This window comes from Alkalihalophilus marmarensis DSM 21297, from assembly GCF_000474275.2.
Lineage (GTDB): Bacteria > Bacillota > Bacilli > Bacillales > Bacillaceae_D > Alkalihalophilus > Alkalihalophilus marmarensis.
In genome coordinates, this window is record NZ_ATAE01000050.1 from 1 (window position 1) to 57,671 (window position 57,671).

General features: G+C 38.3%; 62 protein-coding genes, 1 tRNA gene and 1 riboswitch (1 of these 64 running past the window's edge). Of the genes, 13 read left to right on the plus strand and 50 right to left on the minus strand.

Features of this window, described 5'->3' with window-relative positions; all coding sequences use genetic code 11:
• Window positions 1-99: 99 nt before the first annotated feature.
• The 3 genes from A33I_RS16975 to A33I_RS16985 form a co-directional block, all read right to left on the minus strand.
• Window positions 100-2,268: a DNA topoisomerase III gene (locus A33I_RS16975; RefSeq protein WP_022629531.1), complete on the minus strand. Its 2,169-nt coding sequence runs from the start codon at window positions 2,266-2,268 to the stop codon at window positions 100-102.
• A 135-nt stretch (window positions 2,269-2,403) separates the two neighbouring features.
• Window positions 2,404-2,718, minus strand: a complete 315-nt coding sequence (locus A33I_RS16980) for a DMT family transporter (protein ID WP_022629532.1) — start codon at window positions 2,716-2,718, stop codon at window positions 2,404-2,406.
• Between the two features lie 2 nt (window positions 2,719-2,720).
• Window positions 2,721-3,092, minus strand: coding sequence for a DMT family transporter (locus A33I_RS16985; protein WP_022629533.1), 372 nt, complete (start codon window positions 3,090-3,092; stop codon window positions 2,721-2,723).
• 64 nt (window positions 3,093-3,156) lie between these two features.
• Window positions 3,157-3,258, minus strand: a riboswitch (guanidine-I (ykkC/yxkD leader).
• A gap of 451 nt (window positions 3,259-3,709) precedes the next feature.
• Between A33I_RS16985 and A33I_RS16990 the strand changes: the two genes are divergently transcribed.
• A complete protein-coding gene (locus A33I_RS16990; RefSeq protein ID WP_022629534.1) occupies window positions 3,710-4,333 on the plus strand; it encodes a cell wall hydrolase in 624 nt (207 codons plus the stop codon).
• Window positions 4,334-4,388: 55 nt separating this feature from the next.
• On the opposite strand, the gene A33I_RS16995 is transcribed toward A33I_RS16990, so the two are convergent.
• Window positions 4,389-5,582 (minus strand): class I SAM-dependent rRNA methyltransferase, encoded by a 1,194-nt coding sequence (locus tag A33I_RS16995; protein WP_022629535.1) that lies wholly within the window; start codon window positions 5,580-5,582, stop codon window positions 4,389-4,391.
• A gap of 165 nt (window positions 5,583-5,747) precedes the next feature.
• On the opposite strand from A33I_RS16995, the gene A33I_RS17000 reads away from it, so the two are divergent.
• Entirely contained in the window at window positions 5,748-6,506 is a 759-nt protein-coding gene (locus tag A33I_RS17000) for a class I SAM-dependent methyltransferase (protein WP_022629536.1), read from the plus strand.
• Between the two features lie 45 nt (window positions 6,507-6,551).
• Here the strand turns inward: A33I_RS17000 and aldA are convergent, their stop codons facing one another.
• A complete protein-coding gene (aldA, locus tag A33I_RS17005) occupies window positions 6,552-7,994 on the minus strand; it encodes an aldehyde dehydrogenase (RefSeq protein WP_022629537.1) in 1,443 nt (480 codons plus the stop codon).
• Between the two features lie 251 nt (window positions 7,995-8,245).
• Here aldA and A33I_RS17010 point away from each other — a divergent pair, with 251 nt between their 5' ends.
• Window positions 8,246-8,587: a YflT domain-containing protein gene (locus tag A33I_RS17010; protein ID WP_012960839.1), complete on the plus strand. Its 342-nt coding sequence runs from the start codon at window positions 8,246-8,248 to the stop codon at window positions 8,585-8,587.
• 45 nt (window positions 8,588-8,632) lie between these two features.
• On the opposite strand, the gene A33I_RS17015 is transcribed toward A33I_RS17010, so the two are convergent.
• Entirely contained in the window at window positions 8,633-10,306 is a 1,674-nt protein-coding gene (locus tag A33I_RS17015; RefSeq protein WP_022629538.1) for a putative bifunctional diguanylate cyclase/phosphodiesterase, read from the minus strand.
• Window positions 10,307-10,803: 497 nt separating this feature from the next.
• On the opposite strand from A33I_RS17015, the gene A33I_RS17020 reads away from it, so the two are divergent.
• Both A33I_RS17020 and A33I_RS17025 read left to right on the plus strand, forming a co-directional pair.
• A tRNA-Cys gene (locus tag A33I_RS17020) sits at window positions 10,804-10,874 on the plus strand.
• A gap of 113 nt (window positions 10,875-10,987) precedes the next feature.
• The gene (locus tag A33I_RS17025; protein WP_022629539.1) at window positions 10,988-11,263 is read left to right on the plus strand and encodes a hypothetical protein; all 276 of its coding nucleotides are present in this window, start codon (window positions 10,988-10,990) and stop codon (window positions 11,261-11,263) included.
• An 11-nt stretch (window positions 11,264-11,274) separates the two neighbouring features.
• On the opposite strand, the gene csaA is transcribed toward A33I_RS17025, so the two are convergent.
• Entirely contained in the window at window positions 11,275-11,607 is a 333-nt protein-coding gene (gene csaA / locus A33I_RS17030; protein ID WP_012960843.1) for a chaperone CsaA, read from the minus strand.
• A gap of 269 nt (window positions 11,608-11,876) precedes the next feature.
• Here csaA and A33I_RS17035 point away from each other — a divergent pair, with 269 nt between their 5' ends.
• Window positions 11,877-12,890, plus strand: a complete 1,014-nt coding sequence (locus A33I_RS17035) for an LLM class flavin-dependent oxidoreductase (RefSeq protein WP_022629540.1) — start codon at window positions 11,877-11,879, stop codon at window positions 12,888-12,890.
• A 71-nt stretch (window positions 12,891-12,961) separates the two neighbouring features.
• Here the strand turns inward: A33I_RS17035 and A33I_RS17040 are convergent, their stop codons facing one another.
• Complete coding sequence (locus A33I_RS17040) at window positions 12,962-14,161, minus strand: iron-containing alcohol dehydrogenase (protein ID WP_022629541.1); 1,200 nt, start codon at window positions 14,159-14,161, stop codon at window positions 12,962-12,964.
• 155 nt (window positions 14,162-14,316) lie between these two features.
• Between A33I_RS17040 and A33I_RS17045 the strand changes: the two genes are divergently transcribed.
• On the plus strand, window positions 14,317-14,988 hold the full coding sequence (locus tag A33I_RS17045) for an Lrp/AsnC family transcriptional regulator (RefSeq protein WP_022629542.1): 672 nt from the start codon (window positions 14,317-14,319) through the stop codon (window positions 14,986-14,988).
• A 42-nt stretch (window positions 14,989-15,030) separates the two neighbouring features.
• Here A33I_RS17045 and A33I_RS17050 read toward each other — a convergent pair whose 3' ends face one another.
• The 5 genes from A33I_RS17050 to A33I_RS17070 all read right to left on the minus strand — a co-directional run bounded on the left by A33I_RS17050 (window position 15,031) and on the right by A33I_RS17070 (window position 22,243).
• Window positions 15,031-15,918: an NAD(P)/FAD-dependent oxidoreductase gene (locus A33I_RS17050; RefSeq protein WP_022629543.1), complete on the minus strand. Its 888-nt coding sequence runs from the start codon at window positions 15,916-15,918 to the stop codon at window positions 15,031-15,033.
• 92 nt (window positions 15,919-16,010) lie between these two features.
• A complete protein-coding gene (locus tag A33I_RS17055) occupies window positions 16,011-16,610 on the minus strand; it encodes a hypothetical protein (RefSeq protein ID WP_022629544.1) in 600 nt (199 codons plus the stop codon).
• 11 nt (window positions 16,611-16,621) lie between these two features.
• Complete coding sequence (locus tag A33I_RS17060) at window positions 16,622-17,818, minus strand: ParM/StbA family protein (protein WP_012960849.1); 1,197 nt, start codon at window positions 17,816-17,818, stop codon at window positions 16,622-16,624.
• Window positions 17,819-18,307: 489 nt separating this feature from the next.
• Window positions 18,308-19,906, minus strand: a complete 1,599-nt coding sequence (locus A33I_RS17065; RefSeq protein WP_022629545.1) for a glutathione ABC transporter substrate-binding protein — start codon at window positions 19,904-19,906, stop codon at window positions 18,308-18,310.
• 300 nt (window positions 19,907-20,206) lie between these two features.
• Window positions 20,207-22,243, minus strand: a complete 2,037-nt coding sequence (locus A33I_RS17070; protein WP_022629546.1) for a catalase — start codon at window positions 22,241-22,243, stop codon at window positions 20,207-20,209.
• Between the two features lie 239 nt (window positions 22,244-22,482).
• Here A33I_RS17070 and A33I_RS17075 point away from each other — a divergent pair, with 239 nt between their 5' ends.
• Window positions 22,483-23,259, plus strand: coding sequence for a hypothetical protein (locus A33I_RS17075; protein ID WP_022629547.1), 777 nt, complete (start codon window positions 22,483-22,485; stop codon window positions 23,257-23,259).
• A gap of 90 nt (window positions 23,260-23,349) precedes the next feature.
• On the opposite strand, the gene gvpU (A33I_RS17080) is transcribed toward A33I_RS17075, so the two are convergent.
• The 18 genes from gvpU (A33I_RS17080) to A33I_RS17165 form a co-directional block, all read right to left on the minus strand.
• The gene (gene gvpU, locus A33I_RS17080; protein ID WP_022629548.1) at window positions 23,350-23,742 is read right to left on the minus strand and encodes a gas vesicle accessory protein GvpU; all 393 of its coding nucleotides are present in this window, start codon (window positions 23,740-23,742) and stop codon (window positions 23,350-23,352) included.
• A 70-nt stretch (window positions 23,743-23,812) separates the two neighbouring features.
• A complete protein-coding gene (gene gvpU / locus A33I_RS21340) occupies window positions 23,813-24,595 on the minus strand; it encodes a gas vesicle accessory protein GvpU (RefSeq protein ID WP_022629549.1) in 783 nt (260 codons plus the stop codon).
• A 21-nt stretch (window positions 24,596-24,616) separates the two neighbouring features.
• Complete coding sequence (gene gvpT / locus A33I_RS20955) at window positions 24,617-25,510, minus strand: YtxH domain-containing protein (protein WP_022629550.1); 894 nt, start codon at window positions 25,508-25,510, stop codon at window positions 24,617-24,619.
• Window positions 25,511-25,525: 15 nt separating this feature from the next.
• On the minus strand, window positions 25,526-25,858 hold the full coding sequence (locus A33I_RS17095; RefSeq protein ID WP_022629551.1) for a gas vesicle protein: 333 nt from the start codon (window positions 25,856-25,858) through the stop codon (window positions 25,526-25,528).
• Between the two features lie 25 nt (window positions 25,859-25,883).
• On the minus strand, window positions 25,884-26,168 hold the full coding sequence (locus tag A33I_RS17100) for a gas vesicle protein K (protein WP_012960857.1): 285 nt from the start codon (window positions 26,166-26,168) through the stop codon (window positions 25,884-25,886).
• Entirely contained in the window at window positions 26,134-26,403 is a 270-nt protein-coding gene (locus tag A33I_RS17105; protein ID WP_022629552.1) for a gas vesicle protein, read from the minus strand. Before A33I_RS17105 ends, A33I_RS17100 begins: the two co-directional genes overlap by 35 nt.
• A gap of 13 nt (window positions 26,404-26,416) precedes the next feature.
• Window positions 26,417-27,223 (minus strand): GvpL/GvpF family gas vesicle protein, encoded by an 807-nt coding sequence (locus tag A33I_RS17110; RefSeq protein ID WP_022629553.1) that lies wholly within the window; start codon window positions 27,221-27,223, stop codon window positions 26,417-26,419.
• 5 nt (window positions 27,224-27,228) lie between these two features.
• Entirely contained in the window at window positions 27,229-27,492 is a 264-nt protein-coding gene (locus A33I_RS17115; RefSeq protein WP_022629554.1) for a gas vesicle protein GvpG, read from the minus strand.
• Window positions 27,492-28,259 (minus strand): GvpL/GvpF family gas vesicle protein, encoded by a 768-nt coding sequence (locus A33I_RS17120; RefSeq protein ID WP_022629555.1) that lies wholly within the window; start codon window positions 28,257-28,259, stop codon window positions 27,492-27,494. The genes A33I_RS17115 and A33I_RS17120 overlap by 1 nt, the downstream gene beginning before the upstream one ends.
• Window positions 28,260-28,301: 42 nt before the next feature.
• Window positions 28,302-29,219 (minus strand): gas vesicle protein GvpN, encoded by a 918-nt coding sequence (gene gvpN / locus A33I_RS17125; RefSeq protein WP_022629556.1) that lies wholly within the window; start codon window positions 29,217-29,219, stop codon window positions 28,302-28,304.
• Between the two features lie 30 nt (window positions 29,220-29,249).
• Complete coding sequence (gene gvpO, locus A33I_RS17130; protein ID WP_012960863.1) at window positions 29,250-29,510, minus strand: gas vesicle protein GvpO; 261 nt, start codon at window positions 29,508-29,510, stop codon at window positions 29,250-29,252.
• Between the two features lie 58 nt (window positions 29,511-29,568).
• A complete protein-coding gene (gene gvpJ / locus A33I_RS17135) occupies window positions 29,569-29,829 on the minus strand; it encodes a gas vesicle protein GvpJ (protein WP_012960864.1) in 261 nt (86 codons plus the stop codon).
• Window positions 29,830-29,849: 20 nt separating this feature from the next.
• Window positions 29,850-30,296 (minus strand): gas vesicle protein GvpQ, encoded by a 447-nt coding sequence (gene gvpQ, locus A33I_RS17140; protein WP_022629557.1) that lies wholly within the window; start codon window positions 30,294-30,296, stop codon window positions 29,850-29,852.
• A gap of 50 nt (window positions 30,297-30,346) precedes the next feature.
• Window positions 30,347-30,811, minus strand: coding sequence for a GvpT/GvpP family gas vesicle accessory protein (gene gvpT / locus A33I_RS17145; RefSeq protein ID WP_022629558.1), 465 nt, complete (start codon window positions 30,809-30,811; stop codon window positions 30,347-30,349).
• 53 nt (window positions 30,812-30,864) lie between these two features.
• The gene (gvpA, locus tag A33I_RS17150; protein ID WP_012960867.1) at window positions 30,865-31,125 is read right to left on the minus strand and encodes a gas vesicle structural protein GvpA; all 261 of its coding nucleotides are present in this window, start codon (window positions 31,123-31,125) and stop codon (window positions 30,865-30,867) included.
• 438 nt (window positions 31,126-31,563) lie between these two features.
• Window positions 31,564-32,646 carry a dual-specificity RNA methyltransferase RlmN gene (rlmN, locus tag A33I_RS17155; protein ID WP_022629559.1) on the minus strand — a complete coding sequence of 361 codons (1,083 nt, stop codon included), beginning with the start codon at window positions 32,644-32,646 and terminating at the stop codon, window positions 31,564-31,566.
• A gap of 205 nt (window positions 32,647-32,851) precedes the next feature.
• Window positions 32,852-34,384, minus strand: coding sequence for an ATP-binding protein (locus A33I_RS17160; RefSeq protein WP_022629560.1), 1,533 nt, complete (start codon window positions 34,382-34,384; stop codon window positions 32,852-32,854).
• A gap of 148 nt (window positions 34,385-34,532) precedes the next feature.
• A complete protein-coding gene (locus tag A33I_RS17165) occupies window positions 34,533-35,024 on the minus strand; it encodes a lactoylglutathione lyase family protein (RefSeq protein ID WP_022629561.1) in 492 nt (163 codons plus the stop codon).
• A gap of 113 nt (window positions 35,025-35,137) precedes the next feature.
• Between A33I_RS17165 and A33I_RS17170 the strand changes: the two genes are divergently transcribed.
• Window positions 35,138-35,440 (plus strand): winged helix-turn-helix transcriptional regulator, encoded by a 303-nt coding sequence (locus A33I_RS17170; protein ID WP_022629562.1) that lies wholly within the window; start codon window positions 35,138-35,140, stop codon window positions 35,438-35,440.
• A 56-nt stretch (window positions 35,441-35,496) separates the two neighbouring features.
• On the opposite strand, the gene A33I_RS17175 is transcribed toward A33I_RS17170, so the two are convergent.
• Both A33I_RS17175 and A33I_RS17180 read right to left on the minus strand, forming a co-directional pair.
• A complete protein-coding gene (locus tag A33I_RS17175) occupies window positions 35,497-36,018 on the minus strand; it encodes a type 1 glutamine amidotransferase domain-containing protein (protein ID WP_022629563.1) in 522 nt (173 codons plus the stop codon).
• A 118-nt stretch (window positions 36,019-36,136) separates the two neighbouring features.
• Complete coding sequence (locus A33I_RS17180) at window positions 36,137-37,108, minus strand: pirin family protein (protein WP_022629564.1); 972 nt, start codon at window positions 37,106-37,108, stop codon at window positions 36,137-36,139.
• Window positions 37,109-37,168: 60 nt separating this feature from the next.
• On the opposite strand from A33I_RS17180, the gene A33I_RS17185 reads away from it, so the two are divergent.
• Entirely contained in the window at window positions 37,169-37,864 is a 696-nt protein-coding gene (locus A33I_RS17185; RefSeq protein ID WP_022629565.1) for a YetF domain-containing protein, read from the plus strand.
• A 46-nt stretch (window positions 37,865-37,910) separates the two neighbouring features.
• Here A33I_RS17185 and A33I_RS17190 read toward each other — a convergent pair whose 3' ends face one another.
• Window positions 37,911-39,098, minus strand: coding sequence for an aminotransferase-like domain-containing protein (locus A33I_RS17190; protein WP_022629566.1), 1,188 nt, complete (start codon window positions 39,096-39,098; stop codon window positions 37,911-37,913).
• 96 nt (window positions 39,099-39,194) lie between these two features.
• Window positions 39,195-40,586, minus strand: coding sequence for a YjiH family protein (locus A33I_RS17195; protein WP_022629567.1), 1,392 nt, complete (start codon window positions 40,584-40,586; stop codon window positions 39,195-39,197).
• Window positions 40,587-40,776: 190 nt separating this feature from the next.
• On the opposite strand from A33I_RS17195, the gene A33I_RS17200 reads away from it, so the two are divergent.
• Complete coding sequence (locus A33I_RS17200; RefSeq protein ID WP_022629568.1) at window positions 40,777-41,790, plus strand: DUF3231 family protein; 1,014 nt, start codon at window positions 40,777-40,779, stop codon at window positions 41,788-41,790.
• 39 nt (window positions 41,791-41,829) lie between these two features.
• Here A33I_RS17200 and mqo read toward each other — a convergent pair whose 3' ends face one another.
• Both mqo and yiaA read right to left on the minus strand, forming a co-directional pair.
• The gene (mqo, locus tag A33I_RS17205; protein WP_022629569.1) at window positions 41,830-43,329 is read right to left on the minus strand and encodes a malate dehydrogenase (quinone); all 1,500 of its coding nucleotides are present in this window, start codon (window positions 43,327-43,329) and stop codon (window positions 41,830-41,832) included.
• A 369-nt stretch (window positions 43,330-43,698) separates the two neighbouring features.
• Window positions 43,699-44,172 (minus strand): inner membrane protein YiaA, encoded by a 474-nt coding sequence (gene yiaA, locus A33I_RS17210; protein ID WP_022629570.1) that lies wholly within the window; start codon window positions 44,170-44,172, stop codon window positions 43,699-43,701.
• A 451-nt stretch (window positions 44,173-44,623) separates the two neighbouring features.
• Between yiaA and ahpC the strand changes: the two genes are divergently transcribed.
• A complete protein-coding gene (ahpC, locus tag A33I_RS17215) occupies window positions 44,624-45,187 on the plus strand; it encodes an alkyl hydroperoxide reductase subunit C (protein ID WP_012960880.1) in 564 nt (187 codons plus the stop codon).
• Window positions 45,188-45,201: 14 nt separating this feature from the next.
• Window positions 45,202-46,731 carry an alkyl hydroperoxide reductase subunit F gene (gene ahpF / locus A33I_RS17220; protein WP_022629571.1) on the plus strand — a complete coding sequence of 510 codons (1,530 nt, stop codon included), beginning with the start codon at window positions 45,202-45,204 and terminating at the stop codon, window positions 46,729-46,731.
• 70 nt (window positions 46,732-46,801) lie between these two features.
• Here the strand turns inward: ahpF and A33I_RS20960 are convergent, their stop codons facing one another.
• From A33I_RS20960 to A33I_RS17270, 13 genes are all read right to left on the minus strand, one after another.
• The gene (locus A33I_RS20960; protein WP_022629572.1) at window positions 46,802-46,975 is read right to left on the minus strand and encodes a hypothetical protein; all 174 of its coding nucleotides are present in this window, start codon (window positions 46,973-46,975) and stop codon (window positions 46,802-46,804) included.
• A 265-nt stretch (window positions 46,976-47,240) separates the two neighbouring features.
• Window positions 47,241-48,098 carry an EamA family transporter gene (locus tag A33I_RS17225; RefSeq protein WP_022629573.1) on the minus strand — a complete coding sequence of 286 codons (858 nt, stop codon included), beginning with the start codon at window positions 48,096-48,098 and terminating at the stop codon, window positions 47,241-47,243.
• Between the two features lie 164 nt (window positions 48,099-48,262).
• Window positions 48,263-48,985: a sulfite exporter TauE/SafE family protein gene (locus tag A33I_RS17230; protein ID WP_022629574.1), complete on the minus strand. Its 723-nt coding sequence runs from the start codon at window positions 48,983-48,985 to the stop codon at window positions 48,263-48,265.
• Between the two features lie 122 nt (window positions 48,986-49,107).
• On the minus strand, window positions 49,108-50,712 hold the full coding sequence (locus A33I_RS17235; RefSeq protein WP_022629575.1) for a recombinase family protein: 1,605 nt from the start codon (window positions 50,710-50,712) through the stop codon (window positions 49,108-49,110).
• Window positions 50,713-50,786: 74 nt separating this feature from the next.
• Complete coding sequence (locus tag A33I_RS20965) at window positions 50,787-50,936, minus strand: hypothetical protein (protein WP_022629576.1); 150 nt, start codon at window positions 50,934-50,936, stop codon at window positions 50,787-50,789.
• A 201-nt stretch (window positions 50,937-51,137) separates the two neighbouring features.
• Entirely contained in the window at window positions 51,138-52,028 is an 891-nt protein-coding gene (locus A33I_RS17240; RefSeq protein ID WP_022629577.1) for a hypothetical protein, read from the minus strand.
• A gap of 145 nt (window positions 52,029-52,173) precedes the next feature.
• Entirely contained in the window at window positions 52,174-52,446 is a 273-nt protein-coding gene (locus A33I_RS21345) for a hypothetical protein (RefSeq protein WP_022629578.1), read from the minus strand.
• A gap of 15 nt (window positions 52,447-52,461) precedes the next feature.
• On the minus strand, window positions 52,462-52,782 hold the full coding sequence (locus A33I_RS21350) for a recombinase family protein (protein WP_022629579.1): 321 nt from the start codon (window positions 52,780-52,782) through the stop codon (window positions 52,462-52,464).
• Between the two features lie 222 nt (window positions 52,783-53,004).
• Window positions 53,005-53,694: a hypothetical protein gene (locus A33I_RS17250; protein ID WP_022629580.1), complete on the minus strand. Its 690-nt coding sequence runs from the start codon at window positions 53,692-53,694 to the stop codon at window positions 53,005-53,007.
• 138 nt (window positions 53,695-53,832) lie between these two features.
• The gene (locus A33I_RS17255; RefSeq protein WP_022629581.1) at window positions 53,833-54,543 is read right to left on the minus strand and encodes a hypothetical protein; all 711 of its coding nucleotides are present in this window, start codon (window positions 54,541-54,543) and stop codon (window positions 53,833-53,835) included.
• A gap of 19 nt (window positions 54,544-54,562) precedes the next feature.
• On the minus strand, window positions 54,563-54,973 hold the full coding sequence (locus A33I_RS17260) for a hypothetical protein (RefSeq protein ID WP_022629582.1): 411 nt from the start codon (window positions 54,971-54,973) through the stop codon (window positions 54,563-54,565).
• 1,338 nt (window positions 54,974-56,311) lie between these two features.
• Window positions 56,312-57,223: a DNA adenine methylase gene (locus tag A33I_RS17265; protein ID WP_022629583.1), complete on the minus strand. Its 912-nt coding sequence runs from the start codon at window positions 57,221-57,223 to the stop codon at window positions 56,312-56,314.
• Window positions 57,213-57,671 carry the 3' portion of a hypothetical protein gene (locus tag A33I_RS17270; protein ID WP_022629584.1) on the minus strand. It continues 384 nt past the right edge of the window, so 459 of the gene's 843 nt are visible here — the last part of the coding sequence; the start codon falls outside the window, past its right edge — the gene reads right to left on this strand; the stop codon is at window positions 57,213-57,215. Before A33I_RS17270 ends, A33I_RS17265 begins: the two co-directional genes overlap by 11 nt.

Here is a 57,671-nt window from a genome sequence, read left to right on the forward strand (position 1 = left end):
GACCCCTGTTCAGTACAGAGATCATCTTATTAAGGCTGCCTAGGCTTTTTAAAAATGTCCTTTACAAAGGGTACACTTTAGGCTAGGGTCTTAGTCTTTTTATTTATCTAATTTAAGCTTAGCTAATGCATCCGCAAGAGCGGTATTTCCAAAGTCTTCATCTTTGTTTTGTTTTTTCATATAGTTTGAAACCTCACGCTTTGAGACTTGCTTATGCTTATTTTTCTTTTTCCGTTCATTAAAGACCGACAGCTTCTCACGATGACCGCACACACAAGCAAATGTTTGACCTTCTCCTTCTCCTCTAAGCTCAAGTTTCTTTTTACATTTAGGGCAGCGAGCATTGGTGACCTTCGCTATATTCTTTTTATAGCCGCACTCACGATCCTGACACACTCTCATCTTCCCTCTTTTACCATTCACTTCAAGCATCAGTTTGCCGCATTCAGGGCATTTGCTTCCTGTTATATTATCGTGACGGAAGGTTTTATCACTTGCCTTAATTGACCCTACAATTGATTTGGCATACTGCTTCATGTCAGAGATAAAAGCCTGCTTTGTCAGCTTCCCATTCGCAATCGCTTCAAGCTTTTGTTCCCACTCAGCCGTAAGTGCAGGAGTACGTAAATCTTCTGGAACCAGATCAAGCAGCTGCTTGCCCTTAGACGTGATAAAGAGATCTTTTCCTCGCTTTTCAATTAAAAAGGATTGGAAAAGCTTTTCGATAATATCTGCTCTCGTAGCAACGGTTCCAATCCCACCTGTTTTTCCAAGGGTTTCTGCAATCTCTTCCGTTTTATTTTCCATAAAAGCTTGAGGACGCTCCATCGCAGAAAGCAATGTTCCTTCATTAAATCGAGCTGGCGGCTTTGTCTCACCTTTTGTGAGGGTGCAATTTTTAATCGTGAATTCTTCAGCTTCCTTTACCACAGGGAGCCCTTCGCTTTCTTCCTTTGTATCGTATACGACTTTCCATCCTAACGCGAGAACTTGGTCCCCCTTCGCTTCAAACTGCTCCCCACAAGCTTCAGCCTCTATTTTGGTCTGCTCATACTCATAAGCCGGGTATAATACAGCTAAAAAGCGTCTAACAATCAGATGGTAGAGCTTGTATTCCCTTTCTGATAAAGCAGATGGTGCCGGGGCCTGCTCTGTAGGAATAATCGCATGATGGTCCGTCACTTTACGGTCATCAACAAAATGAGAGCCCGCTTTCAATGGACGTTTCCTGATGTCTGAAACGAATTTCCGGTAAGGCTGTACATCACATGCTTTTAAGCGGTCTTCTAGTGTTTCAACTAGATCTGACGATAAGTAACGTGAATCTGTTCTTGGATACGTTACTGCCTTATGGTGTTCATATAACTTTTGCAACGTGGAGAGCGTTTCTTTTGCCGAGAAACCAAACTTCTGGTTCGCCTCACGCTGCAGTTCTGTTAAATCATACAATTTAGGAGCCAACGTTTTCTTCTTCTGCTTTTTAACTGCTTTAACGGTGAGCTTTTCTCCTTCAAGCTTTTCTTTTAAGTTCTTGGCATGTTGATCATCGAAGATTCTGCGTTCTCCGCTTTCTTTTTGATACCACTGAAAGCGAAGACTATCTTGTACCGTGATAAATAATTGGTCAAATGACTTCGGCTTAAATGCCTGTATATCTGCTTCCCTTTTAGCAATCATGGCAAGTGTCGGTGTTTGCACACGCCCGCAAGATAATTGCGCATTATATTTCGTTGTCAATGCACGAGTCCCGTTCAGTCCTACATACCAATCTGCTTCAGACCTAGCAACTGCAGCATCATATAGCGGTTCATATCTCTTTCCATCTTTCAGCTGAGAGAACCCTTCTTGAATCGCTTTATCAGTAACCGATGATATCCATAATCGCTTGACCGGCTTCTGACAATGCGCCTTCGCTAAAATCCACCGTGCAACAAGCTCCCCTTCTCTCCCCGCATCGGTAGCAATTATGACTTGATCCACATCTCCCCTATTAAGCTGAGCTTTCACGGCGTGGAACTGTTTACTCGTTTTTTTAATAACCACTAAATTAAGTTTCGACGGCAGCATCGGTAAATCTTCTAGTTTCCATGATTTATATGTATCACCGTAGCTTTCAGGATCTGCCAGTGTGACAAGATGACCAAGAGCCCAGGTCACAATATACTTTGAGCCTTCAAAGTATCCATTTCCTTTTTTCTCACACTTCAACACTCGCGCTAAATCTCTAGCTACGGAAGGTTTTTCTGCTAGTACCACAGACTTTTTCATTCAAACACCCTTTCTCTTAATCCTCCAAAACATATCGACAAATCATCCTCCAATTATGATAGCACCCCCGCCGTTAAAAAGATATCGCATTGCTGTTTCACGTGAAACATCCTTTATTGTTCCACGTGAAACGTTTTATGTTACTAATTTAAGCCCAATCGCTGCGCACAGAATCATTGCAAGGAAAACAAGCCTTTTCCAATCGGTTGATTCTTTATAAAGGATCATTCCTAGAAGCGCTCCTCCTGCTGCACCGATTCCCGTCCACACAGCATAGGCCGTCCCCATCGGCAATCCTTCCATCGAAGCTGCCAGAAATAGAAAGCTGATCACAAAAGAGCTTCCGAGCATGAGTAAGCTGGTCATTTTATGGTCATGATGCCACTTATTAATCATGGCTACACCAGCCATTTCAAATAGTCCTGCTAAAATTAAATACACCCATTCCATTCTTACTCCACCCCTTTCTCCTGCTGGCTATAATCTTCATTCGTTACAAGCTTTAATCCTATAACCCCAGCTAAAAGCAACCCTATCAGAAGAACCTTTATTATTTCTAACGGTTCTCCAAATAATAAGAATTCTGCAGAAACGGTGCCCGCAGTACCCAGCCCTACAAATACAGCATATGCAGTTCCAACCGGCAGCCTTTTTCCTGCTTGAATTAACAAGTAAAAGCTGACTGCAATTGCTATGACTGTGACCATCCACTCCCACCACTGGGAAGCATGTTTTAATCCAATCACCCAGCCAACCTCAAAAAGTGCTGCAATGACAATCTTTCCCCACTCTACATTTAATTTTTCATTTGTTCTCCTGCTCATTCTCTCTCCTCCTCCTTTATCACAACAAAAAAAAGCCCGGGACATACTCTTTTCTAAAAAGAATATCTCCCGGGCTTTTATCCCTCCGTGTCACAATTGGTTTCATTGTGGGTTTTCTCTCGGACCAGTCCAGCTGAATTACTGCGGAACCCTAGAAAACAACATGTATTCAATTGCCTACATTATTTCAACTTCCCTTTTTAATGTCAACCGGAAAATGTTAACTTCATTTATTTCTACCTAGTTTATGATATGCCATACGCTTTAAAAAGGAGGTAATTGCTGTCATTTAGTTATTGTATTTGTAAATATATTGAAATAACCAACTACTTCATTCTATCTTTTTACCAAAAAATATAAAAACAAGAAAAAATGTGTCCTTCTATGCAGGTCATCTTACTAATTTTGAGTAAAACAAATAAAAATGTCACTGTTTACATCCTTTGTGTCCCGGATGATGGTCTCTTGTTTACAGCAGAAAGGCTATGAAACAATAAAATTAATCAACAATCACCCTGTATAGACTGAGACATTTTAAAGAGTGATGTTTAAAAAAGCTTCATTCGTGGTAAACAGTTTTGGTCAATACATACAGGAATTTTATGAGGAGTGATGACATGAAACAACTATTATTGTTAAGTAAAACATTTGTAGCATTAGCTATTCTATTTTTCATTTCACCAACAGAAGGACACGCTCACAGCTTGCTGAAACAAGGAGATACGGGTGCAGAAGTAGAAGAGTTACAAAAGCAGTTAATTCAACTAGATTACTTAGATACAGATGCAACAGGTTACTACGGATCTCAAACCGACCAGGCTGTCCGAAACTTCCAAAGTGATTTTGGGTTAGTTGTAGACGGACTTGCAGGAGTTGCTACACATAGTTTATTAGAAGAAGTACATAAGTTAGCGAAAATTGTCTACGGTGAAGCACGTGGAGAATCTTTTGAAGGACAAGTAGCCGTAGCTGGCGTTGTATTAAATAGAGTAGAATCTGATGAATTCCCTCAAACTCTTGCAGGTGTCATCTATCAGCGTAATGCATTTACTGCGGTTCATGATGGACAATATGAGTTAACACCTGATGCGACAGCATACCAAGCCGTAAGAGAAGCATACAAAGGTACTGATCCAAGCCAAGGGGCATTATATTATTTTAACCCAGACATCGCGACATCTGAATGGATCCAAACAAGAACAGTAGAACATCGAATTGGCAGCCACGTATTTGCTAATTAAAAAACAAGCCAGGCTCTTATTATCAGGGCCTGGCTGTTTCATTGTATCCACTTTCTTATATCAGCTTCCTTACAAAAACCACTTTTAAATAGTTTCCTTCAGGAAAAGCCTTCGTCGTTTTAAAATCAGGCGGCAGAGTATAGCTCTCTTCCATTTTGTAGCGGTACCCTTCCTTTTTAAACGCTTGATCGATAAAGCCTTTAAACTTCTTCATTCCAAATGTACTGCAATTTGTAGAAGCAACAATGACCCCGTTATCTTCCGTAATTTGAATCGCTTCTTGCAGCAGACTTGTATAGTCCTTCTGTGCACTGAACGTATGTTTTTTTGACCTAGCAAAGCTTGGTGGATCTAAAATAACTATATCAAAGCTCAAGTCCTTACGTTTAGCATAATTAAAGTATTTAAATACGTCCATAACAACAATGTCGTGGGCCTCGTAATCCATTCCATTTACACTAAACTGCTCAATCGTCTTAGGGAGACTTCTATTAGCTAAATCAACGCTCGTTGTTTTGGTCGCTCCGCCTAATGCTGCAGCTACTGAAAAAGCTCCTGTGTAAGAGAATGTATTCAGTACCGTTTTACCCTCTGCATAAGAATCACGTATCTTTTTTCGCACCTCTTTTTGATCAAGAAACACCCCTACCATCGGGCCATCATTTAAATATACCGCAAACTGAATTCCATTTTCTAAAACAAGCAGCGGGAACTCTCCCCGGTCTCCAGTAACAAAATCATCATCTTCTACATACGTCCCTTTTTTATTGAACCGCTTCTTTTCATATAACCCTTTAAAATTGGGAGCAGACTGCAGTGCTTCACTAACCCAATCCCGAAAACGATAGATCCCTTCACTGTACCATGTCATCACATAATATCCGTCATAATAATCAATTGTGAGACCACCTACTCCGTCACCTTCACCATTAAATACACGAAACGCAGTCGTATCATTTGATTCAAAATAAGAGTTTCTATGGTTAATGGCCTGATGAATTCTCCCTAAAAAGAACATAGAGTCAATTGCTTCATGCTCATTTCTCGTTAAAATCCATCCATACCCTTTATTCTGGCGTCCATAATAGCCTCTGCCAATAAAGTTTCCACGCGTATCAACAAGTGAGAGAAGCATTCCTTCTTCCTTTAACGGCTTAATATTTTGGATCGCCTCTTTCTCAAGCAAAGGAGAGCCTGATTTAATTTTTTTTATATGTGAATCGTTTATCGTTACTTTTAACTCGTTCATCTATCTCGTCCACCCAACATTGCCTATTTTCCCGCATGCCACGCACGGGGTTGCACGTTCTTGTTCTGTAGGGTGATTATATCATTATTCTAAATAGAACTAAATGTACCCCGCTGCAACCAAGTATGTTAAAATTTTCTAATAACTGATTTAGGAGTGAAGCGTTTGAAGTTAACTAATCTTGAAAAATACCATGATCCTCTGCTTTATGACACTCAAAATGATACGTACACAAAAGACTTATCTCTCATAGAAGAATACGCTGGTCTATGTCACGGTCCGATTATTGATCTTGCATGCGGTACGGGAAGAAGTGCGGTATATCTAGCAGAACGAGGCCACCACATCATTGGGGTCGATATTCACCAAGGAATGTTAGACCGCGCTAGGAAAAAAGCAGAAGCCAAAAATGTCAAAGTAGATTTCTACTTGCAGGATGCAACAAAACTAAACCTCTCAGTAAGGAGTCCCTTTCTTTTTCTAGTTGGAAATGCCTTTCAACATTTCTTAACCAATGAAGAGCAGGATGCCCTCTTAAGCGGGATTCATGCGCACCTTGAGGAGGAAGGAATTTTCTTGTTCGGTACTCGCTTTCTAGAAAAAGAAGATATTTTAGGGGTGAAACCATATGAGGTATCCTTCACAGATCATCTTGGCAGAAAGGTTACAGAGGTTTATGAAGACATTTATCACCCCCTAGAGCAAGTGCTAGAGTGCGTATCACAAGTGATAGCAATCGACGGTGAAAAGGTACAAAAAGAGAAAGAAACGATCCGCCTTCGCTTTGTTCTCCCACAAGAGATGAAACGGCTCCTCGAAGGACATGGATTTACTATTTTACACGCTTATAGCGATTGGAATAAGACACCAATGCATGCAAAGAGCAAGCAAATGATCTATGTATGTAAGAAAGATTCTGTTTAACACCTGCAAAGAGGACTGACCATTATGCAGGTCAACCCTCTTCTCTTAATCTTCTTTATATTGCATATAGACAACATGTGTAACCAAATAGTCCTCTAAACCATGCTTTCCATCAGCACCGCCAAGCCCTGATTTTCTCATGCCAGCATGGTACCCTTGTATCGCTTCAAAATTCTCACGGTTAACAAATGTCTCGCCATATTCCAAGAGAGCAGTGGCACGCATCACTTCATGATAGTTTTCACTGTAAATAGAAGACGATAGTCCGTACTCGGAATCATTCGCCATTTCAATCACTTCATCAAAATCACGATAAGTTGTGACCGGAAGTACGGGCCCGAAAATTTCTTCTTTCATAATCGCCGAATCATGCTTCACGTCTTTTAACAAGGTAGGCTCAAAGAAAAAGCCTTTTTCTACTTCAGCTGGCTGTCCTCCGACAAGAATCGTAGCCCCGTCTTTCACGGCTTCTTTCACCATATCATAAATGCCCTCTAAATGATCTTTGCTTATTAATGGCCCTATATCCGCCTTTTTATCTTCTAGCGGATTGCCATACGTTGCAGCTTTCATCGCATCAACCATTTTCAGTAGAAATTCATCTGCTACGTCCTCATGAACATATACTCTCTCAGCATTTGTACACGCCTGCCCTGAGTTTGTCAGGCGTGACGTTTTAATACTTTTCACAGCCAGATCGAGATCAGCATGCTTTGTAACGATTGCTGGTGCCTTCCCGCCTAATTCTAAATTAACCTTTGTAATCTGCTGGGCAGCGGCCTCCATTACTTTCGTTCCCGCTTTAATGCCCCCGGTCATCGTCACCATCCCTACTTTAGGGTGTGATGCCATGACGTTGCCAATTTCGGACCCTTTTCCAGTCACATAATTATAAACCCCTTTTGGCAAGGAAGAACGGTGAACAAGTTCATTAAATTTCGCTGCTGTATTTGGTGTTTGCTGACTCGGCTTAAGCACAATCGTACAGCCTGCAATTAAAGCAGTGGCTACTTTTCTCGCCAAAATAAACACTGGGAAATTCCATGGCACAATTCCTGCAATTACACCAATCGGCTTTTTGTGTATAAATATTTGTTCATTTGTCTGATCACTTGGAACAATTTCACCTTCAATTTTTCTCGACCATTCAGACATATAATAAAAATAATCAATCGCCATATCCACTTCGCCCACTGCAAGGTCATAACTCTTACCTTGCTCTTCGATTAGAAGACGAATAAATGTTTCTCTTTCGTCTTTCAACGCATCCCCTAACTCGCGGACGATTTTTCCTCTTTCATTTGAAGGAACCTTCTTCCATGATTGCAACGCATCATACGCTGCATCAATTGCCTTGTTTGCATCCTCTTCAGTACCGTTTGCAATCCTTGAAATCACTTCTTCTGTAGACGGATTAACGACATCGATAAATTCCTTTGACGTTGAATCAATAAACTCTCCTGCTATATATAATTTATGCGGGTCCATCCTTTTGCCTCCTTATATGAAAAGTACCTACAAAAGCTTTTCCTATTTTGTACGTTTCTTAAACACCTTTTAGACAATCAGTGCACAACGCCAGGAAAAATGTCTTATTTTCATAATTTCACAAATTGAAAATAACCCGCTGATACAGCTTGGCTCGTGGCAATCCGCCCCTCTATATAAACTCGAAAAAAACACCTCTCAGGTTTTAAAATGTCGGAGGCGGGTACATTTTCACCAAGGAGGCGATAACGATGAAACCAAACTATAAAGAGTTCCAAAATGACGAAGAAGTTGTACGTGAAATTGAAACATTGAAGGCTAAAGGTGTAGACCCAGCAACAATGTATGTCATCACACATGATGATGATCGTACAGACCGCATTGCAGATAATTCAGATGCCAATACAGTTGGAGCGAGCGAAGTAGGTCTTGGGACCTCCATTAAGAATGTGTTCCGCAAAAAAGGTGATGAACTGCGCGCTAAATTCTCAGAGCTCGGCTTCACTGAAGCAGAAGCAGAAAATTTAGAGAATAAACTAGATCAAGGTAAAGTCATTCTTGTCTTAAAAGAAGATCACCCTGTTAATATGTAATAAAAATAAGCTCGATCTGAGGCTGTAACTCAGATCGAGCTTATTTTACTGGTTAACTAATACTTTAAGCCGGCTTTGAAGCTCTTTAACTGCTTCTGGTAATGAATGCTCATCTACAGGTTTTGAAAAATAGTACCCTTGCAGCTCATCACATTTAGATTCTAAAAGCATTTCTGCCTGCTTGCTTGTTTCCACACCCTCTGCAGTTACACGCAGTCCAAGTTTTCTAGCAAGTGAAATAATCGAATGGACAATATGATATTCTTTCGTCTCTTTTTCGATATTATGAATAAAGACTTTATCGATTTTAATTTTATCGACTGGAAGCAAACGTAAATAGTTCAATGAAGCATTACTGACACCGAAATCATCAATTGCTACACTAAAACCTACCTCTTTTAAGCGCGATAACTTATAAATAATCGCTTGCTCATTTTTTAATAAGGAATGCTCTGTTATTTCTAATTCAATCTGCTCTGCAGAAATTCCATATTCCGATACCCCTTCAATTAAGCGGCTTTCGATAGACGGTGCGGCTAATGTTTTAGGCGATAAATTAACAGCCACCTTTGCTTTAGGATCGTTTAATGATCGCAGGAACTCACACGCTTTTTCAATGACCCACTCGTCGATCAGCTGGATGAAATCTCTGTCTTCTGCAACGAGTATAAATACATCAGGCGGAATCGTACCTAGCTTTGGACTAAACCACCTAAGAAGTGCCTCGAAATGAACGGTTGACGTTTCCACATGAACAATTGGCTGAAAATAAAGAGTCAATTCTTTTCTAGAAATCGCTTTACGGAGCTCACGTTCTAGAATAGGCTTATTCATCACTTCGTTCGTATGCTTATTAAAATTAAAGACCGTAATAGCTTGTCCGCCTTTTTGCTTCGCTTGAAACATGGCATGATACGATTGGTTAATTAAATGTTCAATCGGCAATTCCTCGTTGCGTTTGTAGGCGATCCCCATGACGGACTGTACCGATAAATTCATTTCATCAATTAAATACGGCGCCTGAAGCTGACGTTGAATCTCAGCAGCTACCTGACAAATTTCCTTATCGGACACAACATAAAAAATATATTCATCTCCAGCAACTCGAGCTAATCCGCTTTCTTCAAATTGCAGGACGCGCAGCATACGATTTGTCATTTCAATCGTAAATTCATCCATCGATTCATGGCCAATCAAGTCAACAATCCGCTCAAACTGATTAATTTTCAAATAACATACAGCTAGCTGCTTATCAGGTGTATTTTTTACTTTGCTCTCAAGCTTTTCTTTTAAACCCTTAATGCTCGGCAGTCCTGTCAGCGAATCAAAAAAGTCATCATGAGTCAGCTTCTCAGTGAAACATAATAAATAGTTGATGAAACCATCATCTTCTACGATCGGTGTGATCACTGACTTACCCATTTGATTCATCGATTCAACATTCATTTTATCCTTATAGGTTACAGGTTTTCTTTTATGAATCGCATCAAGATACATTTGTTGAAGGTGTTCTGCGATATAAGCAGGGTACACATCATCTATATATTTCCCTAGGCAGTCTTCGGTTAAAGAAGCATATTCTAGTGCCCCGTGACTGAAATAAGCATATTTAAAACGTCCTTCTACGTACTCCATCAAAAATACAATATCATGAAGCTCTTCTAACGTTTTTATGATGTGGCTTAATTGAATCGTCTTATTTCCAATGCTCTCATTCATCAAATCACCTCTTTCTAGCAGAATTGCGCAGATGTCTATAACATGATTCGATTAGACCTTTTCTTTTATATCGACCTAAAAGCAGAGTTCTTTCTGTTTATTCTAACTAATTTTTCCTATAAGCGAAATATGTTTTTGTTAGGGAGGCTAAAGAATGATTCATAAGGAGAGTTCATACATGAGGGAGTTATGAATCCAGATGAAAAAAAGCCGGTTCACGCTTGTGAGACCGACTAAATTTCTAGGATCTAGGGGAGCCTGGATTTGTATGTTTTTGCTGTTTGCGTTTATTTAAAAACTTTCTTACGATCGGATAAATAATAGGTGCCCACTTGATAATACGTTTAATTAATCGTCCCAAGGATAACGCCTCCTTTTTATGTAATTAAGATACCCTTTTACTCGCTTTTCAAACATTAAGGTTGACTTTATATGATTGACTTTAACTCATTGGTTCTAAACCCCGATCTAATGCATAGAGTAGAGTATAAAGATATGGCAGCATCGCCAAGCGGTAAGGCAAAGGTCTGCAAAACCTTCATCCCCGGTTCGAATCCGGGTGCTGCCTCTAGTTCACCTCGCATTTGCGAGGTTTTCTCCACGTTTAGCCCTAATTTCTCATTCATGATCACCCATTTCATAGTAACATTAAGGTAAATACTGGATGAGGGGTAAAAGTGTATGTCAAATATAGTAATACTAGGCTGCTTTTTTATTGCGGTATCTGCTTTTTTATATGCCTCCAAACATATGACTGCCGCGATGATGGTCATGAACTTAAATTCAACAGAAGCGAACTACTTTGATGGAGGCTATTCCTCTATTTCAACAGGCATTTCCTTTTGGACAGGCCTGTCTCTTCTTGTGGGGATTACCCTGCTGCTGCTTGACTGGTTCCCTGCTATAAAAGGCTTTCTGAAACAAATAAAACAGCCAAAAAATAAAACCTCCCATTGAATGGGAGGTTTTCAGCTTATTTTTGTGCCATTTGGTAAATTTGTATCAGGCTTTAACAGCACCACGTCCCCTTCTTCAGGCACACCGCCTAACACAAGTACCTCTGACTTAAATCCAGCTACCCTTCTCGGTGGAAAATTGACAACCGCTGTCACTTGCCTGCCTATCAACTCTTCTGGGTTGTATCGTTTCGTAATTTGAGCACTTGAACCTTTTATACCAAGCTCTTCTCCAAAATCAATTGTAAGCTTAATGGCAGGCACGCGAGCGCCTACAAGCGGTTCGGCTGCTTGTATCGTGCCAATTCGGATATCTAATTCTAAAAAGTCTTCAATCGTTGCCATAGGAACCACTCCTTTATCTATTTCTCTTTTCATTCGACACCTATTGCTCATATCCTACTTTTTTGCTTAAACAATCTCTTTGAACATCTTTTGCAGCAGTTTAGATAGTGACAGGAGCTTTACCACTTTTTCAATCCTCCAAGTCGTTTTATTACGCTACCCGAAATATATTTGTTACAATATGTATATGGAAGTTTTGAACTATTCGCGCGCATACTATGTTGTGCACGGTACCTTCCAAGTACTATCTGATGAAAAGAGTTGAGATGATGTCATTAAATCAAAAAGCGAAAACGCTGAAAGATATTAAATTTTCCGTTCTTGACCTTGCACCGGTTATTGTAGGAGGAACGCCTCGTGATTCATTTAAAAATACAGTCGACTTAGCTCAACATGCTGAAAAATGGGGTTACGAGCGGTATTGGCTGGCTGAGCATCATAATATGCCTGGTATTGCCAGCTCTGCTACGTCTGTAGTCATCGGACATGTTGCCGCTCATACAAACAGCATTCGAGTAGGGTCCGGGGGTATTATGCTTCCAAACCATGCCCCGTTAGTCATTGCTGAGCAGTTTGGGACACTAGAGTCTTTATTCCCCGGACGAATCGATCTCGGTCTTGGCAGAGCACCAGGGACCGATCAAATGACGGCTTATGCGTTAAGACGTGACCGCAGAAGCAACGGCCAAGACTTCCCAGAGCAGCTTGCCGAATTACGTGAATACTTGCAGCCAACTGAAGAGCTTCGCGTTCGTGCTGTACCTGGAGAAGGACTTGATATTCCGATCTGGCTGTTAGGCTCTAGCGGGTTCAGTGCGCAATTAGCAGGGACACTCGGCCTGCCATTTGCGTTTGCCAGCCATTTTTCACCTGATAACACATTGCCTGCATTAAAAGTGTATCGTGATCACTTCAAACCATCAAAAGTTCTAGATGAGCCATATGCGATGGTAGGAGTTAATGTCATTGCGGCAGATACCGCTGATGAGGCACATCGTTTATCGACATCGATGCAGCAGCAATTTTTAAATCTCGTTCGTAATCAGCCTACGCAGCTCCAGCCTCCTGTTGAGAGCATGGACGATTTATGGACGCCATTTGAAAAACAAACGCTTAATCAGCAGCTAGGTTCATCTGTGATTGGTAATAAGCAGATGGTACAAGAGCAGCTGCAAGCGTTCCTAGATGAAACAGGAGCTAATGAAATGATGGTAAATGCACAAATTTATGATCACAAAGCACGACTCCGCTCATTTGAAATTGTTTCAGAAGTCGTTCGTTAAATAGAGGGTGCAATCTTCGTTTCCATTCAAAAAGAGGTAGAGCAGCTTACGTGCTCATACCTCTTTTTATTTTACTCTTTGATTAAATGATAAAGACGGGTGAGATCATCTTTAAGCAAGATTTTCGGTACAGGATAGAGCGGGTTCGCTTCCTTATGCGCTCTCTCTACCATTAAAGGAATATCCTCATCTTTGATATCGCTCACTTTATCTGGAATGTTCATAGCGGCATTAAGTTCTTTAATAGATCTAATGAACTTTACGGCCTTCTCTTTATCCGATTCTTCCGACTCACAAATCTCCGCTGCATCAGCTAACTCCGCTAATGGCTTATATACTGATGCTCCATAGTACTCTAAAACATGAGGTAGAATGATCGCATTCGCTTGCCCATGAGGTACACCGTAAAATGCGCTAAGTGTATGAGCAATAGCATGGACATATCCGACATATGCCCTGGTAAAAGCCACACCTGCTAAATAAGAGGCCTTCTGCATAGATCTACGGCTTTCTTTATTCAGTCCATGCGAATATGCTGTTGGTAAATGGTTAAAAATGAGGTTCACTGCCTGCAAACTGCATTTTTTCGTTTCTTCCGTATTGCTTCTGCCAATATATGCTTCAACAGCATGCGTCAATGCATCCATTCCCGTAGCTGCCGTAATATGAGCAGGGAGCTTTATAGTCAAAAGAGGATCAAGCACAGCATAATCAGGGATAAGCACAGGATCATTAACTGCGTACTTCTCCTGAGTTTCTGTGTGAGAGATGACGGCCGCTAATGTTGCTTCGCTCCCGGTCCCTGATGTCGTCGGTACAGCAAACAAAAGAGGGGTTTTTTTCTTCACTTTTAACTGACCTCTCATCTCTGAAATGCTTTTATCCGGCCTTGCCGCCCGTGCTGCTACTCCTTTCGCACAATCAATACAAGACCCACCTCCAAATGCAACAATCCCTATGCATTGATTGGAATGGTAAAGTTCCAATGCTTCTTCTATGTTTTGAATGGTCGGGTTCGGCACGGTTTTATCATAAATACACACATCAATAGAAAGACTCTTTACTTGTTCCACAAAAGGATACAGCAGGCCTGCTGAAATGATTCCCTGGTCAGTGACGATTAACAAACAATCGACCTTTTGATCTTTAATAATGGCAGGAAGTTTATCTAAGCTGCCTTCTCCTTCTAGTAAAGAAGGATAGCGCCAAGGCAGGAATGTAGAAATGATTTTATGAATAGCCTGATACGACCTGTAATAGCATGTACGCATGATATCCCCCCTCTTTTAGCTCATTTTATGCCCCAAAAAACCCAAAAAGTATAAGAAACCTTCTTTAATTGCTATACTATTAATATATATTCACTATATACCCAAAAGACCAAAAAACTCAAAGTAAATGTTTATTTAACCTAGGAGGTAGACGATTGAGCCTCACAAACCGGCGAAAACAATTTTTAGAGGAGTTAGTTCATATTTATGCTAAAACAAATGAACCGATCCATTACTCCGAGATCGCTAAAACGATTGGTGTCAGCAAATGGACCGCCTACGATATTTTAAAAGAGCTCGAAAAGCACCAATTCCTTGAGAAAACATATTCAGTCAATCCTAATGAAACAGGACGTTCTCTTGTCGTTTTTGTTCCTACAGAAAAATCCAAGGATATGTTTCTTAAAGAAAGAGTTCATATCACAAGCGAAGACGAATGGACGGGTATTAAAGAAAACGTGCTGGCTTTTATTCATCAAACAAAATCATTAGATAATCAAATCACTCCCCTGCTAGAACGAATGCCGCATGCCCCTTATAAAATTGAGGTGTGTGCTCAGTTTTTAGGAGTACTGCTCGTTTATTTAAATAACCAAGGCTCCAACGTACAACATCTTACTCTTAATATGCTGAACATCTCAAAGAATCCAGCTATTCAGCTGTCAACATTTGTTGGAGCTGTTACAGGAATGATCATTGAATCAGCAAGCGAAACGATTAGTCCTGAAATGGTCGAATTACTGCGGCAGTTTACGCATGCCCTCGAAGAATTAAAAGAAGAAGAACTAATTTATCTAATTCATCTATTAGAAGATTTACGAGCGTAATGCAAATAAACACAATGGCCTGTGGACCATTGTGTTTATTTATTAGCAGAGGGATTTATGTATCCATATGGCTGCTTGAGATCCTTCTCCCATCGCAATCGTCACTTGTTCTGAGTGAGCAGCGACATCGCCTGCTGCCCACACATGCTCCACTGAGGTCATTTTAGAGCGAGGGTCGACGATTATATGCTTGTTAGAAAGCCTCTCAGCTCCTAACTGCTGAGCCAAATCAGAACGCACCTCATTCCCGCCAAACGCAATGAACCCCTTATTTACCTTTATCACATTTCCGTTCTTTAATCTCACATCCAAAAGAAGTCCATCCTCTTCCGTCAAAGCTGAAACCTCTTCTTGGATATATTCAACACCTTTTTCTTTAAGTTGTTTAAGCAAATCTTTAGAAACTGTCTTTTTTTCATGGTTTATATACAGTAATTTCTTACTCCAATAAAGAAGGGTTAGGGCCATATTGGCTCCAACATCGCCACTCCCTATAATGACAGTTTTCATGTCTTTAATTTCATAGCCATCACAGTCCGGGCAAACATACACGCTTTTCCCGAGACAAGGGAGCAGTCCTTCAAGTTTAGGAAACCGGTCCATAATTCCAGTAGCAAGCAATACTCGCTTTCCTAATATATCTTCTCCGTGATCGGTTTGAAGAATAAAATAAGTTTCATGCTTATTTACGGTATTAACTTTCCCTTGTAAAAACTGGACTCCTAATCGTACAGCATGTTCTTTTCCAATTGATCGTAAATAGTCTCCACTTACACCATCAGGGTAACCTAATATATTATGATAACTTTTACATAATAATGATCTGCCTCCGTCGCTATCAATGACAAGGACACGATGCTCATATCTTCCTAATTGAATAGCTGCTTGCAAACCAGCAATTCCGCCTCCAACAATGACACAATCATACATGGTAATCACCTCATCTATATCATTCCCAAATAAGGTAAAACAACCATAAAAAACAGCTTCCCCCGATACAAATCAGAAGTAAGCTGTCCTACTCACTTATTCATTCTAGAAAGAAAATCACCTAATAAATCATCGGCATCCTCTTCTTCGGTATCCTCTAACTCTTCTGTAGCAGCCTGTTCTTTGTTCATTTGACTCCAGTCAAAGTTCATAAGTTCATCATCTGATGTGCGAGGTGGTGTATGTTCGACCTCGTCTGTTGCTGCAACTTCTTCTATAGCTTCTTTTTGATCTTCAAAAGAAGGAAGCTCAATTTCTTGAAGATAAAGAGCCTCATCGATATCAAGTGAAGAACTGTTAAGAGCCGCTAAAACAGATGTGGCTCGCATCGGATCAGCCAGCAGCTGATAAACAATGCTCCCTAACAAGGCTTCAGAATGAGAGTGCTTAAGCCAATTACGCTGTTCCTTGCTTAACTGTTTAGGCAAAGGAATCGTAACTGTTTCTCTGTCTTGTGAAAGTGAATGGCTTACCCCTTCTAATACATATTCAGCCATCTTGCTTGAAAAGTTTCTTCTCTCCGTCTCTTTTAACTTCTGAAGCTGCCTTAGAATATGATCAGGAGTATCAGAAGGAAGGCGAAAAGTAATCGCCTGCCCCCTTTCAATTCCTGTTGACCCCTTTTTTTTCATCATAGCACCTATTATTTCTTAGCCGCTTTTTTCTCTTGATGAGACTGAGGATCTTTCGCTGCTGCGACTTGATTATTTTTACGATCAAAATCAGCAATCAGCTTGTAGTATGCATTAGCCATCATCCAAATGCTCTCTTTCTCATCTTCAAAGAACGCAATATTATAACCGTCTAGATTATTGTTTAATGTTTTTAAGTACTCTTTTAATACCATCGCACCGCCGCCTACAAAGTAGCAAATCTCTGTTTGCGAATTTTTTTGCCATACGTTGCGAAGATGGCGATATTGCTTTTTCGCAAGTTCAAATAAAATGCGGTCTGTAATATCATGAACACTCGTACGGCTTCCTTTAACCATAATGTGATTGCGGTCTTGCTTTTTCGTAATGACCTCAACTACATCGCGGCGAGTATCTAGCTCAACACCGTGTTTCGTTCTAATTTCTTCGCGGATGGCTTCAAGAGATTCAGACACCCCAAGGTTAAAGCCTTGAGCCTTATCATCATCAACATTACGGTTTTTAATAACAGCGATATCTGTTGAAAGGCCGCCGATATCTTGAATTAAAATACGCTTATCTACTAAATCACGATTAATAATATTTAAATCTTTATCCATCACTAAGTTAATGTAAGCAGCAAAGCCTTCTGGATATACTTTTACTTGGTCAAAGCGGATGTTAACTTTTAATCCTTGATATTTAGGTGTCACTAAAAACTCTACTTGGTGAACAGAGCTTAGAAGCTGAGAACGATATCCAACATCTTTTCCTTCTTTTACTTCACGAAGCGGCAAGCCCGTCCCTAACGTATAATTTGCATCAATTACTTGATTAGACTTTTTAAACAGCTCGCCGTTTTCCGCACGAACAGCATCAAGCGCTAATGTAGCAAAAAGCATAACAAGCGTTTGATCTTCTTCAGATTTACTGCTTCCTGGGTCAAGCTCTGTCGCATTGTCGCTTTTTGTCGCTAAATTCCCCACACGATAGATCGCATTATTATCATTTAATGCGGGTGAATGGACACGGATATGTATTCCTTCTAAAGGATCTTTATCATTTAATTCCTCAATTCCAATAACAGGACGATCCTCTGTATCTCTAGCAATTACATTTGGGATATTTAATTCAAAATCAGCTTTTCCAAATAAGGCTTTAACTGAATCATTACCAACATCAATAGCTGCGATTCTACTTTTCGTCATACATGTATCAAACCTTTCCATATGAAATAATGGCTAAATAGATTAATGGATCTAAATCTATCTTTTACCATTTCTATTTAAGAGTATCTCAGCACCATCTTTCCGTCAATCACCCAATAGTTGCATTCAAATTGTATACACGTTTACATTTTTGTACACTTGTATACTATTATGTACACATAGCTTAACAGCAACATGTATACTTGTTTGTATACATGTCTACATTTTTGTATACACAAAGTTTACATTTTGTTTTCTTGTATACATTTTTGTATACATTATAAAATTACCAGTAATATCCTTCCACCTGGCACAATTAGACTACTAGAAACGTCATATCCTCTTCTTTCAAGTCCAGCTTAGAACGCTAATACTCTCCATCGAGCTATAAAAAATAAGTGCGGTACAAGCTACACTAAGATCATTAAAAAAACTCCACAAAAAAGAACCAGGCGAGACATTTCTCACCTGGCTAACTTCATGATACTACTATTGAATCGTTACATCTTGCAGCTGATATACACCAGATGCATCAGACCAGAACCCTTCAACACCTTCCCCTACTCCCATAATATGAGATGGGTGATATAAGAAAGCCATCGGTGATTCCTCATTTAAGTAGTTTGTTGCCTCTACATACATTTGAAGTCTCGTATCTTCATCTTGTTCTATACGTGCCTCATATAACATTTGATCAAACGCTTCATCTTGCATAAATACGCGATTACCAGAGCCTACACTGTCAGAGTGGAATAACATGTGCATAGGGTAATCAGCATCACCTGTACCAAGAGATAAGCCTAGAATAAACATATCATGTTCACCAGCAGTAGTAGCATCTAGGTATGCCCCCCACTCTACCACTTGAATATCAACATTAATCCCAATTTCAGCTAAGCTGGCTTGTGTAAGTTCAGCAATATCAATACGTTCACGATTATCATTTGTCCAGATTGTTGTATTAAATCCGTTTTCATAACCCGCTTCAGCTAGAAGTTCTTTCGCTCCTTCAACATCACGCTCAATCGCATCTACCTCTTCGCTAAATCCGAAGTTCGTATCATTGATTGGGCCAATAGCAGCCTCACCTGTACCATCTAAAATACCATTAAGCATCGCTTCTTTATCAAGCGTCATCGCAATCGCTTGTCTAACTAATTTATTATCAAACGGTTCTTTCTCCATATTAAATCCAAGATATGTGATACTTGCGGCATTTCGAACATAAGCTTCAGTTCCAGCCATATTTTCAACACGGCTTAAATCACTTGGCTGTACAGGGTCAATAATATGAGCTGATCCTGTCTCAAGCTCAGCAATACGTGTTAAGTCTTCAGGTACCACTCTGAATGTTACTGTATCTACCTTAGCGTTCTCACCCCAATAATCTTCAAAATTATCTAGAACAAGATGATCACCAGGCTGCCAGTTATCAAATTTAAAGAATCCAGTTCCAATAGGGTTTTCATTTACATATGTACCAGGCTGTTCTCCATTCTCTACTGCTTCGTTATCCCCGTCAATAACCTCTTTACTGATCATACTTGATGCATAATGTGCCATATGAGCAGGAAGCGGAGCAAATGGCTGCTCTGTTTTAAACTGAATTGTATGGTCATCTACTACATTAATTTCTTCCACAATTTCAAAAAGAATAGCACGCGGAGATGCTGTTGTTTCATCCAAGATACGTTCAACATTCGCCTTTACGACCTCAGCGTTGAATTCACTGCCATCATGGAAATACACACCTTCACGAAGCTTAAACTCCCAAACGTCCTCTTCAACCGGCGTCCACTCTTCTGCTAACAGAGGCTCAAGTTCCATATCGGTGTTGTACTTTACGAGTGTTTGGTAGATATTTGACTGAACATTCCCGCTTGGAACATCACTAGACGTATGTGGATCAAGTGACGTAGCATCCGATAAAACCGCTACTACAAGATCGCCGCCTCCCTCTGCTTCTGCTCCTTGCCCAGTCTCATCTGTCGTTTCGCCATTAGATGTTGGTTCGCTTGCACAGCCCACAAGTGCCAAAGCCATAGCAATAGAACAAACACCAGCTCTGAAAAATTTGCTTTTAATCATGACATCCTCCTCTAAAATAGTCTTTTTGACACATACAAAATTACTACACTATTACAAGATTGTAAACAGTATTAACAGAAAATTTTATTTTTTTATTATTTTTAGAAACTATAGTTAAATGTAAAGGACTGAATTTAAAACCATTCTTTTAGTCCCGCTAAATATATTTACTATATTTTTCCTTGATTTATAGATAAAACTCTCTTTATATATATTTATACCGAAATAATATGTCCTCTTACAAAAGACAAAAAAGAGAAGGGACATGTCCCCTCTCTGTATACATATTCAACTATTTGTTTATCGATTCCAATGGCGGTGTTCCATAACCGCTCCAGTAAGGTTTTGACTGAAAATGTTCATATCAGCTCCAGTTACTACTCCTTCTTTTTCTACAATTTCTTGTTCTTCTAGCCACTTAATACCTACATGAGTAGCCCCGATTGGCTTGAAGTGAGCATAAGCTTCTTTAATAAAGTACACAGCATCGTCTTTAAACGATGGATCAACTTCCTTTCCGCCCACTACATATAACGCATCGAACAATACAGATTCGCCAGTCAGGAAGGTGTGATCAATTTCAATTTCGCTGCCTCCTGCGCATTTTTTAATGCCTAATTTATCACTGATAAACTCTGCTTGAATCCCTTTAGACTGAAGCTCCTTAAGAACTTGCTTCACTTCGTCTCCGTTAAATCCATTATCTATAATAACCCCAACTTTACGAGTATCAGGCTTTTTAATTGTATTTTCCTGACTAAGAGCAGGAGAAGATTTTTTCACACTAGAACCTTTAGATTGAGGTAGATTCGCTCCAATCGCCTCAGCTACCGGCTTTGCTAAATCCGATGTTACGTGGGCAAACATCTCTACCACTTGCTGTTGAACCGACTTACTTTGAACTTTTCCAAGCTCAAAACTGAACGCTTCAATAATGTGATTTTTTTCAACCTCACTCATACTATTCCAGAATAATTTAGCTTGAGAGAAATGATCTTTAAAGCTTTCACTTCTTTTACGAACTTTACGCCCCTCTACCTTCTCCTGATAATGAGCATAGCCGCCTTCTTCTTCAGACGCTGGTTGTGGTGTATTAGCTGCTAAAGAGTTTTTATGATAACTTACCTGTCCTTTATTAATCGTTTGACGACCGTAGCCATCTCGCTGGTTATTATGGAAAGGACATACCGGTCTATTAATCGGCAGCTCATGGAAGTTAGGACCTCCTAAGCGGATCAGCTGTGTATCCGTATAGGAGAACAATCTACCTTGCAAGAGAGGATCATTTGTAAAATCAATTCCCGGTACTACATGTCCAGGATGGAAGGCAACTTGCTCCGTTTCAGCAAATACATTGTCTACGTTACGGTTTAACGTCATTTTCCCGATGATTTTCACAGGTACTTCTTCTTCTGGCCATATCTTTGTAGGGTCAAGTACATCAAAGTCGAAGTTAAATTCATCCTCTTCGCTAATAAGCTGAACACCTAATTCGTATTCAGGATAATCTCCATTTTCAATCGATTCCCATAAGTCGCGTCGGTGGAAATCGGGGTCTTTACCAGCAATTTTCTGTGCTTCATCCCACACAAGCGAATGAATACCAAGCACCGGCTTCCAATGAAACTTAACAAAATGAGCTTTACCTTCTTCATTAGCAAATCGGAAAGTGTGAACTCCGAAGCCTTCCATCATCCGGAAGCTGCGGGGGATGGATCGGTCTGACATTGCCCACATGACCATATGGGCAGATTCCTGATTATTTGCAATGAAGTCCCAAAATGTATCATGAGCTGATTGTGCTTGTGGGATTTCATTATGCGGTTCTGGCTTAAGGGCATGAACTAAATCTGGAAACTTAATTGCATCTTGGATAAAGAAAACAGGAATATTATTACCCACTAAATCGTAGTTTCCTTCTTCAGTATAAAATTTAGTCGCAAACCCACGAGCATCTCGAACTGTCTCAGCAGAACCTTTTGAACCTGCTACTGTAGAGAAGCGGACAAAAACAGGTGTTTTAACAGATGGATCTTGCAAAAACTTTGCCTTTGTAAACTCTTTCATAGAATCATATACTTGGAACTCACCGTGTGCTGCAAATCCACGGGCATGAACAATCCTCTCAGGGATCCGTTCATGGTCAAAATGAGTCATTTTTTCACGGAAATGAAAGTCTTCCATTAAAGTTGGACCACGTTCGCCAGCCTTAAGGGAAAATTCATCTTCAGAAACTTTTAACCCTTGATTGGTTGTCAATTTTTTTCCTTCATCTTCAACTCGAAATGATTCTAGCTGTTGATCTTTTTTATTCTGCATTTCTCGTTTATTACCCATTTCATTGTCCTCCCTTAAACATGCAATCATTTTTTTACGGTTAGTATCCAATACTCTCTACCCTTTGGAATGAATAGTAAAACAAGAAAATGATGATCATTTTTAAATTAGATGTCTTTCAACCTATTTTGTTTTCACTATTATCTGACTAACTGGTAAATAAAGACAGTCCCACCCTCTCTACTTAATTTGTTATAATACAAGAATGAACGAAAATGACAATTAAAAAGAGGAGAAAGATGCTTGTGTTTAATGTCATCACTCAAACTGAAACGCTTGCCGTACTAAACTCTATTGGAGAAAATATCTTCATTGCAGACAATGACTTTCAGTTAGTATGGATGAATAATTCTGCCCATAAATTAATAGAAGAATTGAAAGATGATATTCAAATCTCAAATCCACATGATGTACTAGGAAAGAATTTATCAATCTTCCATCGTAACTTTAATCACCAACAACATATACTAACGCATCATCTTCCTTATCAAACAAAAATCAAGCTTTTTGGGAAGTATTCGGCCTTACTAAAAGTGACAAGACTCAAAAATGAGAAGAATGAAGAGGTTGGCTACATTCTTACCTGGGATGATGTAACAGCTGCTGAGGAAGAAAATGAGAGGCAAATGTCACTGTTAGAGCAGTTAAGCACCCCCATCCTTCCTATGGCTGTCGATGACTCCCTGCTAGTTCCCTTGATCGGAACATACGATAGCAAGCGCTTTGACCTGTTGCAGCAAAAATTATTAAACGAGTGCGCCAAACTGGGGATAGAGTACGTCGTTTTTGATTTCAGCGCGATGATAGTTGAAGATCATGATCTAGTTGTCAATCAAATTGCAACAATCTCAGAAACGGTGTCTTTAATTGGCGCAGAGCCTATATATGTAGGGTTTCAAATACCGCTTATAAAGAACTTAGTAGCACAAAAAGTGAAACCAGAGGCCAAAATATATGGCTCTTTCAAGCAAGCCTCGACTTATTTACTTAAGAAAACTGGTTACCTGAGCTCTTAAAGATACTAATAAAAGAAGCTGCTCCTAAGGGGCAGCTTCTTTCTTATTAATTAATAATTTTCAGACGGAACCTGTTAGGACCCTCTATTTCTACGAGGTATTAGTAATCCTCCCTAGAAAGAAACCATCCACTTCACTCAACTTCCCTCTCCATGATCTAACGCCTGATTGTGGAATAGGATTGCTATCACCATAATAAATGTCAGCATGCTTTAAGTGAATAAAATTCGCCTCTTCATTTCCACTTTTTCCTGCTTCTTCACTTGCAGATGCCATCTGCTTAGATATAGCTTGAATTATATCATCGCTATCCTCAAATCCTTCACTCAAGTCCATAAAATAATCCTTTGCAGACATCAACGTCCCTGTTATAAGACAACCTTTCATTTGTAATGTAAGGTCTAACGTAAACCCTCGGTTATTAGCTGCCTGCACGAAAAATTCAAGAATGGGATCTTTCTTTAGAACTAAATCATTCCTCACCCTTCCATCTCCTCTCACCGTGCAGCCTAAGGAAGTCGATATGGTTAACGCTTATATAAATTTATCGACTTTACTCTTCTTTTTTGGAGCTTTTGCTAGTTTTTTTTGTATTTGAAGAACGTTTTGATCTAGAAGAATCCTTTGACTGACCCGATTTCTTTTCTTCTTTTTCTTTTTCTTGTTCCGGCTCCTCTTCTAGATCCTCTTCTTTCTCTTCTTCTTTCTCTTCCGTTTCTTCACCGGATTCCTCATCTGTTTCGCCTTCTTCTTCACTAGAAGGATCTGTGCTTTCTTGCTCTTCCTCTTCTATCCTTTCATCTTCCTCAGATTCTTCCTCAGGCACTTTTTCTTCTTGATCTTTATCATCATTTTCTTTTCCGAATAACCCTTTAATATTCTCTTCTAGTTGGTCTAAGCGATTGTTCAGCTTGTTGCTGCTATAATCCTGGTCTTCCTGTTCTTGATCCGAGGTGGCTTCCCCAGCAGAAATCTTCCCTAAAAAGAAACCGTCTACTTCACTTAATTTTCCTCTCCACAACACTTCTCCCTCTGAAGGAGTAGGCTCGCGATCTCCACAATATACTTGCGCATCATTTAAGTGGATAAAGCTTGCAGGAGACTCTTCATCGCCTTTTGCAGCCTCCCCTGCTTGCTTTAACTGCTCACTGAGGTGATTTGAAATATCATTTCCACCTTCAAACTTTTCACTTAATAAAGAAAAGTATTCTTTTGCTGAGATCATTGTACCGGTAACCATAGCTCCACCGACATTTAACGTAATATTTAAAGAAAAATCATGCTTATTCGCTGCGTGCACGAAATATTCTAGTATACTATCTTGTGCATTACTCATATGACCATCTCCCTTCTCAACTTATTTTGACGAAGTATCATCATCACTTGAGAGGGTTGTACTATTTTTAGATTTAGATTGTGATGATTTTTTTGAAGAAGTACGTTTTCTTCTTGTGTTTCCTTTTTTACTTGTTGTATTTTTTTTCGCTGAATCTTTTTTATCCTCTTCATCAGAATCCGATTCATCATCAGACTCTTCCTCTTTTTCATCTTCGTCTGAGTCTTCTTCTTTATCCTTACTATCATCGTTCTTAGAAGACTTGTCTTCCTTGTCTTCCTTGTCTTCTTCTTTGTCTTCTTCTTTCTCTTCTTCATCATTTTCTTCTTCATCATTCTTTTCTTCATCATTCTTTTCTTCTTTATTCTCATTTTGACCGTCTGCTAATTTTGTTAACATTTCTTCTAGTCTGCCTAGACGGTCATGAAGGTTTTCATTTTCTTCTTTCAATGCTTCATAGTCTTCACTGTTAGAACTTTCTTCTGTGCTCTCAGAGTTCTCAGCAGCTGTATTTTCTTCTTCATTTGTTTCCTCATTTGTTTCTTCATTTGTTTCTTCATTTGTTTCTTCATTTGATGATTCTTCTTCATTATCATCGTTATCTTTTGAGTCATCGTTGTGGTTAAATAAGTTCATAGCGGAATTCTTAATCGAATCTGCCGCTTGCTTCGATTTTTCTTTTGCCATTTGACCGAAATCTGATCCTTTGCTCTTTAGCTTGTCGCTGTCGATGCTATCTTTAATTCTCTTTGCGTTCTCTGGTGTAGCTAAATAACCAACTGTTGCTCCAATTAATCCACCCGCAATGGAACGTTTAATCGCACTGCCGTTTGAACCATTTTCCTCGTTCGATGCACCTTCATTATTTGTTTGCTGATCCTCTGTTTGATTCTCTACTTTTTGTTGTTCTGCCATGATAAAAACCTCCTATTAATAATTAAACTCTGTATTATTTAAACGATTTGTATTCAATTTATTTTCAAGAGACTCTAATCTCTCTTTTAACTTCTCATTTTCTTCTTCTAAAGCTTTTGTGCTGTTATTTGAGGCTTTTGAACTTAAGTAAGGGTCTGTTTCCCACCAGTCCATACCAATTTCTTTTGCTTTATCAACTGAGGCTACAATTAAACGAATTTTAATCGTTAATAGCTCCACATCAGCAATACCAACTGTGATATCACCTGCAATAACAACGCCTTTATCTAATATTTTCTCTAACACATCTACAATCGTGCTTGACTGCATCGAGTGTTCGACTGCCATAATTAAGTCCTCCTTACTAATCTAGTTAAAGCAAACTTCCTAGGGGACCGAGGTCAATGTTTAAGTCATCGGCATCAAGGCCGAAAATACTTTTTAACTCTTCCATTTTCTCTTCTAAATTCATTAAAGCTTCACCTAAGTTTTCAATTTGTTCATCCGTTAACGTACCACCTTCAACACGCCGCATTGCATGCCGCTCAACAATCTGTCGCAAGAGCTCGATAACGGTGAGAACTAGCTGTGCTAAGCCATGTTCAGCTTTATCAGGATCTAAATTAATTCTTCCATTTGTTCGGCTGGCCGGTTGCATCCATTAACTCCTCCCTTTGTAAATCGAAGTTTTCTGATGAAACAGGAGTGTTCTGTTTGGCCTGAACGAGAGACTCTACAGAGGCAATTAAAACTCTTAAATCTAGATAAACTAAATCTACTCCAGCAATAGAGATCACTAAATCAGCTTTGATCGCCACTCCCTTATCAAGAATTACATCTAAAATATCAATCAATGCGATATCTTTGTCCTCAATTGATTCTCTTAGAGACATATTGATTCCTCACTTATGAAAACTGGGAAAAGTGGTAGGCTGGCCATGGACCCGATGCGACAAACTGCCATCCCTTTTCTCCCATTTTCTTTTCATAGTCTTGAATTTGTTCTAAGAACGTTTCTACCTTTTCTTTAGGAATGAGATATACTCCATTCCACGTCATGTTCTCTTTCTTTCCGGTTACATCCTTGTTCCAGTTTCTTTTCACTGTACCTTGCAAAACATAACCGAGCAGATGATTATGGACCTCTTCACCGACACGTTCTTTCTCAGCTTCTGCTTCCTCTGCGATGACTTTATCTAGTTTTTTATTCTCAAAAAACTGCTTGCCTCTCGGTAACTCTTTAATCTCTTCTTTTCTAGCTTCCACTGCAGGGTTATTCTTTGCTACTTCTTCATGAAGCAGCTGATCGTCGCAATAGACCTTAACATTCCACTCTTCGTTGCCTTTAAGAGAGCTGAACGTTTCAGCAAGTTTTATCTCTTGATCTTCAATAGTTTTTATTAGACTCTCTTCTGATTTATACAACGTACAAAATTTAAGTGGAATTGTCGTATAGCTTTTAGCTAACTGCATCACGGTTTCATGGTGATGGAAGGCTTTTTCCTGAAGCCACTCCATATCTTGATCAACACGTTCTTTGATCTTCTCTTCTGAATACTCACTACCATCTAATTTGCACACCACAGCACTATGCTGCCCTATTTGGATGGGATAAAGCTCACCCTCTTGATCAAACCCTTTCATTGGTGGAAGCGGCTCGCTGCTTAATTCAGATGTTGGAATGAGTCCATATAAATAAATTAATTGTTCCATCTTTCCTACTCCTTCTCTCTTCGCTGAGCCATCTGCTCCCACTGTTCAATCTCAAGCTGTTTCGCCACTTCATATCGAGTAAGCAGCTCTTCTTCCTTTGCTTTATAAGCTTCCTCAGGAATTTCGCCAAGTTCATACATCATTTGGAGCTGGATCAGTTTTTGTTGAATCGTCGGCAGATCATAAAGCTCTTTATCTGTTTCTTCTTTCACTTTCTCACCGATTTTTATAACTAGGTTAATAGGGGCCGTTACTAGCTTATGAATCATCAGCTTTCTTCTACTTTCAACCTGATATTCACAAAATTATAGGCTGGCCATGGACCTGTATAATTAAAGTCCACTTTGTCATTCCACTTTTCATGAGCCTCATTAACCTTTTGATCAAATTCTTCTTCTTTATCCCGATCGACGAGAAAAGAGGCGTTTAACAGCATCGTTTCTCCTATCGGATCATTGGCTTTTGCAGCCACTCCCGCCTTTTCTAACGGCTCATAGACCTTTTCCTTCACTTCGTTTTGCAAGGTCTTCATAAATTGTTGAGCGGCGTCTCCAATTTTAATCCGCTCATAATAACTTGCTGCTTCAGATTTCCCTTTAACAGAATGCGCCATCTTCTCTAAATTTGTATTTTCCTTCACTTTAGCTTCTAGCCATTCTTTTTTAGCAATCACCTTTAGTCCGACTTCAATTTTTCCTTTTATTTCTGGAAACAGCTTTGTAAATTGGGGATATAAATTCTCAAGTAATACTCCCACGTCTTCTGATGACTGAAATACATTACCAAAACTAACAGGAATAACTGTGTCTTTTTTGTCCATTACGACCGAAACAACATGTTGATGCATCATCAGATTCTCTTTGTTTGGGTGATAGATCTTCATTGGAACATCTGCTGCTACCATCGCGGCATTTTTATAACGCACCGTAAAAAGCTTTCGCTTCTCGCCTTCAATTTCTACTTCTCCAAAATCATCATCTACATCCGTCTCTATCCCGCAAAATATATACGTACCCATTTTTGTCTCTTGATTCATCCTTAAAAACCCCTTTATTTATGCTATTTCTATCTCCTGACCTTAATTAGAGATATTCATTTGTTTTAGTGCTTTCACTATTAGTTCTTCTGCTGCTTTGATTGGTTGCTCTGTTTCTATACAGCGGCTTAGTTGATGACTTAGGATGTCTAAGCATAACTGCTTGAACTCCTCATTTTCTCCATCAATGGCTATGCCCTCTTCTACCACCAGTTTCGCAATCATGAGTGAAGCTCTTAAACTTGGTCCGTTCTCACCTGAACACTCATCTCTTAACCTCGAGACAAGAGTCGTAATCTTCTTGGCCTGACTCTCTTCAAGTCCATATTTACCCGCTGCAATATTCGCTTCATAGTCTTGATCTTTATAATCCACAACAATCGATATTAAACGATCTAATAAAGCATCCTGGGTTTTAAACACTCCGGCATATTCTTCTGGATTACTTGTGAAAATGACTCTAAAATCAGGATGAACAGGAACAAACGGCTCGGTTTTCTTTGAACCGTACAGGGGCAAGATCTTCTCTTCAAGAATGGATAAAAATAGATTATTAGTTGTAGGCTTAGATCTTGTGAATTCATCGTAAACAAGCGTATAGCCATGTTTAACCGCTTCAAGCAGCCGTCCATCTCTCCATGTTTCTTGGACATTTTCGTCCTTTTTGTAAACAGAGCGTATATAGTTATCAACGATTTTCTTACTTGTATAGCCTGTAAAACCACCAATTAAATCTTTATTATCTAACTCATGATTCCCATGAATCAGCATAACCGGACGTCTCCTCCTCTTAGCAAGGGCGAGTGCCAGAGATGTCTTCCCGGCCCCTGTTGGACCTGTGTAATGAATAGGGTAGCCTGCTTTTAAATAACGCAAGGAGCGAGTTAGCAGCTGTTTTGTGTCCTCATCTTGGATTAGAGCTTCAGTTTTTGTTTTAACTTTATCTTTTAATACAGTCACTAGGCATCCCTCCTACTCATTACTATTCTTTCATTGATCTATGGCACTTCTGTAACGCACCTCACGTCTTCTAAAAGAAGTCACTTCCTTATCCTCATTTAGAGCTACATCGTATACACCGATCATTTCGTCTTTTGCATACTTTTTCATATATTCCTTTTCTTCAATGACTTCAACAATTAAGTGCCAGCCGCCATTCTCCGCTTCTTCTACTGCCGTTATTTTATGAAGAGGCGCAACGTGTTCATTGAAGAAGTCAGCAACATTATTCATAATTTCTTTTATTCCCATAGTGCCCTCCTGCTTATCAGGCAATGTGCAGCCGACTTAAGCCGGCCGACCACGCCATTTAAATACTAAATGCAGCATTTCGTTCATTTGGCTGCTCCGGCAGCCCTTCCTCTTCTACCTCATCACGCAGGAGACCTACTGCTTCTGCATAACGTAACCAAGTATCCACACTTGCGATAACGACACGTGCCTCAACTGTTAAGATCTCAATTCCTACCACCGAAACTCTCACAAAAGCATCAATAACAATCCCCTTATCTAGAATCCGGTCAATCACCTCTGCTAAACTTGAACTATCGGTACTTTTTTGAACAGCCATTCTTTATACCCCTTTCTAAATTAAGAACCCATTGTCTTAATATCATTTGAAGATTTGATATCCTTTGAGCTCTTCACATCTTTATAACTTTTGATGCTTGAGACTCCTTTAATCTGGCTGACACCTTTTATTTTTTTGTCATCTTTATCATTCTGATTTGATTTGATTTTTTCCTGAAAGTCTTCCCCGGCTTCTACTACATTGCCTATCTTATCTTTCACTTTCAGTAAGGCATCTTGTGCTTTCGCTTTACCTTCTTCTGCCTTATCATGCAGCTTCTCTGCGCCCTCGTCTTTCGCATCTTCAAGCTTATCAGTCGCATCATCAGCCTTATCTTGGACATTTTCAACAAACTTTTCTTTTGCTTTATCTTTGACCGTATCTTTTATTTCTTCTTTGATTGGTTCTGGAGTATATTCGATAAATTTTTTAGCCGCTTTGCCGGCAGCTTTTTTAAATGTACCCATCGAATGCCTCCTTCTCTATTCCGAATCGATAATGCTAAAATCAATCAACGCTATTTCTTAGACTCTACTAGGTTGTTCAGCATCTCTTCGATTCTTTCTAAACGATCATTTAATTGCTTGTTGTCCTCTTTTATTTCCTCGTATTCAGAAGAAGACTGCTCTTGTGAAGATTCTTCTTCCTTGCTCTCATCTTGTTGCTCGCCTTCTTGATCCTCTTGTTGTTCGTTTCTTTTCTTTGGTAGAAACCCTCCGCCGTTCATATAACCGGTGGCCGTTTGTCTAAAGCTGTTAACTGCTTGCTCCATTAAGATTTCTTGAGCTGTTCTTTTTATTTCTTTTCCTGCCGACCTCATTACTTCAGACTCACTTAAACTTTTCATTACTTTCTTGCTTGTACCTGGACTTGATAATAAACCGATTCCTGCTCCGACTACCCCGCCGATCAATGCTAAGTTCATAGAATTCGTTTGGTTGTTTTTCTCTGTGCTTTGTTTGCTCTCTTCTTTTGTTGTCATATCCTTTCAACCTCTTTTCTTATAAATGTAATAAATTATATCTTTATATACCTTTAGAAACTAAATTGCGGCTGTGTATTCTGACCTCTCTCGGGCAGGCCTTCTTCCTCCACTTCATCACGCAAAAGCCCTACTGCTTCTGCATAACGCAGCCAAGTGTCCACACTAGCTATCACAACCCTCGCTTCAACAGTTAAAATTTCAATTCCAACTAATGAGACTCTGACAAAGGCATCAATAACAATTCCTTTATCTAAGATTCTGTCAATCACTTCTGCCAGACTTGAACTATCCGTACTTTTTTGAATACTCATCTAGCTCACTCCTTTATGGATTGTTTCTTGCGCTTAATCATAGGCTTGATCATTACCAAACGAAGAACAACCAAATTCTGTCGGCTACGAGTCTATTCCTTAGAAAATAATGATTAAAACGAGTCTTTAGTATCGTTTAAATTAATTACCAGTATTTTCATTACAAACAGGGTTAGTTTTACAACTTAAGCCATCAGGAAATCATACAGGTACTGGTTTTAGCGACATTTTATTAACATTTCATTTCTTGTTTTGAAATATTTTGAAGCAATGTTGCCAGTCTAACAAACGGTTCTTAAGTCACAAGGATGACATAGAAAATAGTTATGTAAATTCTTACATATAGATAGTTTTTACCTTGCCTTGTGATAAACACAAAAAAACGAACCTGTTTAAACAGGTTCGCTTTAGATTTAAGCATGTTGAGTAAGCACATAATTATGCTTTAACTTTTGATTTTGATTTGTCTTTTTTAATTTGTTTACTTCTTAGCTGACCACATGCTGCATCAATATCTGTTCCGTGCTCAAGACGAACACCACAGTTAATGCCATTTTTCTTTAGTTCATCATAGAAGCCTAAAATATCTTCTTTAATGCTTCGTTGATACTGACCATGCTCATCAACTGGGTTGTACGGAATTAAATTGACATACGTTAAGTGACGTTTATCTTTGAACATATCTGCAAGCTCTTTTGCATGCTCTCGTTGATCATTAACGCCTTTTAACAAGATATACTCAATCGTAATTTTACGATTTGTTTTCTCAAGATAATAATCAATAGCTTTCATCAGCTTTTCAATCGGAATCGCCTTGTTGATCTTCATAATCTTCGTTCTTAGCTCGTTATTAGGAGCATGAAGTGAGATCGCTAAGTTTACTTGCAGCTTAAGGTCTGCAAACTCATAGATCTTATCTGCCAATCCGCTTGTAGATACCGTAATATGACGAGCTCCGATAGCAAGTCCTTTATGGTCTTTCACTACTTCAAGGAAATCAACCATATTGTCAAAGTTATCAAATGGCTCACCAATCCCCATCACAACAATGTGACTGACTCTCTCGTCTTCTCCAACACTATCTAAGTGATGCTGAACATTCATAATCTGTTCAACGATCTCACCGCTTGATAGATCACGGCTTTTCTTTAACAGGCCGCTCGCACAGAAGCTGCAGCCGATATTACAGCCTACTTGAGTCGTGACACAAACAGACAAACCGTATTTATGCTTCATTAAGACTGTTTCAATTAAGTTGCCGTCATACAGTTTGAAGAGGAATTTAATGGTACCGTCACTAGATTCCTGCTTCACATGCTCAGTTAGAGTAGAGATTACAAAATTCTCTCTTAAAAGCTCTAGACAGTCTTTATTTACATTATTCATCTCATCAAAGCTTTTCACACGTTTTCTATATAACCAGTCCCAAACTTGAGTCGCACGGAATTTCTTATGTCCGCGCTCCATCAGCCATTCAGTCAACTGATCCATCGTTAAACCGTAAATGGATTCTTTATGCATGTAAAACCCTCATTTCAATTTATATATTTCCCAAAGTCTAAGTGACATCTATTATAAGCCAGTGTATACACAACGTTGCATCTCTTCATTGTCCCATATCTAGAGAACACCCTCAACCATCGTGCCCTGAAAAGACACACTATAACCCATTATAAGGATTGCCAAAGTTCTTGACAATCCTTAATGCTGTGTCTCTATATGGAAATTACATACGTTCCCCGTTATGTCTAGGGAGAGTAAGGGTGACGACAACCCCGCATTCTTCCCGATTTTTAATAGAAAGAGAACCTTCATGTTCTTTCATAATTGAGGATGAGATCATCAACCCAAGCCCAGTGCCTGTTTCCTTTGTTGTATAGAAAGGAGAACCAATTTCACATAGCATCTCACTCGGGATCGGAGGACCGTCATTTTCAATATGAATATACACCTGATCTTTAATAGTGGATAATGTAATCTCAATGCATCCTTTATATTCTATCGCTTCAATCGCATTTTTAAACACATTGATCAGCACTTGCTTTAATCGATTATAATCTCCGTAGATCAGAGGGGTATGATTATTATTCCAGTTCACATTAATCTTGTGAGTCATACAAATTGATTCAAATAACAAGATCACTTCTTCGATCAATTCTTTAATAGAAATAGGTGCAAGCTCTGCTGCACGAGGTTTTGCAAGAATTAATAACTCCTCGACAATTCCATCCATCCGCTTCAATTCAGCCTGCATCATCTCTTTATGATGAGAGTTTTCCATTAACTGTGTAAAGCCTGACAACACGGTAATTGGATTGCGGATCTCATGAGCAATGCCAGCTGCTAGTTCTCCGACTACCTTCAGCTTCTCAGATTGTCTTAACTGAGCTTCTGTACGCTTACGTTCAGAAATGTCCCAGATCATCATTAAATAAGCGACAACCTTTCCGTTTGTATCTTTAATATAGGAAATGGCAATGGCTACTGATAATGGCTTGCCTTCCCTAGATTTATGTATCATCTCAAGCTCAGAGGTTGCTTCCCATTGCGGCGGAATAAATTCATTAATATGATGACCAACCAGCTCCTCATACTCCCACCCGTATAAAGAACTAAATGACTCGTTTACGTTTATAATCTTTCCATTTGAATCATAAACCACAATAGCCTCACTCGTTTGTGTAAAGAAAGCATCCAAATAATTCTCAGTGGACGCAAGCTTCTCCTTCGCCTGCTTCTCTCCTAACCTAGCCTTCACCCATAAGCTTTTTGTAAATTTAATATGAAATAAAAAGAACATCATCATAATGATCGACAAGGCGATAATATAAGCAATATCAACAGGCTCAACGGTAGTAAAGATCTCTTCAAACGAGGTATAAAAAAAGTATGTTAACGAAAAAATCGCCAGTACACCTGAGAAGATCGTTACCCCGTAATGCTGGTATAGGGATGTAATAATAATTCCAAGCAAGATATAAATATAGTTTACTAAATACGGAAACTCTACATTCAGTACAAATAAGTAGAAGAACATCGTAAAGGAGATAATATACATCATCCAGTATTCATTTTTAAGCAGCTTTCTTACAAACATCAGTCCAATTAATAAAGAAAAACCGACTGGAGGCCACTTAGATGAATACACCGGATCAAATATGAAAACAGCCATCGTCAATGCATATGAGAGCCATAATACTATGATCATTAATCGATTTCGTTTCTTTATAAAGGACTTAATATCCGCCTCTACTCCCATACGTTCCTCACCCACTCTGCCTAATCAGGTCTTATCTACTACTTAAAATACCATAAATTAGTACAAAATTACATACATAGTTAATAGGTAAGGAAGATAGGTATAAGGAACTTCCTGCAGTCCTTGAACTGCAGGAGTCAGCATTCTCTTAATAAGCTCCCTCAGAGTAAGTGAGCTCATATGAATGAGAGTAGATTTCAACCAGGTTGCCAAATGGATCCTCGCAGTAAACCATACGGTAAGGTTTTTCACCTGGATAATACTCACGAATCGGCATACGTTGTTTTCCGCCAGATGCTTTAATCTTCTCAACAAGACCTTCAATATCAGGGTCTTGAACACAGTAATGGAAAATACCCGTTTTCCAATACTCAAAATTATTTTCAGGGTCTTCGTTTTGAGGAAACTCAAATAGTTCGACACCTATTCTATCCCCCGTAGAAAGGTGAGCAATTCGGAATTTCTCCCACCCCTTACCAAACACATCTGTACACATAATGCCAATAGCAGAATCATCCTCTATCACTTCGGAGGGTTCCATAATAACGTACCACCCCATTACTTCACGATAAAATGCAACTGCCTCATCTATATCAGGCACTGATAAGCCAATATGAGAAAACGTTCTTGGATAAGTCATTCTTCTTCCTCCTATGTCTAAAATTCTTTATAATGTTTTATGTTAATTGATGATTAACACCCTTACCAGTACGCACTTTCAAGTAACGGTAATGTAAGAGAGGAGAGGCTTGAGTGAAACCAGAATTTTTTCCTGTAAACCGTGCATTGACTATCATTGGCGGCAAATGGCGTCCTCAAGTTTATTGCGCGTTAGAGAAAGGGCCGAAACGATTTTCTGAATTAGAACGTGCTATACCAGAAGTAAATCGTAAAGTCCTAACAGACCAATTAAGAGAACTAGGAAGTCTTGGTATGATTAAACGAACCGAATACAGTGGAAAAACTCTACATGTTGAGTATGAGCTAACAAAAAAAGCATATACACTGCAGCCAACGATGAAACAACTATGCAGCTGGGGGAAAAATGCCGATTGAATGGCTTTACAATCTACGAAAACCCCGCTTATTGACAGCGGGGTTTCTTCAAATCGTTATGACTCGAGAACTTTAATGAATTCTCTCATGTAATCTGGAAGGTCAGGCGGGCGGCGGCTGGATACGATATTACCGTCTACAACAACTGGCTCATCAACCCAAGTGGCCCCGGCATTCATCATGTCATCTTTTATTCCAGGAGTACTTGTCACCGTCTTGCCCTCAAGGATTTTCGCTGAGATCAAAACCCAGCCAGCATGGCAAATTTGCCCGATCGGCTTGTTCTGCTCATTTAACGTACGAACCATATTCAACACGGAATCAAATCTTCTTAATAAGTCAGGAGACCAGCCTCCTGGCACTAAAATCGCGTCATACTCTTCTGGATTGATTTCTTCAAATGAGTACTCTGAAACAATCGGCACTCCGTATTTCCCGATATAAGTTTCATTCGCTTTTTCACCTGCAATATGTACCTCTGCACCCTCTTCACGCAAGCGCAGAACAGGATACCATAATTCCAGGTCTTCAAAATCCTTACTGACTATTTGAATGACTTTCTTGCCTTCTAGCCTCATTATTAGTATGCCTCCTTAATAAATGTAGTGCTCTTTACTGCCTTTATCGTGACAGAATCATTTGGTTAGTGCAAACACTCAGGTCATCCATCGCTGCATAACGAGTGACACCAAAGATTTACTGAGAAGAGGGACCAAACCGTCCCATTCTGAAGTCATTAAAGGCTTCATGAATTTCATCTTCTGTATTCATCACAAACGGCCCGCGAGCTACTACAGGCTCATTAATCGGTTTACCTGTATAAATAAGCATTCTTGATCTTTCATTCGCCTTAATATGCAAATGATCAAACGCATCGTCACTTGCCTCTTTTTGATATGACAGCAGCCCGGCTTCTGTTTTCCCCATTGTCACTTTATCTGCAAAGGTCATTTCTCCTTGGAGCATATAAATATGGCCGTTATGATTTTGGGGCAGTTTGAGGGAATAGCTCTCCCCTTCTTTTAAGTAGAGCTCAAACATATTAATTGGCACTAATGAATCCATCGGCCCTTTAATCCCTTCTGCTTCTCCTGAGTAAATACGCAGATAACCGCCATCTATTTCTACTCTAGGGGCGTCTTCCACCAGTACATTTTGATAGGATGATTCCGTTCCTTTTAACGCTTTAGGTAAATTCAGCCACAGCTGCAGCGTGTGAATAAGATCATCATCCACTGCTTCCTCAGCATGGCGCGCCCCGCTTCCGGCATTCATATACTGTACATCACCTGCATAAAGCACTGAATGGCCTCCATTGTTATCTGTATGTTCTAACCTGCCATCAATAATATAAGTGATCGTCTGGAATCCTCGGTGCGGATGATCCGAGAACGTCCCTCGCTTAAACCAATCATCAGCCATTAAGATAAAAGGATCGTACTCTGCCATCTTATCCGGCGGGAGAACCCAGCCTTGCTGGACATGCGGATATCCATTCTTATTGTATTTCACCTTCCAATGATCACGTATCACACGTTCACCATCTGTACCCATTGCAAGACACCTCCAGTTATTTGCTTCTTTTAGCATACATAGATTGGCAAAATAAATACAAATCATTCGTCTTAAAGAAGAGTAACTTTTAAAGGTTATCATCGTCGGTTGCATAAACTCCTCCCTCCTTGTCCATAACTAGTAATAAAAACTAGTCTGCTAGGGGAGGATTGTATGGAGCCGGGTTTTATGGATATGTCGATTAAAATTGTAATAGGATTCTTTTTGCTTTTCTTGATTACTAGATTACTTGGCAAAACGACGATCCGTCATTTAACTCCGTTTGATTTTGTCTCGGCTATTGTATTATCAGAGCTGCTAGGTAACGGAATATTTGAGACGAACGTCAGCATTTTCTATATCATTTACGTTGTTCTCTTATGGGGATTTCTAATGATAGTGATGGAGAAGTATTTGTTAAAGCACCGTTCTGTGAGGGGCCTTTTAGAAGGGAAGCCGTCCATCATCATTCGTAACGGCAAGCTTGACCGAGAGCAGCTTAAAAAGAACCGTATGAACATTAATCAGCTGCTTAGTTCACTGCGTCAAAGCGAAACTTTTTCTCTGCGCGAAGTCGCTTATGCAATTTTAGAGTCTAACGGTTCGATCAGCATTTTAAAGAAAAATAAATATCAAAAGGTAACCCTTGAAGACTTAAACCTACCTGTAAGCACTACATATCTTTGCACCACATTAATTACAGATGGGGAAATTATAGATGATAACTTAAAGGAGCTTGGTTTTAATCATGACTGGCTGATGAGTCAGCTGATCTCTCATGGCTACAACAGACCAGAAGATATCGTTTATGCCGATTGGCTGTATGACGATGGCATCTATATCGTGCCCTACCAATCAAAAAAAGCATAGAAGACCTCGTATAATCACGATTCGATTCCTCTATGCTTATTGATTATTAAGACCTTTTTAGTACGTTAGCAAGCAGCTTAACTCCCTCTACAAGCTCGTCTTCAGATGCATAGCTAAAGGAAAGTCTCAAATATGCTGCTTTCTCATCACTAGGTAAGAAAAAGTACTTTCCTGGGACATATGCAACTCCCGCATCTAGCGCTTGATCTAATAAATGAGCTGTATCCAAATCATCAGCCTTCACCCAAATAAAGTACCCTCCTTTTGGAACATTCCAAGACACTGAATCAGGGAGATGTTCTTCAAGCGCTGAGATCAGCACGTCACGCTTTTGTTGATATGCAGTACGTAATGTATAGAGGCGCTCATTCAAATCAATCTGCTCCAAATAAGCAGCCATCGATGCTTGGGCAAATGGCTGATCTAGATCTTTTTTAAACCAATTTAGAGCATCCGTAAATTCTTTTCCTGCTGCAACCCAGCCGATTCGCATGCCAGGTGCGACTACTTTTGATAACGAGCCCACATGCAAAACACGATTCGATTGATCCAATGATTTAAGCGTTGCTTCTGGCTTCTCAAAATATAAGTCTCCGTACGCATCGTCTTCTAAAACGAGAAAATTGTACTCTTCAGCCAGCTTAATCACATGCTTGCGTCGTGCGGCAGTCATCGTTGTACCTGTTGGGTTATGAAAGGTGGGTATCGTATATAAAAGACGAGGCAGCGGCATATCCTTTGCGCTCCGATCCTCAAGCATCTTTTCTAATTTCTCAGTTTGAAGCCCCTGCTCATCTATTGGGATGCTGATAAAATGGTTCGTGTAGTTTTGAAAAATTTCGAGTGCCTCCATATAAGTAGGAGATTCAACAGCCACTACACTATCCTCATCAATGAAAACCCGGGCAATCAGATCAATCGCTTGGCAGGCACCAGAGGTAATCAACAGTTCCTCTTCTTCTAAATCCATGCCGCGCTCTTTCAATCGATGATTAATTTGCGTTTTTAATTGGTCAATTCTAGGGCTGCCAAGATAGTGCAAAGGCAGGTCCCCCTCTTCTTCGAGCAGTCTGTTCACTGCTTTATTAAGCTGCTCTACAGGCACTAAAGAGGGATCAGGATACCCCGAAGAAAGACGTATACATTTCTCCGGCAGCTGAGGCATCCAGCTTCCCGGAGGATCGTTTTGAAGAGCTGGTTTACTATGCTTTGATAAAAAAGATTCAATGTTCACATTATCACTCCTATATGATCACGGACATTATTCGTCATAACATAATGAAAAGCATTGGTATTTGCCAATGCTTTCCTTTGTAACACAGTATATCATTTAGAAAAAGAAAAGATGAGCCATTGCCGCTGCTACTGGCAAGGTAATAATCGTTCTTTGTAAGAAAATCACAAATAACTGAACGAAGGAAAGAGGAATTTTCGATTTTAATAACAGGATTCCTATCTCAGACATATAAATTAATTGCGTTAATGACATAACTCCAATTACAAAACGAGTCAGTTCAGATTCAATGCCGCTTCCGATGACAGCCGGCAGGAACATATCAGCAAACCCAACGATCATCGCAGGTGCTGCAGCTTCAGCTTCTGGAATACCAAGCAGCTGAAGGAACGGGACAAATGGATAAGACAAGTACGTAAAGATTGGCGTAAATTCTGCAATAATGAGCGCGATTGTTCCAAGCGCCATGACTAAAGGAATTAAAGCAAACCAAATATCAATGACATTTTTCACACCGCCCCATGCAACACTGCGGTAGCTTTTTACTTCGCTCGCTTTTTCCACCGCTTTTTGCACGCCCCATTTAAAGCTGGAAACACCTTCTGGCACTACTTCATCAATTTGTTTCCCCACAGGCTCATAATACGTGTCCTTCTTCCATGACAACGGAGGAATTCTCGGACAAATAACGGCTGCCACAATTCCCGTTATAATAACTGTGAAGTAAAACTGAATAAACATATGATTAATATCTAAAAACGTCGCAATAACCAAACTAAATGCTATCGAGGCAATCGAAAAGTTAGTCGCTACAACCGATGCTTCCCGTTTCGTATAGTATCCTGATTCATACTGCTGTGTGGTCAGCAATACTCCAACTGTTCCGCTTCCCATCCAGGATGCAAGCGCATCGACAGAAGAACGTCCAGGCAGCTTGAATAATGGATGCATAATTTTACGAACCAAGGAACCAATAAAGTCCATAAGGCCAAATTGAAGTAATAAAGGCATAAACAGACAAGCAAATAAAAACCAAACCATTAATACAGGAATTAAATCATATAAAACAACACCGCCTGTAAATTCAGACGAAACCAACCCTGGACCAATCTCTGTTAACGTCATAACAGCAAACGCGGCGCCTAGACATCTAAGGACAAGCCAGAGCGGTGACACATCGAATAATCCTTTTAGAAAAGCATTCTTTTGAATGAAATTTGGGTTTGTCCCCTTTACTAGCAAACTACCGGCAGCTGATGCACATAATACAGTGGTCATAAAGAGCGGGATGTAATCAGCAATCGCTCCCTGCAAGGCGTCTGCAAGAACGCCTAACCCAATTGTCACTTTATCATTCACAGAAATAGGTACTAAAAAAAGTAAAACCCCAATTAAGGAAGGCAGCCAAAATTTCATATATTGTTTAGCTGTATATTCTTTTGTATAAGATGACGTTTGTTCTTTATGTTGTAATGATTTAGCTCCCATTTTTCTCTCTCCTATAGTCAATAAATTGTATATTTAATACATTAAGTAATGGTTTTATCTTTATAATAATTAATAATATATCATTGTTGTGCATAAATATTCAATAGCTTGAGAGAATTTTATTTAAAAAATGATTATGTAAATAATTATCATTTTTAGAGCTACACTAATAATGAAAGGAGTGAATACCATGTGTGCGTTTCCTAGTCGAAAGCATGTAAAAGATATATCACCTACTGAAGTATCTAATATCTGGTCTTCCTATTTAAAAAATAGTATGGAACATCAGTTTTTCCGTTATTTCTTAATGACCGCTGAAGATAAAGAAATCCAGTTAATAATTAAAAAGATGCTTCTTCATTCGCAAAAAAACATTAAGCAGCTTAAGAAAATCTTTAATGCCTGTAAAGTAACCCTTCCTATCGGCTTTACTGATAAAGATATGAATCTCCATGCTGGGAAGTTATTCGGCGATTCATTTATGTTGTACTTCTGCCAAGATATCACGCTATTGTCAATGACGACGTACTCAAGTGCACTGTCTGACTGTGAAAATGCTGAAATAAGAGAGCATTTTCAATCATGTCTGCAATTCACTTCCGACATACAAAATGAAATCGTTCGTGCATTGGTAAGAAAAGGTCTCTACATAGAGCCTCCTCAAGTGGCACTAGATTCTAAAGTAGAATTTGTGGAGAGTAAAACATATCTTACAGAGCGGCTAAGTGAACACAGACCGTTAAATGTCGCGGAAATCGCTAATCTAACAAGAATTACACACCGTGCACAGTTTTCAAAGATGGTGATGACAGCCTTTGGTCAAACAGCCTCCACAAAAGAGCTGAAAAAACATTTTCAAAAAGGACAAAAAGGCTTGCAATATGCGATAGATCAGCTAAATGAGATTTTCACGAAAGAAAATATTCCTGTCGCTGCATCCGGTCATTATAAAATAAATCCGGTACAAACCTCTCCCTTTTCAGATAAGCTGATGTTGTTCTTTGTGAATACTTGTCTTGGAATGTACTGTTTTGTGATGATCACCCAAGCTATGAATTCCAGCTTGCGGACAGACCTGTTTATTAAACTCACTAAAGTATCTCTTGGGTTTAGAAAGTATTACGGGGAAGGGTTATTTTTGATGATTGAAAATCAGTGGCTAGAAGAACCTCCTCAAGCGGTTGATCGGAAGGTCTCTACATAAATAAAGCAAACGAGGCATTCACCTCGTTTGCTTTGAATATTATGCAAATACCGGCTCTTCTACACCCAAACCAAGGATTTGAGAAGTAGAAGCATGAACCTGGTCAAAAAGCTCTGGATTCACTTCTGGTGACACTCCGTATGTTGGAAGCATCTCTTTAAGTTTTGGCTCCCATTCATTCATACGCTCTGGGAAACACTTTTGGAATACTTCAATCATGACGTGAACAGCTGTAGAAGCGCCTGGTGAGGCTCCTAGTAATGCTGCCACTGAGCCATCAGATGCACTCACTACTTCTGTTCCAAATTGCAGCGTTCCCATGCCAGCCTCAGTATCTTTAATTACTTGTACCCGCTGTCCTGCCACTACTACTTCCCAATCTTCACTCTTGGCGTTTGGCATAAATTCGCGCAGTTCATCCATACGCTGTTCATTTGATAACATCACTTGCTGAATAAGATATTTTGTTAGTGACATCTCTTTCATACCTGCAGCAAGCATCGTCAATACATTATTAGGTTTGACAGAACCAATTAAATCAAGGTTTGAACCCGTTTTCAAAAATTTCGGAGAGAATCCGGCAAACGGTCCAAACAACAGCGATTTTTTATTATCAATATATCGCGTATCCAGATGCGGAACAGACATCGGAGGAGCCCCGACTTTTGCTTTACCGTATACTTTGGCATGATGCCTCTCTACCACTTCTGGATTCTTACAGACCATAAATAATCCGCTTACAGGAAATCCTCCAATATGCTTGGATTCAGGAATACCTGTCTTCTGAAGAAGCGGGAGACTGCCTCCGCCGGCACCGATGAAAACAAATTTAGCAATGTGATACTCAATGTTTCCAGTCGAATCATCCTGAATCTTAACTTCCCATCTGCCGTCATCCATACGCTTAAAGTCTTCGACAGTATGTTTATATTTAGTTTCTACATTTTGTTTTTGTAAATGATCAAATAACATCCGTGTTAAGGCACCGAAATTAACATCTGTTCCAGAATCAATTTTCGTTGCCGCGATCGGTTCATTCTCTTTGCGACCTTCCATAATGAGCGGAACCCATTCCTTCAATGTTGCTGGATCCTCTGAGAATTCCATCCCTTTAAACAGCGGGTGTTTTGATAGCGCTTCCAAACGATTTCTAAGGAACGCTACATTATTTTCCCCTTGAACTAAGCTGATATGAGGAATTGGCATAATAAACTCTTCTGGGTTACGGATTAACTGCTGGTTTACGAGATATGCCCAAAATTGTCTTGAAAGGTGAAACTGTTCATTGATTTTGATTGCTTTGTCTACATCAATGGATCCATCAGGTTTCTCAGACGTATAGTTAAGTTCACATAACGCGGCATGACCAGTCCCTGCATTATTCCATTCATTCGAGCTTTCTTCTCCTGCCTTTGCCAGCTTCTCAAATACTTTGATTTCCAACTCCGGCGCTAACTCTTTTAACATTGAACCCAAAGTCGCGCTCATAACTCCTGCACCAATTAAGATCACATCTGTTTCTCTCCGAATGCTGCTCATGATAACCACCCTTATCCTCTAGTTTTCAAAAAAGAGTAGGCGCTCCTCCTTAGGTGTCACAAAAAAGCAAGGCCCACCCAGCCACACAAACCTATGTCTCTACATCTCACTTTTACCTACTATTCTATCATATTTATATTATACTGATGTATGGCCATAAAAATCTACCATTATCTGATAATTTCAAACTAATTAGTCTGTTGATGGCGTAAAATACTGCTAAAGGCTCACCTTTTTTAAAAAAATTCTTTTTTCATTTTTTATTTTCAGCTTCTACATTCTATGCCATAAAGCAAAAATCGAGCACTATATTTATGAAAAAGAGACGACCCGTTTGCTTTTATAAGCTTACATATCGTCTCTTCTTTCTTACTCACGCTCTCTTGCCACTTGTGTGTCTCTAATGTTTTTTTGCACAGTAATCGCTGCAAAGATACTTAGAACAAATGAGATACCATAAAACCCTTTTTCACTAAGAATAATACTGCCCGCATTGTATAACCCGATGGCCATTAAGGACACCGCTACGATAAGAGCTAACCAGCTGATCCCGTAATAAATTCCTGTTACAGGAATCCCTTCTTCTTTATCACGTACCGCTTTTTGAAGCGATACAGCTGCATAAAGACCGAATACTAATATGGCAAAATAATATCCTTTTTCATTTAATTCCATCGCCGCATTAAACAATCCAATAAGATAAGCAGAAACACCGACCAACAAAGCTGCCCAGCTTGCTCCTTTAAAGGCTGCAGTCGGTTCCCCTTCTTTTCTCTCTACTTTTACCTTCACATCACGCGGTTCATCCTTTGTAAGAAACGGGCTTTCATTGCTATCAGCCATTTCACTTCTCCCCTTTACGTTCAATCAAACTCGAAACACTGCATCTTCATCTATTATAACAATTTTTAGAAAAAATAGGTGAGAATAGAAAGAAGATGCAGCTTTTATTTTAAAGTTACAGGTTACAATGCATATTCATTAAGAAGTTCTTGTATTCATGTTAAAATTTTTAGGAGCTTTACCTTTCTTCTTATGTTTATCGCCCTGCAAAAAAATAAAAAAATTATTTCATTTACGTTTATTAATTGAGAGAAAGGCTAAAGCTTAATAAGGGCAATGATTCTGCAGTGCCGTCTTTTCGTCACGATAAAATAGACGAGCATGAATCCTTGACAAATAGGATTTATTATTTAATAATTGGTATATAATTAGAATGATTACATTTAAGAGAGTTGTTTTCAGCTCTCTATCATTCTTAAAATCTATTTCATTTTCTAGGAGGAATTTTCACATGTCACTAATCGGTAAAGAAGTACTACCATTCAGCGCAAAAGCATTTAAAGATGGCGAGTTCATCGACGTTACAAACGAAAGCTTAAAAGGTCAATGGAGCATCTTCTGCTTCTATCCAGCAGATTTCACATTCGTATGCCCAACTGAACTTGAAGACCTTCAAAATGAATATGAAAACTTAAAAGCTCTTGGAGTAGAAGTTTACTCTGTTTCTACAGATACTCACTTTACTCACAAAGGCTGGCACGATAGTTCTGAGACAATCGGTAAAATCAAATATGCAATGATCGGTGACCCTTCTCAAACAGTTTCTCGTAACTTCGAAGTACTAAACGAAGAAGAAGGTCTTGCTGATCGTGGAACATTCATCATCGACCCAGATGGTGTTATCCAAACTGTTGAAATTAACGCAGGCGGAATTGGCCGTGATGCAAGTACGTTAGTAAACAAAGTTAAAGCAGCTCAATATGTACGCAACAATCCAGGCGAAGTTTGCCCAGCTAAATGGGAAGAGGGTTCTGAAACTCTTAAGCCAAGCCTTGATCTAGTAGGTAAAATCTAAGGAGTGCAATAAACATGTTACTTGAAGCAGATGTGAAAGCCCAACTTAATGAGTACCTGAAACTCCTAGAAGGCGATATCCTTCTTAAAGTGAGTGCAGGTGACGATTCCGTATCAAAAGATATGCTTGCACTAGTTGATGAGCTAGCATCCATGTCCTCTAAGATCTCTGTTAGACAAGCAGAGCTTGAGAGAACACCTAGCTTTAGTGTAAACCGTATCGGAGAAGAGACAGGCGTTACATTTGCTGGTATTCCTCTAGGGCACGAGTTTACATCACTCGTGCTCGCTTTACTGCAAGTAAGTGGTAGAGCTCCAAAAGTTGATCAAAGCGTCATTGACCAGATCAAAAATATGGACGGGGAATATCACTTTGAAACGTATGTCAGCCTAAGCTGCCATAACTGTCCTGATGTTGTTCAAGCACTGAATATGATGAGTGTCCTAAACCCTGGTATCACTCATACGATGATTGACGGTGCCGCATTTAAAGAAGAAGTAGAATCGAAAAATGTCATGGCTGTTCCTGCTGTCTATTTAGACGGTGAGTTCTTCAGCGGCGGACGCATTTCACTAGAAGAAATTTTAGCAAAATTGGGAACAGGTCCTGATGCTGCTGAACTTTCAAATAAAGACCCTTATGAAGTTCTTGTTGTTGGCGGAGGTCCTGCAGGAGCAAGTGCGGCGATCTATGCAGCACGTAAAGGGATCCGTACAGGAATTGTTGCTGAACGTTTCGGCGGACAAGTCCTTGATACAATGAGCATTGAGAACTTTATTAGTGTGAAAAGCACAGAAGGTCCAAAGCTTGCAGCAAGCCTTGAAGAGCACGTAAAAGAGTACAACATTGATATTATGAACTTACAACGTGCGAAGAACCTTGAGAAAAACGACTTATTTGAGCTTGAGCTTGAAAATGGAGCTGTACTGAAAAGTAAGAGCGTCATTGTATCAACTGGGGCTCGCTGGCGTAATGTTGGCGTTCCAGGCGAACAAGAGTTCAAGAACAAAGGTGTCGCATACTGCCCTCACTGCGATGGTCCTCTATTTGAAGGAAAAGATGTTGCAGTTATCGGCGGCGGTAACTCAGGAATCGAAGCAGCAATTGACCTTGCTGGAATCGTAAACCACGTAACTGTCCTTGAATTCATGCCTGAACTAAAAGCGGATGAAGTTCTTCAAAAACGCTTATACAGCTTACCGAATGTAACGGTAGTGAAGAATGTTCAGACAAAAGAAATCACTGGTACAGACAGCGTAAATGGTATTACGTACATCGACCGTGAAACGGAAGAAGAGCATCATGTTGAATTAGCAGGTGTCTTCGTTCAAATCGGTCTTGTACCAAATACAGACTGGTTAGACGGTTTTGTTGAACGCAACCGTATGGGTGAGATTATGGTTGATAAGAGCGGTGCTACAACCGTTCCTGGCCTCTTCGCTGCAGGAGACTGCACAGACGGTCCTTACAACCAAATCATTATCTCAATGGGCTCAGGTGCGAATGCATCACTAGCAGCGTTTGATTATTTGATTAGAAATTAATAAATGTATAAAAAAAAGGCATCGAGTACATTCGATGCCTTTTTTATTACTTATAATAATTAATCACAGATCAAATCATATCTTTAAGCGTTTTTGACTGTTTATCTAGTTCTTCAGAAGCTTGAGAAATGCCTTCAAAATCAGTTGCCGTCAGCTTTATTTGTTCTTGACTTTCTTTCATTTCCGCTTGTAAACGCTCATAACCAACCGTTACTTCATTCACTTCTTTTGAAATGCCTTGCATGTAATTCTTTACTTCAATTGAAAAAAGTGATTTTCACAAAAACTATCACTTGTTAAGTAAAACTTGTACACCAATGCCGGTGCAGTCGCTTAACCTAAAAAGAACAGCCATCGTTATTGAAGATGCCTGTTGAAATAGGGATATACAGTAAGTTAGTCTTTACTATTTCAGTCCTGTTATAGATCTAATGTAAAAAGACAGACACAACCTTTTGGTCGGCAGTCTCATTGGACTATTTTCTATGTGAAACATAAATATGCTTTTTTCAACTCTGCTTCACACTTAAGATCGTCACTGTCACTAGGATGATTGCCATACCTCCAAGCTGGGTTACTGTAAGCAGTTCACTCAGAACCATAAATCCAAAAAGGGACGCAGTAACGGGTTCCACCATTGCAATAATTGAAGCTGATGTCGGTGATGTTTTTTTCAAACCAACTACATACAAGAAGAATGACACTCCTGCTCCGAAAATTCCTAAAAGAATGATCCATCCTAAGTCAGGTGAGTAAAAGACGGAAGCTGCTTCGCTGTGGTCAATGAAAAGCAGCGTTATGATCGTAAAGGCAAGAAATGCAATCGTTAAAATTCCTTGCGGCTGCCCATGGCGGGATGCATATTTAAAACCAAAAATGAACAAGGCATACGATAACCCTGCACCGAGTCCTGTCATAAGCCCAAGTAAAGTGATGCCCTCAGAGCCAATGCTGTACACCTCTGTCAATAATACGACTCCAGCTATCACAAAACCAATAGCCACACATTTAAATAAAGAAGCCTGTTCAAGACGGAATATAAAAGAGATAAGGAGAACAAAAATAGGTGCGGTATACATCAATGTGGCTGCTACAGCAACACTGCCCTCAGAGATACTGACAAAATAAAAAACAAAATTCCCTGCTACGCCAATACCTGCAACAACAGACCACCACAACAACGGTTTATTCCACCGGGTCGGCTGGAACAAGAACCAAATAAGAATGCATACTAGACCTACTGCTCCCCTATAAAAAGAAATGACTAGAGGATTCCAGCCTTTATCCATTAAGAAGCCGCCTAGCCCTCCGGAAATGCCCCATAAAATAGCTGCTATAATAACTAATCCTAAACCACCAACACGCATAAGTACCTCCACATAACTAATTTCATCTGTAAAGATATGTATACCTGTTAGTGGAGGTTTTATAACTTAAATTTTTAGTACGTGTTATGTGGAAGGCATGGTTTTTTAAGTGAGACACCAATGGTACGGCTCAGCATTTTGATCAGATATTGATAGCTTATTGATTATAATGATCTCAAACTCTCAGTCAGCAAGTAAATCCCTGTAAACAATAAGATTATATATGTAACTATTCGAAAAGCATTTTGATTAATCCTTTTAAATAATCGTTGTCCCAAATACAATCCAACAAAAACCAATGGCAAGGCCCATAAACTTGATATCCAGATTTCCTTATTTGTTCCAGCAAAAGTCACTTGGATGATTAAACTAACAAAGTATATAAATAGATAAAAGGCTAGTGTAGTCCCTCTTAATTTTTCTTTTTGAGTTTCTATTCCTGAAAAATATAATAATAATGGGGGTCCGGGCATACCAATACTTGTTGTGAATGAACCTGAGAGTCCACCAACAATTAAATCTTTCTTCTTATTTTGGTTAATTCGGAACTTAAGAATGAGCATTATTGTTAATGCTAAGATAATAAGGCTTACTCCCAACTTTAATCTATTTATATCAACTAGCAAGAAGATCATAATTCCAATGGGCAGGCCCGTAACACTTCCTACCACAAATCTCGGAAGGATGCTAAAATCAATATCCTTTCTAATTTTCATTATTAATGCACTAGAAATAATTAAAGACAATATTAAGTTTATTTGAATTGCCTCAATTGGTTCAAATATCAATAAAAGAAATGGAGTAGCCAAAATTGAAAATCCGAACCCCGTAGCCGTTTGAAGTACGGAAGCGCCTAAAATGATTATAATAAATGCTATTATCTCCATGAAACACCCACTTTTCTTAACAAAAAAATAAAGATACCGTTAATAAACAGTATCTCTTCTATAACTAATTTAACATTTCATTAATTATTAGACTATCCAAAACTAGTCCCACCCTCTGTTATTCAACTATTTATGATAAGGTTCACCATACCTTCTTGAACCCTAAAACTCAAATTAGCAGAAGGGGATTCCTCTGAATCCCCTTTATTATCTACATCTAATCCTTTTTGAAAACTAAATTGCACTTCCTTTATTGATTTACCCTCGACTTTTACTTGAGTCACAAGCTTCCTCACTAATGATTGTTGCTTCGGCTTATCAAGTAATCGAATTACTTTACCAACTTTTGAAAATAACAACATGATTTCATTACTATCAAAGTTTGAATCTTTACTTCTTTCCAAAGATATCATAGCTGCTTTAATCTCTAATTCTATACTAGCGATCTTATCTGTCACCTCTTGAATTCTTATCCGAACTGTATTTTTATAATTATCATTACCTTCCAATAACTCATCAAATAATTTACTCTCTTTACTTTTTAGTGTTTTTAATTCTCTTTTTTTACGTTCTAAATTCTTTTCGATTTCCGTGCTTTGGTTATTAAGTTTCGATACACTTTTTAGCATAGTTTCTATAATCTCCGGTTTTGCAATTGCCTGTTGAAAAATAGCTAAAAACTCTTCCTCAACCTTATTTTTTGCTATCGAATTCGCCTTACAACGTTTATATGTTTGATACTGATTACAGGAGTAATATTCATATACCTTGTCTTTTCTTTTAACTATTTGAATAGACATCCCATAGCCGCAGTCTGGACATCTTAATAATCCACTAAGCAAGTGTTTACCATCAAAACGTTTCATAGTATGACGAGGGTTATTTTCAATCCTCTGCTGTACTTCTTCAAATACTGCTTTATTAATTATAGCTTTATGTATCCCTTTACTTAATATAAGCTCCTCATTGTACTTTCTCTTCCTTTTGTATTCACTATCTAACTTATTCCACTCTTTTCTATAAGCCCATCTAATCTGACCACGATATGTAGGATTTCTAAGAATTTCTTTTATGCCAACCCCATTAAAATTTTTTCCTTTTTTGGTCTTCCACCCTTTGTCATTTAGCTCCTTTGAAATGGCTTTATATCCCTTACCTTTAAGGTACTCATTAAAGATGTACACTATTATCTCTGCTTCTTTTCTATTTACAAGCAACTTCTTATCCACTAAATCATAACCTAAAGGCGGAGAACCTCCATTCCACTCTCCCTGACGAGCCTTTTGTTCCATACCCCCTTTTACCTGTAAGATAATATTATCTCGTTCCATTTCAGCAAAAATTGCTGCCATCATCAGAAAATATTTACCGGTCACTGAAGAGGTATCAATTTTATCTTCAATAGAAATAAATTTAACTCCTAAATTTTCGAAATGCTCAGCTATACTAGCCACATCTGATATCTTTCTGCTTAACCTACTTAATTTATAAACTAATACATAATCGATATTATACTCTCTTACATAGTTAAGTAATTCCTTAAGACCTTCTCTTTTTTCTATCGTAGATCCGGATTTACCCCTATCCTGAAATGTGCGATTTAGATTCCACCCTTCATTTTTGCACCTAGTATGAATGACTGATTTTTGATTCTCTAAACTATACCCATCTGTAGCTTGTTCTTCCGTTGATACTCGAATATAACCAACCGCATTAATAATTCCCATATTATTACAACTCCTTTTTTTGGTCTATTATACCTCTAAATTTGAATTATTTCGACTGAATATATTTTACATTTTTATTTTATGATTAAATCTACAAGTTCCTGTTTATCGTATTCTTCTAATAAACCTTCAATTTGAAATAATAAATCTTTAGCGAAATCTGAGATAATATCTTTATTTCTCTCTTCTTCAGTTTTTAACAGATCATTTAACCCCTTAGACATATTACAAGCACCCCGACAAGTATATTTAGAGCTTAAACCCTATACATGTATGGGAGATCTCTTGAAAAATGTCATAAATTAATCTATGTTAGGTAGACATTTATCAAAGTGTCAAAAACCAAAAATAAAACACTTATACTTAGGATTCACTAAAGAATAGTTAGTGAATGTAAGTATAAGTGTTAAAATCTTCTAAATGTTTTACTCCGACATATAAGTAAGCCTGTACATCGCTAGACTTAAGTATATGAACAGAAGTATTAACTGACTATAAAATAAACTCAAAATATAACCCTTAGTGAGATTATCATTGTATGTATCTAGGGGGTACGGTAAAAGTAGGCTAGGTAAAATAATACCTACTATACTTGCATATAATAAAACCAATACACCACTCCAAACCCATACTGGTTTACCATAGTCTTTTAATATCTCCTTTTGAGCTTTTTTCTGTAATACTAGGATTTTTATATCATCCTCCAGCCTCTCCTGCTCCTTAACATAATAACTATAGTTAGTATTCGGGCTAACTCTGTCAATATCTATACAGTAGTCATCGATACCGGGAGAGTCTGCCATAAACCCCAATACCCCTGGTACTGGTGGAGGTTGGATTATTCTTTTAACATTAATGAATATTTTCTCATACCAATCTAACCTATTTTCATATTTGAGGTTTCTATAATTAGCTTTGAAAGCTTTAAAAGATGCATATTCACTTACTTGTAATTCACGTTCTATCTCATCAATCATATCCTTAAGTTGATTATAATATGGAGTCAATTGTTCAACTGTCAGTCTGGAAAAATGATCTTCTTCTACAATTTCTTTCAATGAACGGTCCTGATAAATTTTCCTAATGTTATAGCTTGATACAAAGTGATTAAGGTCATCTTCAAAAAGGTACTTCTCAACACTATTTATTATTTCTTTCTTAGCTATTAAGTCATTATCAATTTCTTTGATCTTCCGTATTACTGAGTTTTGTTCACTAGCTAGTGAAATTACCCTGCTCACTAAAAAACCACCTATAATAGCCACTAGGGCTGCTGTTGAAGTAATTATGGTTGATATTAGGTTATTTAAATCCATGTTGCCCATCCCCCATTTAAGCAATAAATCAGAATACGATGATTTACACCTATAAAGTCTTGCCGTATAAAAGTCACTTTCTATCATAATAACCGTTAATTAAATAGCTATAGAATTCACCGAAACATAGAGCTAATTTAAACAACTAGCCTCTAAGAGACTCATACTCCCTTACTTTTTTATAAAAGGTAGATCGCTTCATACCGACTCTACTTATAAAATCATTGGTTCTTAAATCTCCAGAACGCCATTGCTTATAATTATCAAACCAATCTTCAGGCAACTTCTTAACAGGCCTACCCAAATGCTTTCCCTTGGCTTTAGCTGCTGAAATTCCCTCTGTTTGACGTTGCACTAGTGTTTCTCTTTCTTGTTGAGCCAACGTAGTATATACTTCAATCAAGATTGAATTTACCATATCTAAAACCCATTCTTAACCCTCTGGGTAGTCTTGCATAGTCGTAGGCATATCTATAACTTTAACCCTTATCCCGTTCTTCTTGAATGTTTCTAAATACTCTTTGATTTGTACTTTATTCCTACCAAGTCGATCTATTGATTTGATATATAGTGTGTCTCCACTCCGCATTGCCTTAAGCATGTTCTGAAACCCTTCTCGATCCATACTCTTCCCGCTTGCCTTATCACTATATATATACTTTTCATCAGAAACATACTGTTTAATCACTTTTAGTTGTCTATCCAAGTTTTGCTCTTTTGTGGAAACCCTCATATAACCAAAAGAAATATTCACTGCCATACCCCCTACTTATAAAGTGGTTGTATGTTACCGTTATAGTACAAAAAGGTCAAATACTTTTTAGACATCCATAAAGGTCAAAATAAATACTAAATAGACTCCCTATAGGACACACAGAGAACGTCTATAAAGGGGTACCTTTTTACACATGATTATATTACAAAAAGAGAACTATAGTAGCTCTCCTTAAAATACTCGCTAAGTATGTTTCTCTTATTATGCGTTACCTAGCAAGGGATTTAAACGATTGTATTCTTGTTTAATTTTGATTATGTCTCCTGACAAATCATCTATATCCAAAATACTCGATCGTGAAGACCCATTACCTTTCTCAAATACTATTGTAGGGGTTGGTAACTTTGCATCATTCCGCCAGTAAGCTGGTAATTTAACAGACAAGTGTGCATAAAAATCTTGTTTGTCTACTTTAAGAAAACCACTATATTCTTCTCTAATAATTAAAAACATAAATTCGTACAATGTTAGGTTTATAATTTCCCCAGCTTTAAATACATGGTTATAAAAATCAACCTCAGGGTTAATGCCAGATTTTTTATCTTTAGTGACGTCTTTTAATAATGATACTTGGATATCTATATCTGATCTAAGACTTACTCCAACTGGTGTAGAGCAACTTTCTTCTATATACCCCATATATAGACTTCTTACTTTACGTGTTGTTTTTTTTGAAGACAGTCCTAGTAACGTTATAAAGTGTAATGAATCAGATTTACTCCCCAACTTATCAAATTCTTCATTACTCATGGTATCGATTATCTCTTGTCCTATAGAAAGCACCTCTGCATTGGCTTTAGTTTGTTTATAGTAAACTTTTTTATTCTTATTATAAGACTTAGAACTTTCACTAGGTGTGCTTTTCTTAAGATTTATGTCATTGTTCCCCACTTATACTACCTCCTAATACCCGCAACTTTAATACTATGCTATCAAAATTATAAGTGTTATCACAGCATTTAAATTTAAAAATAAAATAAGTTAGAGCCTTCTATCTATTTAAAGAAGGCTCTAACACAAAAGCATTTATTAAGCTTGCGGGATTGCGTCTTGAATTTGTCTTTGAAAATCATAAGGCTTACCTTGTTCTCCTTTATCAACATCACCTGAAAGCAGCTGAAGAATTACTTTTCTTTCTTCATACAACATATGGTCATTAGACGTTAGTATATACATGATATAAGCAAGCTTCTCTTCATTATATTGACCTAACCTTCGTTCTATATGCACCTTAGAAAATATTAATAGTAATTTTATTTCTTTTTTACATTCTGCTAAAGACAGGTTTGCCCATTTAGGTTGTGGTAGAAGTTCCAAAAATTCTTTTAACATATAATTTGAAGGTAACACCTTACCTGTACATATGTGAAACTGTGTTAGTGCTTCTTCAATTTTCCCTCTCACAATCAAATCTATAGTATCAGCTCCTATCTTATTGGCTAATTTCTTAGATAAATAACTTACTGAAGCTTCTACACTATTTTTACTTTTTGCTCCTATTTCTTCTTTTGTTTTAGTATAGTTACAAGAACTTCTTATAAAAATTATAGCTTTCTCCCTAGATCTTGCCTGCTTAGTCCAACTATCATCATCTTTTATATATTTAAAAATCATTTTAAGTAGTGCAAGCTGGTGTCTCTCTATATAGTCATCTTCTCCGTGAAATTCTTTCAACCTTATTCTGTCCTCAATTAATTCTCTTGCTTCAACATACTGTCGGAAAATAGTTTTATTAGCCATTAGAATACCCCCTTATAACTCACCTGAAATACCCCTTCCTTATTGAAGCTACTCTTGAAATGAGCTCCCCCCTTATTTTTTCTATTTCTGACTGTGTTTGGCATTGAACAATCATATCAATAATTAAATATCCTCCTATTAGGTACTCTATACGACTATCAAAATACAAGATTGATGCTCTAATGCTATCAACAGAGACACCTGATTTCTGCGATTCTTCATTCTTATTAATATACCTATTACTCCAAAGCTCATACTTATGAAGTGATTTTTCAGTTGATCTCCCAACGTTGTTGATGATAATTAAAATATCCTCAAATAAATCTACCTTCGCTGCTATTAATTCTTCACCATTGCTATCGTTATCTAAGCTTAATTTTAATTCACTAATACCAGTTTCAATCCTTTCCCAAAACAATTGCTTCTTCATTGTTTCCTCCTATATTCATATGTGACTTAGTAAATATAAGTATTAATAAAATTACGATAGTAAAAGCTATCTTAGAGATAGATTTAACACTTAACATAAATAGCTGTTATAAATGAAACAACTTAATAAAAATCATGAGTTTTTTATTGCCGTATTTAATTTTCTCGTAAATGTTAGACCCAGCAAGGTTTATAAAACATAAAAATCAATAGTGATTTAAATAAACTACTTTGTATTAAGTAATTTATTAAGTGATTTCTGCTTAATTAGTATAAAGTCAACTCTCTAGTTTTTTCTGTTTTCTCTTCTTTTTGAAGAACATTATCTAGAAGTTGAACGATGATAATTTATATTGCAGCCAAAAGAGCAAGAAAGCTAGGATGCTAATAACATCTTATTGTTATCTCAAATATAATCAAATAAGAATATAACAGCCCATGCGGCTAAATAAACAACGAGTTGTATAAGTGCACCTCAAAGTAGAAAAGTGTACAACTATCTTTCATGCCTGTTTGTGCTTCTTATAATTCTGCTCTTCGACTTTTATAAATCTTTCGTTCCTCTTATAACTCTGCTCTTCGACTTTTATAAATCTTTCGTTCCTCTTATAACTCTGCTCTTCGACTTTTATAAATCTTTCATTCCTCTTATAACTCTGCTCTTCGGCTTTTATAAATCTTTCATTCCTCTTATAACTCTGCTCTTCGGCTTTTATAAATCATTTCTCTATTGCAGATAAAATATCTTCTCACTTAATAGAAACTCGCTTATCTGAAGAGGCATTAGAAAGCAACCTTGTCATAGCTATTACTTCAGAAATTCAGATTTCTACCATACACAACCTGACTACAATCTCAAGAGGTTTTTCTGAGTTAAGTAAAAAGATTGAAGGTTACATCAAACTATTAGAACATCAAAGCCCTCCAACTTCATATACTTTGTAACTAATAAAAAAGAAGAAGGGGGAGTACCCCCTTCTTCCTTTTACAGACAGAATTTTTTTTTTGAAATGAAGATTCACAAGACGATTTTAAACCCCTAAACACCCGCACAGAAAAGGGTTTATTAAAAGATAGAGGGTAGGGCGTTAACAATCGCTTAAACGCTTATATAAGGCAAATAAAACCTTTATAACACTAAGGGGAGGATAAACGAAACAAATAACTATAAGAACTCTACAGACTGAGCACACCTTTATATTTACTAATATTTTAAATTTAGACCACGAGCTGACTCATGGTCTAAAATGGATGTCCTTGGCTAAATCAAATGTCGCGCTACCCCTTATAGTTATATTACATTTCAGAAGTAAAACTCTAACCAATTTAAATAAAATAATTAATATTCACCCAAATTACTGCTTGACCGATACGGAAGAAGTTCGGGCTCAATTTTAAAATTACACCACACGTTTTCATCACGTTTTTTCCCGTTAGCTGCGCTTGATACATTTACTTCACCTATAAAATATTTTTCAAATCCACTCGTCAAGTTCAACTCAAGCCTCTCCCTGTAAATTGGGTTATCATAACCACACAAGATCACCTTATTTTTTGTCTGCAGAATAGTATCTATTAATTTATTCTGATCTTCTGGAGTAAATGCATCTTCATAATCCTGTGTAACTTTTGCTTTACCCGTCTCTTTATCCTCTTCAACATACGGAACATCTAAAAACATTAATATATCTTTTCTAGCAGAAAACTCCTCCGCTATATCAATACAATCCCCGTGTCGTATCTCTACCCCTTCTAGTACTTCTTCAAGATGTAAAAGTTTGTCTAATGATTTAGATTTTATACCCCTATAAGCATTTGTTTCACTATACACAGTTTTGTTAGCAGCTCTGCCGAACTCGGTTAATATATACGTAAGTGCCGCAGACTCTACCATTGATACCTCAGTACTACGTCTAGTTAATCTAGCATTATCAAAAGCCTCTTTAGTAGTACAGAATTCCCAATTAGTAATAATTGTGTCGATAAGTAAGTCAGTTAAGTAAGGATTTTGAAGACATTTGAAAAAGTTCACTGTACCAAGGTCTTTTTCATTCGCAATTTTAATCTCTAGCTCTGTTTCCGGTTGATGTGTGAGAAAAATACGATTCCCTCCCATACATGCATCAATTACCCCTACTAGTTCATGATTAACTATACAATCATCTATAACTTTTAATAATTGCTGAATAAGCTGAGACTTTCCACCGACTATTTTTAACGGGTATGGATTTTTTAACGGTTTATAAGACATTTTGATCACCATAACTCAAATCGATATTAACAATATAAGAATCGATTTGATCACCTTTAGTTTTCATGGAGATACCTTTCGCATGGCTTTTTCGTTTTTTCTTTTTTATACAATTATTCTCAAAAGAAATACTTCCAAAAGAATCATACTCCATATCTGGTATCATGTTATCGAAATCTTTTAAGGTTAGCTTTCCTTGTATAAAACCTTGTTGGACTAAAGAGTTTACTACTTCACTATATTTATTACAATTATTAATATTAAATAACTTGAGTAACGCTCCAGATCTAATAGCAACAGGATAATGTCCATATTTACCAATAGGATGTTTTTTTAAGTTGTCTAATATAGCTCCGTAAGAGACATTTTCGTCATATTTGTTGCTTGATCGAGTCGGATATAACTCTGGATTTTTTTGTAAATGGTTTATAATTTTTTTGTAATAAAA

Bases quoted from the DNA above. Each gene is read 5' to 3' on its own strand.
- A33I_RS16975 (WP_022629531.1), bottom strand. From the start codon at position 2,268: ATGAAAAAGTCTGTGGTACTAGCAGAAAAACCTTCCGTAGCTAGAGAT.
- A33I_RS16980 (WP_022629532.1), bottom strand. From the start codon at position 2,718: ATGGAATGGGTGTATTTAATTTTAGCAGGACTATTTGAAATGGCTGGT.
- A33I_RS16985 (WP_022629533.1), bottom strand. From the start codon at position 3,092: ATGAGCAGGAGAACAAATGAAAAATTAAATGTAGAGTGGGGAAAGATT.
- A33I_RS16990 (WP_022629534.1), top strand. From the start codon at position 3,710: ATGAAACAACTATTATTGTTAAGTAAAACATTTGTAGCATTAGCTATT.
- A33I_RS16995 (WP_022629535.1), bottom strand. From the start codon at position 5,582: ATGAACGAGTTAAAAGTAACGATAAACGATTCACATATAAAAAAAATT.
- aldA (WP_022629537.1), bottom strand. From the start codon at position 7,994: ATGGACCCGCATAAATTATATATAGCAGGAGAGTTTATTGATTCAACG.
- A33I_RS17010 (WP_012960839.1), top strand. From the start codon at position 8,246: ATGAAACCAAACTATAAAGAGTTCCAAAATGACGAAGAAGTTGTACGT.
- A33I_RS17015 (WP_022629538.1), bottom strand. From the start codon at position 10,306: ATGAATGAGAGCATTGGAAATAAGACGATTCAATTAAGCCACATCATA.
- A33I_RS17025 (WP_022629539.1), top strand. From the start codon at position 10,988: ATGTCAAATATAGTAATACTAGGCTGCTTTTTTATTGCGGTATCTGCT.
- csaA (WP_012960843.1), bottom strand. From the start codon at position 11,607: ATGGCAACGATTGAAGACTTTTTAGAATTAGATATCCGAATTGGCACG.
- A33I_RS17035 (WP_022629540.1), top strand. From the start codon at position 11,877: ATGTCATTAAATCAAAAAGCGAAAACGCTGAAAGATATTAAATTTTCC.
- A33I_RS17040 (WP_022629541.1), bottom strand. From the start codon at position 14,161: ATGCGTACATGCTATTACAGGTCGTATCAGGCTATTCATAAAATCATT.
- A33I_RS17050 (WP_022629543.1), bottom strand. From the start codon at position 15,918: ATGTATGATTGTGTCATTGTTGGAGGCGGAATTGCTGGTTTGCAAGCA.
- A33I_RS17055 (WP_022629544.1), bottom strand. From the start codon at position 16,610: ATGAAAAAAAAGGGGTCAACAGGAATTGAAAGGGGGCAGGCGATTACT.
- A33I_RS17060 (WP_012960849.1), bottom strand. From the start codon at position 17,818: ATGACGAAAAGTAGAATCGCAGCTATTGATGTTGGTAATGATTCAGTT.
- A33I_RS17065 (WP_022629545.1), bottom strand. From the start codon at position 19,906: ATGATTAAAAGCAAATTTTTCAGAGCTGGTGTTTGTTCTATTGCTATG.
- A33I_RS17070 (WP_022629546.1), bottom strand. From the start codon at position 22,243: ATGGGTAATAAACGAGAAATGCAGAATAAAAAAGATCAACAGCTAGAA.
- A33I_RS17075 (WP_022629547.1), top strand. From the start codon at position 22,483: ATGCTTGTGTTTAATGTCATCACTCAAACTGAAACGCTTGCCGTACTA.
- gvpU (WP_022629549.1), bottom strand. From the start codon at position 24,595: ATGAGTAATGCACAAGATAGTATACTAGAATATTTCGTGCACGCAGCG.
- gvpT (WP_022629550.1), bottom strand. From the start codon at position 25,510: ATGGCAGAACAACAAAAAGTAGAGAATCAAACAGAGGATCAGCAAACA.
- A33I_RS17095 (WP_022629551.1), bottom strand. From the start codon at position 25,858: ATGGCAGTCGAACACTCGATGCAGTCAAGCACGATTGTAGATGTGTTA.
- A33I_RS17100 (WP_012960857.1), bottom strand. From the start codon at position 26,168: ATGCAACCGGCCAGCCGAACAAATGGAAGAATTAATTTAGATCCTGAT.
- A33I_RS17105 (WP_022629552.1), bottom strand. From the start codon at position 26,403: ATGTCTCTAAGAGAATCAATTGAGGACAAAGATATCGCATTGATTGAT.
- A33I_RS17110 (WP_022629553.1), bottom strand. From the start codon at position 27,223: ATGGAACAATTAATTTATTTATATGGACTCATTCCAACATCTGAATTA.
- A33I_RS17115 (WP_022629554.1), bottom strand. From the start codon at position 27,492: ATGATTCATAAGCTAGTAACGGCCCCTATTAACCTAGTTATAAAAATC.
- A33I_RS17120 (WP_022629555.1), bottom strand. From the start codon at position 28,259: ATGAATCAAGAGACAAAAATGGGTACGTATATATTTTGCGGGATAGAG.
- gvpO (WP_012960863.1), bottom strand. From the start codon at position 29,510: ATGGGAATAAAAGAAATTATGAATAATGTTGCTGACTTCTTCAATGAA.
- gvpJ (WP_012960864.1), bottom strand. From the start codon at position 29,829: ATGGCTGTTCAAAAAAGTACCGATAGTTCAAGTTTAGCAGAGGTGATT.
- gvpQ (WP_022629557.1), bottom strand. From the start codon at position 30,296: ATGGGTACATTTAAAAAAGCTGCCGGCAAAGCGGCTAAAAAATTTATC.
- gvpT (WP_022629558.1), bottom strand. From the start codon at position 30,811: ATGACAACAAAAGAAGAGAGCAAACAAAGCACAGAGAAAAACAACCAA.
- gvpA (WP_012960867.1), bottom strand. From the start codon at position 31,125: ATGAGTATTCAAAAAAGTACGGATAGTTCAAGTCTGGCAGAAGTGATT.
- rlmN (WP_022629559.1), bottom strand. From the start codon at position 32,646: ATGCATAAAGAATCCATTTACGGTTTAACGATGGATCAGTTGACTGAA.
- A33I_RS17160 (WP_022629560.1), bottom strand. From the start codon at position 34,384: ATGGGAGTAGAGGCGGATATTAAGTCCTTTATAAAGAAACGAAATCGA.
- A33I_RS17165 (WP_022629561.1), bottom strand. From the start codon at position 35,024: ATGACTTATCCAAGAACGTTTTCTCATATTGGCTTATCAGTGCCTGAT.
- A33I_RS17175 (WP_022629563.1), bottom strand. From the start codon at position 36,018: ATGAGGCTAGAAGGCAAGAAAGTCATTCAAATAGTCAGTAAGGATTTT.
- A33I_RS17180 (WP_022629564.1), bottom strand. From the start codon at position 37,108: ATGCAACCGACGATGATAACCTTTAAAAGTTACTCTTCTTTAAGACGA.
- A33I_RS17185 (WP_022629565.1), top strand. From the start codon at position 37,169: ATGGAGCCGGGTTTTATGGATATGTCGATTAAAATTGTAATAGGATTC.
- A33I_RS17195 (WP_022629567.1), bottom strand. From the start codon at position 40,586: ATGGGAGCTAAATCATTACAACATAAAGAACAAACGTCATCTTATACA.
- A33I_RS17200 (WP_022629568.1), top strand. From the start codon at position 40,777: ATGTGTGCGTTTCCTAGTCGAAAGCATGTAAAAGATATATCACCTACT.
- mqo (WP_022629569.1), bottom strand. From the start codon at position 43,329: ATGAGCAGCATTCGGAGAGAAACAGATGTGATCTTAATTGGTGCAGGA.
- yiaA (WP_022629570.1), bottom strand. From the start codon at position 44,172: ATGGCTGATAGCAATGAAAGCCCGTTTCTTACAAAGGATGAACCGCGT.
- ahpC (WP_012960880.1), top strand. From the start codon at position 44,624: ATGTCACTAATCGGTAAAGAAGTACTACCATTCAGCGCAAAAGCATTT.
- ahpF (WP_022629571.1), top strand. From the start codon at position 45,202: ATGTTACTTGAAGCAGATGTGAAAGCCCAACTTAATGAGTACCTGAAA.
- A33I_RS20960 (WP_022629572.1), bottom strand. From the start codon at position 46,975: ATGCAAGGCATTTCAAAAGAAGTGAATGAAGTAACGGTTGGTTATGAG.
- A33I_RS17225 (WP_022629573.1), bottom strand. From the start codon at position 48,098: ATGCGTGTTGGTGGTTTAGGATTAGTTATTATAGCAGCTATTTTATGG.
- A33I_RS17230 (WP_022629574.1), bottom strand. From the start codon at position 48,985: ATGGAGATAATAGCATTTATTATAATCATTTTAGGCGCTTCCGTACTT.
- A33I_RS17235 (WP_022629575.1), bottom strand. From the start codon at position 50,712: ATGGGAATTATTAATGCGGTTGGTTATATTCGAGTATCAACGGAAGAA.
- A33I_RS20965 (WP_022629576.1), bottom strand. From the start codon at position 50,936: ATGTCTAAGGGGTTAAATGATCTGTTAAAAACTGAAGAAGAGAGAAAT.
- A33I_RS17240 (WP_022629577.1), bottom strand. From the start codon at position 52,028: ATGGATTTAAATAACCTAATATCAACCATAATTACTTCAACAGCAGCC.
- A33I_RS21345 (WP_022629578.1), bottom strand. From the start codon at position 52,446: ATGGTAAATTCAATCTTGATTGAAGTATATACTACGTTGGCTCAACAA.
- A33I_RS17255 (WP_022629581.1), bottom strand. From the start codon at position 54,543: ATGGCTAATAAAACTATTTTCCGACAGTATGTTGAAGCAAGAGAATTA.
- A33I_RS17260 (WP_022629582.1), bottom strand. From the start codon at position 54,973: ATGAAGAAGCAATTGTTTTGGGAAAGGATTGAAACTGGTATTAGTGAA.
- A33I_RS17265 (WP_022629583.1), bottom strand. From the start codon at position 57,223: ATGTCTTATAAACCGTTAAAAAATCCATACCCGTTAAAAATAGTCGGT.